Source organism: Halosimplex rubrum (assembly GCF_013415885.1).
Classification (GTDB): Archaea; Halobacteriota; Halobacteria; order Halobacteriales; family Haloarculaceae; genus Halosimplex; species Halosimplex rubrum.
The window spans coordinates 3400565-3456755 of sequence record NZ_CP058910.1; the positions used below are offsets into that span (position 1 = coordinate 3400565).

Consider the following 56191-nt stretch of genomic DNA (forward strand, 5'->3'; position numbering starts at 1 on the left):
CTTGAACTTGCAGCGGTCGGCGAGGCCGAACGCGCGGTACCGCTCGCCCGTCGAGAGGCCGTTCGACTCGTGGACAAGCTCCCCGTTCTCCGACATCGCGACGCTGTGGTTCGTCGCCATGCGGTTTATCTGCTTGACGAGGCTCCCGTTGGCGTTGGTGAACGGCTGGAGCCCCTTCCGGTCGCGCCAGTCGTTTATCATCCGGCGGAGCTCGAGTTCGATCTCCCGTTCCTCGAACTTGCGGGGCAGGATCGGCGTCCGCGTCGGGATCGCCGTGGGCGTCGGCGTGACCGTCGGGGTCCCCGTGGCGGTCGGCGTGGGCGCCGACGTGGGCGTCACCGTCGGGAACGCCGTCGCCGTCCCGTTGGTTCCGTTCGCAGCGGTCCCGTTCCCGGTTCCGTTCGCCGCGGTCCCGTCACCGGCGGTCGTCGCGGCCGGTGTCGGCGTCGCCGCGGACCCGCCGTCACTTCCGTCGTCTGCGTCGTCCTCGCCGTCGTCGGGGGTCGGCGTGTCGCCGCCGCCACCGCCGAGGACCATCGCACCCGCGATCCCCCCGATCACGAGCACGGCGACCACGGCGACGGCGCCACCGACGACCACCTTCCGATCGACCATACCGTTCGGTGCCCGAGTCGAGACTTAAATCTTCCCAATACACTACAGGAAGGTGATACGTCCGCGGTCACCGGGGCCGTTCGAGCAGGCGGTCGACCCGCGCCGCCGCCTCGTCGATAGCGGCCTCGTCGGTGGCGTGAGAGAGCCGGACGTCGTGAACCGCGCGACACTCGGACGACCCTCAAGCGCGCATCGCGGGCGTGCGCTCGTCGACCGGGTCCGTCTCGTCGACGAACTCCTTGACGATCTTCTCCTCGGCGCGGTGGAGCGTCTCGCTGCAGGTCGACTTGGCGATGTCGGACTCGTCGGCCAGCTCGGTGAGCGTACACTCGCGGGGCGTGTCGTAGTACCCCTCCTCGACCGCGGTCTGGACGAGCCGGAGCTGTTTGGGCGTGAGCAGCTGCTCGGTCTCCATCTCCTGGCGGACGGCCATGACCTCGAACTCGATGCCGAACTGCCGGAGCTGGTCGCCGAGCGCCGAGAGCCGGTCCCGGGGCGCCGTGACCTCCCACTCGACGCTCCCGTCGACGACGGAGAAGGGGAGTTCCAGCGGCGTCCCGGCGTTGCGCACCGGTAGCAGGAGGACCGGGTTCGAGGTCTCGAACTGCACCAGCGCCGTCTCCGCCGTCCGCTGGAGGAACTCCGTGTTCGTCACCGCCTCGTAGTCGTCCATCGCCAACACGACCTCCTCGACGGCGTCGGCGGTTATCTCCGCCAGCGCGACGCCGCCCTCGTCCTTCGGGAAGACCGTGAGGATCTCGAACTGTGCGTCCGGGTAGTCGCGCGACAACTCGCCGATCCACACCGAGTCCGGCACGGTGATCTCCAGATTGGCCCGCGGCATGTGTGACCCTTACGCGGCGCGAGGACTATCAGTGTTCGCGAACATATTCGGCTCGTTCCCCCGAGTCGGTCCGGTCGACCGAACGTCGTTCGGGGGCGCGCGGGACAACCGGCGGAGACTGCTCCCTCCGGCAGGGGTTTGCGGGGTCGTCCGGTACTCCGTCGTATGCGACTCGGAGGACCGGTCTTCGCCGACTACGAGACCCCGGAGGAGTGGATCGACGCGCTGGACGACCTCGGGTACGGGGCGGCCTACTGCCCCGTCGACCCGGGCGCCGACCCGGAAACCGTCCGCGCCTACCGCGAGGCGGCCGCCGACGCGGACGTGGTGATCGCCGAAGTCGGCGCCTGGGGGGTGAACCCGGTCGGTCCGGATCCCGACGAGCGCGCCGACGCCGTCGGTTCCTGCGCCCGTCACCTCGAACTCGCGGACGCGATAGGCGCGAACTGCGCCGTCAACGTCGCCGGCTCCCGCGGGGACTCGTGGGCCGGTCCCCACCCCGAGAACTTCGACGCCGACACCTTCGATCTGGTCGTCGAGTCTGTGCAGGCGATCGTCGACGCGGCCGACCCCGACGCGGCCAGCTACACCCTCGAAGCGATGCCGACGATGGTGCCCGACTCCGTCGAGAGCTACCGCCGCCTGCTCGACGCGGTCGACCGCGACGCGTTCGCCGTTCACTTCGACCCGGTCAACCTCGTCGCGTCGCCGCGCCGCTACGCCGACACCGCCGGCCTCGTCGAGGCGTTCGTCGACGAGTTCGACGACGCGATACAGTGCGTCCACCTCAAAGACGTGACGATGGGTGACGACCCGCTCGTCCACCTCTCGGAGGTGCCGCCGGGCGAGGGGGACCTCGACTACCCCTCCCTCCTCCGGGCGCTCGGCGACCTCGACGACGACCTGCCGATCATGCTGGAACACCTCGACGGTCCCGGGGAGTACGAACGGGCGGCCGACCACGTCCGGAGCGTCGCCGACGAGGTCGGTGCGACGGTCTGAACGACGGAGCCGCGACCGGACACCCGACCGCTCACCGCGTCATCGTCGCCCACTGCTCGCGGGGGATGCGATGGTCGAGCGACCCCCCGTCCCTCCAGCGCTCGATGTCGTCGAGGACCGCGGCCGTCAGCGGCGGCCGGATCTGCGAGCCGCCGACGTGGGGCGTCGCGACGACGTTCTCCAGGTCCCGGAGTTCGTGGTCGGTCGGGAGCGGCTCCTCGTGGTACACGTCCAGCGCCGCCGCGATCCTGCCCGCGCGGAGTTCCGAGAGGAAGGCGGCCTCCTCGACGATCTCGGCTCGGGCGGTGTTGAGGAGGAGTCCGCCGTCGGGGACCCGCGCGAGTCCGTCGGCGTCGACCATTCCGACGGTCTCGTCCGTGCGAGCGGCGTGGATCGAGACCACCGCCGAGTCCAGCGCCGCGTCGAGGTCCCCGAGCGACGCGAAGGGCCACGCCGAGAGCGCCGCTGGTTCGACGTACGGGTCGTAGACGGTCACGTCGGGCTCGAACGACGCGAGGTGGTCGAGCAGTTTCCGCCCGATCGTCCCGAGGCCGACCAGCCCCACCTCGGCGTCGTGGAGCGTCCGGATGTCGGGCCCGCCCGGGTCCCACGCGCCCTCGGCCATCGACCGGTCGAGCGACGGGACCGACCGCAGGTGACCGAGCAGCAGCGCGAGCGCGTGCTCGGCGGTGTGGTCGGCCATCACGTCGTTGGCGCTGACGACCGCGACCCCGGCGTCGTAGACGGCCTCCGCGACGACCGGCGCGACGCTCCCGCCGGTGTGCGCTACCAGTCCGAGGTCGGCGGCGGCCTCGACGACTTCGGCGGTGACCCGCGGGCTCTCCCAGCCCGTCACGAGGGCGTCGACGCCGTCGATCCGGTCGACGAGATCCGACTCCGATATGGACCGGTCGGCCCACTCGACGGTTCCGAGCGATTCGAGACGGGCGCGCAGGTCCGGCGGGAAGAACGACTCGCGGAGGTCACCGGGTGGGAGCGTAACGAGGGCGTCCATGCCACCGATCCCCCGGCCGGCGGACAAAAATCGACCGACTCGGTCGGCTCGCGGACCGTGCGACTACCCCGGGCGGCGGCGAGGGGTCACTGTTCGTCGTTCGCGGGCTGGAACGCCCGCTCCGTGGCGTCGTTGAGCAGCTCCCAGTACCGCAGCAGCGTCGCGGCGTGCCCCTCCTCGGGGCCCGCACGGCGGACGGTCGCCTTGTACGCCTCGTGGACGGCCGCGTTGATCGGGAGGGCGGTCCCGGTCTCCCGGGCTACATCGCGCGCGTAGCCGATGTCCTTGTGCCAGATCGCGAGCCCGCCGAGCCCCTCGATGCCCTGGGCGAACTCCCGGTCGAGGAGTCGCTCGGACACGTCCATGCCGAAGAAGTCGCGCAGATGCGCGGGGTCGACGCCGTTGTCCCGCGTGAACTCGACGATCTCCGCGTCGAGCGCGTTCCGGCCGGCGTAGCGCATCTGGAGGGCGAGTTTCAGGACCGTCGCCGTCCCGGCCGCGCCGACGTGGAGGTGGTCGTCGCTCAGGACCGCGATCAGGTCGCGGGCCGACTCGTAGGCCGCCTCCGTCCCGCCGACCATCATGTGCGCGCCGTCCCGGGGCGCCGCGCGAGTGATCGGCGCCTCGACGAACGCCGCGTCGCGGCTCTCGCACCACCGCTCGCAGTCCCGGGAGGTGTCCGGGCGGGTCGTCGTCGCGTCGACGACGGTCTGCCCCGTCGAGAGCGCCCCGAGGACTCCGTCGTCGCTCTCCATCACCGCCTCGACCTCCGGCGTGCCGGGAAGCGCGAGGACGACGAACTCCGACCGGCGCGTCAGGTCAGCGGGGCTGTCGGCCGCGGTCGCGCCGCGCTCGGTCGCGGCGGCGACCTGCGATTCGTCCACGTCGTAGGCGACGGTGTCGTACTCGGTGTCGGCCAGCCGATCGAGGAACCGTTTCCCGATGTAGCCGACGCCGACCACTCCGACTGTGGGCATGTGACGACGGACGCCCACCGAGCGCATAAACGTTCGAGTCGGCGACGATCCCGCTGGTTCCCGCTCACCCTCGACCGCTCGAACGGCCCCGCGTTCAGGACTCGTCCTGCGCGTCGAGGGTCGCGACCGCCGCCAGGTTCACGATGTCTTTGACCTCGTCGTCGCGCTGGAGGACGTGGACGGGTTCGGCCATCCCGGCGAGCATCGGGCCGACCGCCTCCGCGCCGCCGAGCCGCTGGAGGAGCTTGTAGACGATGTTGCCCGCTTCGAGGTTCGGGAGCACGAGCACGTTGGCCGGCTCGTCGATCTCGGCGAACTCGTAGTCGCCGACGAGCAGGTCCTCGACGACGGCGGTGTCGGCCTGCATCTCCCCGTCGACCGGGAACTCCACCGCGGGGTCCTCGCGGAGCCGCTTCGCCGCCCCTCTGGGCTTTCTGGTCCCCTCGTTGTCGACGCTCCCGAAGTCCGAGTACGACAGCAGCGCCGCCCGCGGCTCCACGTCGAACCGCCGGGCGACCCCCGCGGCGTGGCGCGTCACCTCCGCCAGCGTCGCCTCATCGGGGTCCTGGTTGACCGTCGCGTCCGCGACGAACACGACCCGGTTCTCGAACGAGAGCATGTACACCCCGGCGGCGTGGTCGACGCCGTCTTCGGTGCCGATGACCCGCAGCGGCGGCCGGAGCGCGGACGGGTAGTGGTGGGTCAGCCCCGTCAGCATGGCGTCGGCGTCGCCGCGCTCGACCATCACCGAGGCGAAGTGGTCGCCGTCGCGGACCGTCTCCGCGGCCTCACGGCGCGTCATCCCCTTGCGCTGGCGCAGCTCGTACAGTCGGTCGGCGTACTCGTCGTACTCGCCCGTCGCCGGATCGACGACCTCGGGGTCGAACTCCAGGTTCAGCCCCTCGACCTTCCGCTCGATGGTCGTCCGGTTGCCGATCAGGACCGGCTCGGCGATCCCCTCCTCGGTCATCTGGTGGGCGGCGCGGATGATCTTCTCGTTGGCCCCCTCCGCCAGCGCGAGCCGCTTGGGGTCGCTCTTGGCCTTGTTCAGGACGATCCGCATCATCTCGCGGGACTTGCCCAGCCGCGCCTCCAGCCGCTCGACGTAGGCGTCGGGGTCGAGGTCGTCGCGGGCCGCGCCCGACTCGACGGCCGCCTCGGCGACCGCGGGCGCCACCTCGAAGAGCACGCGCGTGTCCAGCGGTTTCGGGATGATGTACTCGGGGCCGAACTGCAGCGGCTGGTCGCCGTAGGCCCGCCGGACCGCGTCCGGTACGTCCCGTTTCGCCAGGTCTGCCAGCGCCTCCGCCGCCGCGACCTTCATCGCCTCGTTGATCTCCGTCGCCCGCACGTCTAAGGCCCCGCGGAACAGGAACGGGAACCCCAGCACGTTGTTCACCTGGTTGGGGTAATCGGAGCGACCGGTCGCCATGATGACCGTGTCGTCGCGGGCGGCTTTGGCCGCCTCGTAGCCGATCTCCGGGTCGGGGTTGGCCATCGCGAAGACGATCGGGTCCTCGGCCATCGACCGGACCATCTCCCCGTCGACGATCCCGCCCGCCGAGAGGCCGACGAGCATGTCCGCACCGACCATCGCGTCCGCGAGGTCGCCCTCCGGCACGTCGCTGGCGAACTCGCGGTTGTACTCGTTGAGGTCGCCCGCCTCCGCCCGCTCGGTCGTGAGGATCCCGTCGATGTCGACCATCGTGATGTTCTCCCGACGCACGCCCAGCGAGACGTAGAACTTCGCCGTCGCGATGGCCGCCGCGCCCGCGCCGGCGAAGGTGACTTCCAGCGACTCCAGGTCCTTCCCGCCGATCTCCGCGGCGTTGAGCAGGGCGGCCCCGGAGATGATGGCGGTGCCGTGCTGGTCGTCGTGGAACACGGGGATCTCCATCCGCTCGCGCAGGCGCTCCTCGATGACGAAGCACTTCGGCGCCGCGATGTCCTCCAGGTTGATCCCACCGAACGTCGACTCCATCCCCGCCACGGCGTCGACGAAGTCGCCGGCCTCGGTGTGGTCGACCTCGATGTCGAACACGTCGATGTCGGCGAAACGCTTGAACAGCACGCCCTTGCCCTCCATGACGGGTTTCGACGCCTGCGGCCCGATGTCGCCCAGTCCCAGCACCGCGGAGCCGTCGGAGACGACGCCGACGAGGTTCCCCTTCGACGTGTACTCGTAGGCCGCTTCGGGGTCCTCGTCGATGGCTCGGCAGGGGCCGGCGACGCCCGGCGAGTACGCCAGGCTCAGGTCACGTTGCGTGCTGGTCGACTTCGTCGTCCGGATCTCGATCTTCCCCGGCGGGTCCTCGCTGTGGTACTCCAGCGAGTCCTCTTCGAGAGTCATACGCCTTCTACCCGACTGAGTCAGTAAAGCTATGTGATGGACGCAATTGCGGCGAGCGACCCGACGGCCTCGCTGTCGCTCGTCGGTTCGAGTATCGAAGGATGCTCCGTCAGGGATTCGAACCCTGGTCCTTGCCGTGAGAGGGCAAGATGATTGGCCGGACTACACCAACGGAGCGCACACGCCCTCTGTGTGTACCAAATCGTAGCGAGGATACGGGTTTAACGGTTGCGCTTCGGACCCGTATCGGTACGCCGTCGCACACTCACTCGTCGTCGAACGGGGAGCCCGCCGCTTCCGGTTCGTTACCGCTGAGGCTGATGATGTTCTCCCGGCCGACTCGGAGCTTGCTGATCGCTTCCTCCTCCTCCATCTCCGAGAGGAGCATGCTGACCTTGGACTTCGACCAGCCGGTTTCGTCGACGATCCGGGCCTGTTTCATCCGACCCTCGTTCGATTCGAGGATGTCGACGATGAGTTCCCGATCCGTCTTGCCCGCGGGCTCGTCGGGTTCGGTCTTCGACTCGGCCGTCGGATCCGGTTCGGACGGGGCCTCGGTCGTCGCCGGGCCGTCCGGTTCGGTCGTCGAGCCGCCTTCGGAGGAACTCCCGGTCGAGCCGAGCGACGGGAGCCCGGAGTGCCAGGCGGCGACGCCGCCGAGGCCGAGGACGACCAGAACCACGGCGGCGACCATCATGCCGCCGACATCGCCCGCGCTGGCGGACTGTAGGACGCCGACCGGCGGCTCGGCGACGGTCGAGAACGACGGCGACCCGCGCGCGTCGGTCGCTCGCGCTGTCCCGGCCCCGGCCGCCAGTGCTCCCCCGACAGCGTCGCCGCCCAACCACTGCAGCATCTATCGTAACATGCCGAGGTCGGTATAAAAACGCTGTGAATACGCGTATTTCCCGCCCGTCGATCGCCGGACGAGAGCGGGGCCTCAGGCGAGCCCGACGGTCGGGACGGCGGCCTGCTGGAACACGCCCGCGAGGTCCAGCAGCGCGACGAGCAGCGTGGTGACGACGATGGCCACGGACGGCGGGTCGAGGTGGGTGTCGGCGTGGGCGTACAGGACGCGCTGGGCGAGTTCGCCGACCAGGCCGGCGAGGACGCCGAAGGCGCCGCCGACGAGGACCGCGACGGTCGGGCCGGCGTTCGGGAGCGCGAGCGCGGCGATGCCGGCGGGCAGCGCCATGTGGTGGGTGACGGGGAACCGCTCGACGCCGGCGGTCAGGAAGAGGAGTCCGGTGGCGGCGATGCCGAACGCGAGGAAGTAACTCCCCGTGGCGACGGCGACGAAGCCGCCGAAGACGCCGACGACGAGCCCCAGGACGGAGACGGAGAGCCACTCGGACTGGTAGGGGAGCCACGGTTCGACGACGTACCGGCCGGCCAGCGACCGGGCGCCGTCGCCGTCGGCGGCCATCCGCCGGTCGCCGTCGCGGTACGGCGACATGTCGAGCAGGTCGGTGTCGAGGCGGCCCAGGAGCGGGTAGCCGAAGACGGCCCGGTGGAGCAGCGCGGAGACGACGACGCTGGCGGCGACCGGGTCCCAGGGCAGCCCCAGTCGGAGCGACAGCCCAGCGAGCCAGTAGCCGAGGACGCCGAAGACGCCGCCGACCGCCAGCGCGCCCGGTCGCGGTCCGAGCGGCGCCGCGAGGTGCTTGGCCTCGTGGTAGGGGAAGTCGGTGTCGAGGTGGCCCTTGCGGCCGGCGTAGGCGGCGGCCGCGGCACCGCCCGCGAACGCGACGTGCGGTCCCAGAACCGGTCCGTAGCCGACCAGGCCGGTGACGCCCGCGTTCGCGAGGTCGGCCGAATCGGCGACGAGCGGCGAGCCGCCCGCGCCGCTCGTGACGCGTGCGATCTCGCCGACCGTGACGACGAGTCCGGCGAGACCGTAGGCCGCGTAGCCGCCGAGCGCCGCGCCCACGGCACCGCCGGCGAACGCCACGAGCAACACGTCGATCGCGAGCAAGCCGCCGTCAACTGCCATCGGTCTCACCCGCCGGCGCGCCCGGTCGAGGCACACGGCCGGGCCGACCGCACTGTCGTGTCATAGGGGACGAGAGTCGGAGCCGGTAGTTAGTACTGACGGATACCCGACGCGGGTCGAAGGAAAGAGCGTGCGTCGTTCGGTTCGCGGTCAGTCGCGTCTCGTCAGGCCGACGAACGACAGCAGTCCGCCGCCCAGCAGGGCGAGCAGCGTCGCCGGTGCCGCGGTCGAGGGTTCGACGAGCGAAGAGCCGGTCGAGCCGTTCGTCGCGCCGTCGGCGCCGGAGCCGCTCGCGGTGCCGACGGCGGTCGCGGTCCCGGTGTCCGTCGCGGCCCCGGTGTCCGTCGCGGTCCCGGTGTCCGCCGGAGTCGCCGTGGCCGTCGCGCCGTCGGGGGTGGTCGTGTCGCCGCTCGCGTCGTCCGCGCCAGACCCGTTGCCGGCGGTCTCGTTACCGGCGGTCTCGTTACCGGCGGTCTCGTTGCCGGGCTGGTTGATCTCGAGCGAGCGCGCCTGCCCCTTCTCGAGGGTGACCGTCGAGGGCGACTCGTCCTCGCCGAGGACCTGCCCCTCGGTCACGTCGACTGTTCCCCCGTAGCGGAACGTGTGGGACTCGTTGGTGGTCATGTCGGTCCTGAGTTGATACGAGGAGTTCGCGGTGACGCTCGGCTCGGTGTAGCCCTCCTCGGTACCCCACTCGCCGTAGCCGGTCGTCGAGTAGGGGACCGTCATCGTGAACGTCCCGTCGTCGCCGGTCTCGGCCTGCTGGCGGTAGACGAACGTCGAGTTCGTCGAGGGGACCTGCATCTCGACGGCCGCCGTGACCGTCGCGTTCGCGGGCCCTTCACCCTCGATAGTCCCGCCGGGGACGCGCTCGAACGACTTCACCCAGTTCGAACTGCTGGGCTGGAGCGCGCCGAGCACACCGGGCTGGCGCAGCGAGGTCTGGAAGGCGCCCTGAGCCGTCTTCCGGAGGCCGAGCTGGTACCGCTGCGATTCGAGGGAGCTGTTGTCGCTCCCGTGGACCATCCGGTAGTGCTCCAGTGCGGGCACGCGCTCGCTCGGGAACTGCCCGACGCCGCCGATCTTCGAGGTCGGGTCGTTCTCGACGTACTCGCGGGCCTCGGCCATCGTGTCGAAGTTGATCGTCCCGTTGCTCATCCGGATCTGCCCCTGCCCGCTCTGTGCGTCCTGTAGCTCCCAGTCGACGACGATGGGAGTCGGCTCCACGGCGCTCCCGTGGAAGTTGTACAGGCGGACGGCCGTGGAGTTGTAGTACTTCTGATGCTGCAGTCGGAAGGTCTGGTAGGAGCCCTGCTGGCCGGTCTGGTAGTAGATCCAGTCCCCTCTTTCGGTGTAGTACTCCCCTTGAGAGATGTTCCCGTCGGAGTAGAACTGGAAGGGCGCGAAGTACTTGCCGCCGAGCCGGAGCGACCCGCCGTTAGGCCGGAAGTAGGACTGAGCGGTCTCGGTCATCTTCCAGTCGACCATGACGTAGCGGGTCTCGGCGTCATCCTCGCTCACGTCGTTCATGACCTCGTTGGCGGCCGACTCGTTGGTCGACAGCAGGAAGTTCGCGGCCTGATCGGCGCCCTGCTGGAAGGGGTTCGCGACCGGTATCCGCTCGCCCATGACGGTGATGTAGTGGCCGTAGTCCCACCACGACATCACGCCGTAGTACCCGTCGGGATAGTCGAAGTCGTCGGTCCGTTCGAAGGTGCCGTAGTAGGGGACGGCGTCGGCGTTGTCCGCGCCGCCGTACGTGCCTTCATCCGGCGTGTTGCCCTCCATCCAGCCGAGCGTACCGTTCCAGGCGACAGAGCCCTGGCCGGCGCCCCCGCTCCCGCTCGTCGCCTGCATCGACACCGCCGCCGGATACACCAGCGGCGCGAACAGGACGAGGACGATCGCGACGATAGACAGTATCTGATAGGTTTCGATGTCGGTATCAGGTCGAGAGATGCCGGAGAACCTGGCGAGCTGTCCGATGACCAGCGCGGTCATCACGGCGACGGTGATCGAGAAGTAGTAGTCGAACCGGCGCTGCGTGAGCGTCGCCAGCAGCATGAACACCGTCCAGACGGCCAGCAGAGACCACTCGGCGTCAGGCCGGTCGTAGAAGTGCCGCACCGCGACGAACGCGACGCCCAGGAGCGCGATGAAGAGCGTGAAGCCGTACTCGGGGAACAGGTTCCCGAACGGCATCGGCTGGGCCTCGGCGACGGTGCCCGCGGTGTCGGTCACCGTGAGGCCGACGACGCGCGTCGTCTGGTTGACGAAGAATCCCCAGATGTCCGGAAGCGCCAGCGCCATCGCGACGGCGATACCCAGGAGGATACCGCCGACCGCGAGCGGGTACTGATAGTTCGGGAGGCCGCGAGATTCCCACTCCCGGGCGAACCAGGCGAGGAAGACGCAGCCGGCTGCGACGCCGAACGCCAGCATCGGCTGGACCAGATTGTAGCTCGTCGCGCTGAGCGCGATCTCTTCCATCGCGGCGAGACTCAGGACGCCGGCCGTCGAGAGCGTGACCGCGCCCGCGATGGCGACGTGTTCCGGGCTCTCGCCGTGGGCATACTCCGAAGCGAGTTCGATCGTGAAGTAGACGCCGAGGATGCCGAGGAGGAAGACGCCCGGCGCCCACGTCCAGAGGTAGACCGCGATGGCGGTCCCTGCGACGATCGACCAGCCGACCGGGCGGCGCAGCGCGTCGACGTCGCGCGCTTTGAACAGCTCCCAGACGGGCTTTTCGTCCTGCGCGACCGACACCGCGACCATCGTCGCCAGGACCGCGATCGTCTGGAACAGGGCCTCGGCGACGTGGTGGTCGTAGAAGCCGACGGTACCGCGCTGTGCGAACGTGCTCCCCGCCAGCGCCAGCGCCGCGACCGCCACAACGCCGCCAAACTTGCCGGTGACCCGTTTCCCGATGAGATACACCGGAATGGCCGCGAGCGTTCCGAAGACCGCAGGGGCGAACAGGGCGACCAGACGGACAGTGTGATCGCTCGGGTTCCCGAGACCGACCACCAGGGCGGCGGTGGCGACCAGCTGGTCCATCACGGTACCGAACTGGCTGGAGTGCGTACCGGTTGGGAACCGCGTCCAGGGGTCGAACGGACTCGTCGCGGGCCAATGCTGGACAGTGTACTGTACCATCCTGTAGTGATACCACGGGTCGTAACCGCCGAAATAGACGGTTCCCTCTACCAGAAAGTCCTTCCAGTTTCTGACCCGACTCCACAGCATGAACCCGAGGAGGGCGACCATCGCCGGGATGTGGTAGTACTCACCCACCACGTCGGCGAGATCACCGGGTTCGTCGATGTTTTCGATCTGACCACGCCACTGACTCATTGACGGAACCAGTCCCATGGCGCGCATAAGCCTTTTGACTGGGAGGTGGATGACGAAATTATCGGCCTGGAACGGCTGAAACTCGGGATCCGGAGTTCCCAGCGAGCACCACAGGCTCACCGAACGGTCGATACGGCTGATTCAGGTCCGCCCCGATGGGGGCTGTCCGACGATCCGATGACTGGACCCGGTACGCCAGGCCGGTTTGATAGAGCAGCGCCCAGATTAGGTGAAAATAAACGAGTCACCGCCACCAATAGATGAAACCAGGCGGTATCGTCGATCCGGCGCGAGGAGTCACTTCGGAGGGCGAGACGGCCACATTCGATGCATTAGTGAGTTGTCACGACCGTCTTCGGGAGCCGTATCGACAGGTTCGGTCAGACGGACGATCGAGACCACGCTAGCGGCCTCACTCGGAAACCGTCTCGGAGACCCACGTGTCCAGATCGACAGCGATCAGCGGTTTGACCCGTTCGGCGGTGCGAGTCGGCAGTGTCTCGAGATGGTCGTCGAGCGCTTCCTTGCGCGCCCGCAGTCGCGCGAGCGCCTCGTCTTCCGGTAGCAGACTCCAGACGTTCCACGGATACGCTTCGTCACCGTACTGGAAGCCGTCCAGCAGGAGCTGGTCCAGCTCGAAGTACAGGGTACCGATCGCCGCGTACCGCTCGACAGTCTCCCGGTCGGCGCCAGCGACGACACCGCACGTCCCGGTCATCGAACCGAACAAGTTCGCCTGTTTGGTGAGGATATCGAAGTACGTCTCGGCGCTCGGTTCTGCCGTCAGTTCGTCGGTGAAACACTCCACCATCCAGACGGCGTCGTCACACCAGTACGACCGCGCTTCGGGGCCCAGTCGGCCGACGTGATCGGCCAGGACCGGCATCAGGTACTCGTGTGTGATGAACACCTCCGCTTCCTTCCCGTGGGCGACGTCACCGTCGATGATGTCGTCGGTGATATCGTAGTACTCCTGGACAAGGAGCGTGAACCGCAAGAGGTCCTCGAGTGCGTCCGTGTCCGAGTCCCGCGCGAGGTACAGCTGTTCGACGAGGTATTCGATCCGTCTGGTCGGCCGGCGTTTCCGCTTCGGGAGGGCGTCGTTCTGCGAGAACGCGATCGTTCGGACCCAGTCCCGTCCAGTTTCCGAGGGCATCTCGGCCACGATATCGTCTGTCAACCTGCGTATTTTCTCGTCGAACTCCTTCATTTCGGGCTTCAAGCGCTGAATCTCCTCGTCCGTCAGGAGTGTCGGTTTCCGTACGAGCACAGTGGTTGACACCTTCCGGCCCTCGGTTAAAAAATTATCGACAAATTATATTATGAGTCGATAGGTGTCGGAGCGGCCGCCTGTTCGTCTCGACGGACTCCCGGGTAGCGCCGGTAGGCGCCGAACACCGTCGAGACACGACACTGAATCATCCGCTAGATCCATTTGATAGAGATAAACTTAACACAAATTTTATTACGTACCTACATTTATCGATCGAATGCCTGCTATGTCAGATAGATATAACTCGACGACGAATTCGAGTGTCAATCGCCGGAACGTGCTTCGATCGATCGGTGCGACGGGTGCGACCGCGGCGGGGTTGAGTGGGGTCGCGTCCGCGGATACCCGTCGGGAGTTCAGTGCTGCCGAGATCGAGGCAGTCCGATCGGAGTATCGGGATCTCGAGTCGATCGAGTCCGCACTCGCCGAGGAACAGGAGCTACTCGACGCCCTCTCCGAAGAAGGTATCATCCCTCGAGCCACGGTGAGCACGCTGGGGATCGAAACGCTCGGCAAGCCAAGTTCGCCGGGAGATATGAACGTCACGGTGACGCCTGCAGACACTGACGACGGAGTGACCCCGAGGATCGTGGTCGACGGTGTGATCGGGGAGAGTGTCGTCAGTCTCAAGTTCGAACCCGATACGGAGAACGCCCAGGCGATCGTGAAGCGACCGTCCGCCTCCGAGTTCGAACAGCTGTACTCGGCGGGTTCGAGCGGTTGTGGCAGCGACTGCGACAACTGTAAGTGTACGTGCAGCTCGGTAAACATGTCTGTCTGCTGTAGCTGGGACTACTCGAAGAACCCCGCCGAGTGTCAGGGATACAAGCAAGAACCGGATTGTTACTGCAACGACGGCTGGTAACAATCCGGGTCCGAGGTCCCGTCCTCGACAGACGAACTGCTGAAACGCGGCGATACAATTTTTTTCGGGAACTGGGATTTCGACCCGAGACTGCTGACGGGTCCCATCGGCTGCAAATCATGTCGCTAGTAATTAATAATAGGAAGTGATTTATCCCGAAATATTTTTACAGCTTCGTTGAAACTTTCGACACGCCGCCATGAACGATAGCAACGAAGACGTGACGGCAGAGCCGGGAATCAATCGACGACGTGTCCTCCGCTCTATCGGCGCGACGGGCGCCACAGCGGCAGGGATGAGCGGTATCGCCTCCGCCGGATCTCGCGAGGAGTTCAGCGAATCGGAGGTCGAAGCCGTTCGAGCGGAGTATCGGGACCGATCGTCCGTTGTCGCCGCCCTCGCCGACGAGACGGCACTCCTCGAAACCCTGGCCGACGCCGACACCATCGACGAACCGTCCGCCGAAGCGGTCGGTATCGAGTCGGTGGGGTCCCCGGAATCGGCCACCGACATGAACGTCACCGTCCAGCCTACCGAAGACTCCGGCGACGTGACACCGGAGATCGTCGTCGACGGCGACATCGACGGGACGACGGTCCAGATCCAGTTCGAACCGGAAGGGTCCGGAGCTCTCGCCGTCGTGAAGTCAGACGACTCGTCCGGCTACGATCAGGTGTACTCCGCCGCGGACGCCGGCTGTGGGAGCGACTGTGACGACTGTAACTGCACCTGCGTCTACAACAACTTCTCGACGCTGTGCGACGGGACGTACCGGCAGATCGCCGAGTGTCACTGTAACGACGGCTGGTGAGCCGTCGATCGGGTGCCCGTGACGCCTCGGTGACGGATCCAGTCTGGTGACCGGTCGGTCCGGGCCGGTCCACCAGCGGTCGTAGAGATCGAGAATTAGCAGATTTAAAATATGTAGGTCTGTAGTGTGCTTAAGAAAGTATTAAATATATACCGTTTCAAACCACTGTCGGAGTTTGCCAATGTCACGAAGCACCGAACGAGACGGTTTCAATCGGCGTAGCGTGCTCAAATCCGTCGCGGCAGGGACTGCAGCTACCGTCGGGGCCAGCGGGGTCGCGAGCGCGTCGTCCTCCGGTAGCTCGATCAGTCTCGCGACGAAGCGCGATATCACGGCCGGGTACAGGGACATCGACACCGTCCGCCAGCAGTTCCGGGCCCACAGAGACCTCCTGGAAGCCGCAGTCGAGGCTGGACACGTGGACGAGGCGTCGTTCGATATCTTTGACATCGAGGTCGACGGGATGACCTCGGAGCGAGGCGACGGCCTCGGCTTCAACGCGCGCGAAGTCGACGGAGAAGTGATCCCCGAGATCCGCGTGCTCCACCGGACCGACGAGGGCGAAGTGATGTTCGGTATCCGACCGACGGAGGACGCCGGCTACGTGAACTACTTCCCCGCCGGGGAGGAAAACACGGTCGAACGCGTCTACGAGAGGAACTGGAGTTACAACTCGGCCGACTGCTGCGCTACCTGTATGACGTGTGGCGGCAACTGCAACGACAACGAGTCGTGCGAGACCCTGACGTCCTCCTGTTGTTGCTGGGCGACGTGTAAGAATATGACGTGCGCCGGCTACCGCTGCGTCTGTGAGAGCGACTGCGGCTGGCTGTAGGCGACTGTTCGCCGTGAGCGGGCCCGCATGAGCGGCTGCCGTCCGCTGCGGCGAACGCCACTCCGCCCCGCGTTCGTCGGACCTGTCACACGCTCGTCGGGCCGCATTATCGAGCGACGACTTGCGTGTCGTCTCTGCGACCGAATAGTCAACATTTCAATGATATAGAAAAATTAATATTTGGTCAGTATCCATTTCGTGGTGATGCTCGAACAACTCAAACAGAAAGAGTATACGGGGTCAAACAGGTGTCTCCCCTGCACCGTGGTCAACACTGTTATCGCGCTCGTCGTCGGTGCAGTGATCGGGAGGTCCTCGAAACGAGCGGGCGCGGTGGCCATCGTCGTCTCGGGTGTGCTCATCTATCTGCGCGGCTATCTGGTCCCGGGGACCCCGACACTGACGAAGGAGTACATGCCCGAGTGGGCGCTCGAATTGTTCGGCAAGGAACCGCCGACGACGGGCGGAATCGAAGTCGACAGGGACGAGGAGGAGGCGGAGTTCGAGCTGGACGCGGAGCAGTTCCTCCACGGTGTCGACGCCATCGAACCGTGCCCGGACGCGGACGACGACTGCCTCGTCGACGAGTTCGGCAGACGCTGGCACAGCGAGATGGAGTCGTTGCAGGGCCGAGAAGGCCTGAAACCGGTCGTGAGCGACCGGTTCGACCTGGACGAGTCGGAGTTCGAGATAGAACCCCACGACGACGCCCGGTTGCTGATCGTCGAGGGCGACCACGTCGCGAAGTGGCCGTCAGAAGCGGCACTGATCGTGGATCTGGCAAGTGCGGGAATTCTCGCCGAGCGGTCGGATCGCTGGGACGACCTCGGAACCGTCCAGCGCGGGCAGGTCCTGCGAGGCCTGCGGATCTTCCTCGACACGTGTCCGACCTCGGACGAGCCGGTGACGATGGGCGAGGAGACGGTCGAATCCTGTTGCAGCACGCGCGACGTGGTCGCGGTCACCTGTGCGGAGAGCGGCGCGCGCCTGTTCGAACAGCCGATCGCCGACTGAGGCGGTCCGACGGCGCGAGCGCGGTCCGGCCGGTCACCGCGGGATCGAACGGAAACCATATCTTCCCGGTCACCCTCACCGGAGGCATGCGCGTCTCCGTCGTGCTCTGCGAGCACACGATGGACCGCTACGACGCGGTCACCGAGGCCGCTCGTAGCGTCCTCGACCAGACGTACGACGACGTGGAACTCGTCTTCGTCAGCGACGGCAACCCCGAGGTCTACGAGCGATTCGAGGCCGACTTCGGCGACCGCGAGGACGTCGTCACCCGGTGCAACGACGGGAACCGCGGCCTGCTCGTCAGTCGCAACAACGGCGCCGAGGCCGCCAGCGGCGACGTGGTCGCCTTCCTCGACGACGACGCGGTCGCCCACCCCGAGTGGATCGAGCGGCTCGTCGCCACCTACGAGGACGACGACGCCGTCGCTGCCGGGGGCCGGATGGCCCCCATCTGGGTCGACGGTCCGGTCGACTTCCTGCCGGCGGAGTTCTACTTCCTGATCGGCGCCACCTACCGCGGGTTCGGCGACGGCCGCGACACCCCCGGGGAGGTCCGCAACACCAACGGGTCGAACATCTCCTTCCGGCGGGACGTGTTCCTCGACCTGGGCGGGTTCGACGACGAGATCGGCGGCCGCAAGGGCGACAAGAACCTCCAGGGCGGCGAGACGGAGGTCTGCGCCCGGCTGCAGGCGGAGTACGGCGAGGGCGTCAGCTACGTCCCCGACGCGAAAGTTGGTCACAAGGTGTTCGCCTACCGCACCGAGCCGGCGTGGCTGCTCGACCGGGCGTTCTGGCAGGGCTACTCCAAGCGCGGCATGCAGCAGTTCGTCCCCGGTTCGGCCGAAGAGGAGGGCGACTTCCTCGGAAAGATCCTCGGCGAGTACGTTCCGGGGCGGCTCGCCGGGCTGCTCCGCGACCCCGACGCCACCGCCGCGAAACAGCTCGTCTGGCTCCTCGTCCTGACCGGCGTCGTCGGCCTCGGCTACCTCTACGGGGTCGTCAAGTGGCGGTGAGCTGCGGGTGAGGACGACCGACGAGCGGGACGACCGGCGGTGGGGATGAGTAGCGTTAAGCGACTGCCGGAGCCACCCCATCGGTAATGGCGGACCTGCCCGATGTGTGCGTCGTCACGCACCCGCTGGCGGCGGCCGGCGAGAACGCCACGCGGAGCCTGCTGGACATCCTCTCGGCGGTGACCGGCGTCGCGCTCGTCACCGCTGACCTGCCCGCCGACTCGGAGATCCGCGACCGCCACGAACTCGTCGAACTCACGCGGAAGGGCGCCGGCGACTCCGTCGCCGTCGCCGCCGTCCGATTCGTCCTGAACCAGCTCCGGATGTGTCGCGTCCTCGCCGGCCGCGACGAGGAGGTCGTCCTCTTCTACGGCGCCACGTCGTACCTCCTGCCGATCCTGTTCGCCCGGGCCGTCGGGAAGACCGTCCTCGTCGAACCGCGCGGCGACGTGCCGCTGACGCTCCGCATCGCCTGGGAGGAGTCGCTCCCCTCGCCCGTCGCGCGGGCGCTGGCGGGACTCGTCCGCGCGCTCGAACGCGCGGGCTTCGCGGCCGCCCACGGGGTCGTGACCTACACCCCCTCGATGGCCGAGCAACTCGACCTCGACCCCGACGGCCCGGACGTGTACCCGACCGGCGCGCGCTACGTCCGGACCGACGCGTTCGACGTGCGGACGCCGCTCGAAGACCGCGAGCGTCGCGTCGGCTTCCTCGGCCGACTCGACGAGGAGAAGAACGTCCGCGAACTCGCCGCCGCGGCGAAGGGCCTGCCCGACGACGTGACGTTCACCTTCATCGGCGACGGCGACCTTCGCGAGTGGCTGGAGACGGAACTCGCGGACGAGATCGAGGCCGGCCAGGTGGAGATGCGCGGGTGGGTCGACCACGACGACGTGCCCGCCGAACTCGACCGGCTGCGACTGGTCGTCCTCCCCTCCGAGCCGACGGAGGGGCTGCCGACGACGATCCTCGAGGCGCTGGCCTGCGGGACGCCTGTCTACGCGACGCCGGTCTCGGGCGTCCCTGACGTGGTCCGCGACGGCGAGACAGGCTTCCTGATGGACAGCACCGACCCCGACGACATCCGCCGGGAACTGCTCGCGGTCCTCGACCGCGAGGACCTGCCCGCGATCAGCCGCAACGGGCGCGAACTGATCGAATCGGAGTACAGTTTCGAGGCTTCGCAGGACCGGTATCGGGAGATACTGCAGCGAGTCGTCCGGCGTCGCCGCCGGTAGCGACGGGGCGGCCGGTCAGGTAGCGACCGGGGGAGTCCGGTTCGGTCGCGACCGGGCGAACCCGCCCGGTGAGGGCCGGACCGCCGGCTCAGTACTTCTGGTTGCGGCCGATCAGGAAGTACAGCACGAGTCCCAGCAGCGGGGCCAGGAAGACGACGATGGCCCAGAGGAACGCGGGGTGGCTGCTGTTCTTCTGGGCGTCGCTGTACGTCCAGAAGATCAGTGCGATCCCGACGGCGAACACCAGCAGGGCGAACAGGAGGACGAACGCCGCCTCGCCCGTCTGTAGCGGTATCGTGGTCGGTATGGTGGAGGGCATCAGTGCCGAGAAACCGGCTACCGGGACAAATGCTTTGTGTTCGTTCAGTCGTTTTCGAGCAGGATCTTCCCGACGAAGTCGCCGTCCTCGCCGAGGCGGTGGGCGTCGGCGACCGCGTCGAAGGCGAACCGTTCGTCGATGTGAGGTTCGACGGCGCCGTCGTCGACGAGCGCCGCGATGTCGGCCAGTTCCTCGCCGACGCGCTCCTGTCGCTCCCCGAGCAGCACCGGCAGGATGACGAGCACGACGCCCAGCTCCAGCGAGTTGGCGTGCAGCGCCGACACGTCCTGGGTCGAACTCGATTCGGTGGTCACGACGGTCCCGAACGGGCGGACCGCCTCGAAGGCCGTCTGGAGGTGGTCGTCGCCGACCGGGTCGAAGACCACGTCGAAGCCGGCGCCGTCGGCGTACTCCTCGACGTACGAGGCCGCGTCCGTCGTAGTGTAGTCGACGGTGGCGTCGGCGCCCAGATCGGCGGCGAACGCCCGTTTCGCCTCGGTCGAGCCGGTCGCGGTCACGTCGGCGCCGAGCCAGCGGGCGATCTGGACGCCGACGTGGCCGACGCCGCCGCTGGCCCCGTAGACGAGCACGTCGTCGCTCACGTCGACCGTCGCCTTGTCGGCGAGCATCTCCCAGGCCGTCAGCGCGACGACGGGGAGCGCGGCGGCGTCAGCCAGCGGGAGCGTCTCGGGCGCGTGGGCGAAGGTCCCAGCGTGGCCGACGACGTAGTCGGCGAGTGCGCCGTCCCGGCCGGCGCCGCCGGGCATCCCGTAGACCTCGTCGCCCGCGTCGAAGCGGTCGACGCTCTCGCCGACCGCGTCGACGACGCCCGCCACGTCGCAGTGGAGGACGGCGGGGAACTCCGGCGTGAAATCCGGGATCTCGCCGCGGCGGATCTTGTAGTCGACCGGGTTGAGACTGCTGGCGCGGACCTCGACGCGAACTTCGTTCGGCCCCGGTTCGGGCACCTCGACCGTCCGCTCGGTGAACACGTCCGGGTCGCCGAACTCGTCGATAACGTAGGCTGTCATCTCCGAAGGCATATCGCCCGATGCTTCGGCCTCGACAGGGGAATGGGCAACGGATCCGGCCGGGGTCATCGCTCGGTCGAGTCCCGCCTCACCGGCACCGTCTCGCGTCACTCCGCCCGGCGACTCCCCGATGCCGTCACGTCGACGCCGGGGCTGTAGCGGAAGACCGGGTCGCTCTCGGGCGTCGCGAAGCCGTTGGTCTCGAACACCTCGTTGTCGCCGAGGTCGACTTCGGCCTCGTAGAGCGGCCACGGCCGATGCCGAATCTGTGCGTAGCGCAACTCCCCGCCGGGCGTCTCCGTGTAGTAGCGGTAGCGCTCGGTGAGAAACTCGTCGAGCGAGCCCGGTTCGAACCGGAACTGCTCGCCCGTGGGACCGTACCGGGCGTCGAAGTTACAGGGGCGCCCGCCGGGGTGCCAGCGCTCGCTCTCGAAGGCGATCCGCGAGCCGTCGGTCGCGAGCGACATGCTCGCGAAGTAGTACGGCAGGTGATGGAAGACGCGCGCACCGGTCACCCCGAGGACCCCGTCGGCGTCGAGGCTGAAGAAGTAGACGCCGCGGTCGGCGGCGGGACCGTCGCCGGTCGGGCCAGCGCCGTCGGTCGCCCCGGCGTCGCCCGCGGCTCGCTCGCGCTCGCCGTCGTGGCTCACGTACGTCCGCAGGTTCAGCTCGGGGAGGCGGAAGCCGGTCCACTCGGGGAAGCCGTGCGGGCGGACCGCGACGTTGGTGAACGGGACGACCGAGAGCCACGCCCGCCCGTCGTGGGTGTCGACGGTCAGCGACTCGGGGAGGTGCGCCCGGACGATCTCGGGGTCGACCGGCCAGTTGGCGAACAGGACGTGGCGCCAGCCCATCTCGACCGGGAGGTCGAGCAGCGAACGGAGGGACATCTGGTGTCAGCACCTACGGGCTGGTTGCGTATTACTTCGGGGACTCCCCGGGCTCCTCTCGGGCCCGCTTCGCTCACTCCATGTAGCCGAGTTCGGTCAGTCGGTCGGCCACCTCGTCAGAGGGGCCGCCCGCTCCGGCGTCCTCGTGGTCGATGGGGTCCTGCGTGCCCACGTCGGGGTCGTCGACGAAGACGTCGAGCACCTCGCCGTCCATGTCGGTCGGGGTGTCGACGCCGTGGTTGGCGAGGATCGTCGGCGCGATGTCGCGGATGTCGATCTCGGGGATCTCGCCCCGGCTCCGGAAGTCGGGGCCGTTGGCCACGAAGATTCCCGTCGGCGTGTTCTCGGCGGCCCAGCGGTCGGGCTCGGTCTGGACGGCGTCGCCGCCCATCCCGTCGTTGACGTGGACGCCCGGACGCTGGTCGACGACCACGTCCGGCCCGATGTCGACGTAGGGGCCGTCGTACACCTCTTCCGCGCGGTAGACGCCGGTGAACAGCGGCTCGCCGCCCTCGTCCGTGACCTCCCGGAGGTCGGCGATGAGGTCCTCGCGGACCGACTCCACGTCGAAGCGGGGGTTGACGTAGATCGGTCCCTGGCCGCTGGCGAGGGCTTTGGTCTCTTCGGGGACGATCAGCTCCATCTTGCGTTCGCGCTTGGCGCCGGCGCTCTGGGGAACCAGTTCCTGGACGCGCTGGGGGACGGTCTCGGCGAGGAACTCCACGAGGCCGAAGCGTTTCGCCACGTCGAGGGCGGTCTCGCGGGTCAGGCCCACCCGCTGGAAGTAGTCCTCGACGCCGCCGGCCCGGGTGAGATAGCCGTTCTCGGCCAGCCACTCGTTGACGTAGAACTCCGTCGTCGTCGCGGCCGCGCCGTGGTCGGACATGATCACGAGGTTGGTGTCGTCCAGATCGGCCAGCTCGCCGAGCCACTCGTCGACCAGTTGCCACGCCCGCTTGGTCGGTTCCTCGTCCCAGAAGAAGTGATGCAGCACGTTCAGGTAGAAGAGGGTGACGTGGGTGAACTCCAGTTCCTCCTCCAGAAACAGGTCCTTGGCGACCTGCAACCGGCGCTCGAACAGGCGCAGGATCTCCTCGACCTCGGCGCCGCGCTCGTCGTTCGAGGACAGCAGCGGGTCGGGGTGGACCTGATAGTCGTATCGCTCGGCGAGTTCCGCCTCGAACTCGGGAGGGTGGGTGTAGCCCGAATCGAGCGAGCGGTACTCGCCCTCGACGGCGTCGGGGCCCCCAGAGACCACGTAGCCGTCGATCTCCCGCGGGGGGTACATCGAGGGCATGTTGACGACGGCCGCGCGCTGGCCGTCGGCGTTGAGGTAATCCCAGAGCTCGGCGGTCTTGTAGTCGCTGCTGCTCATGATGTCGATTCGCTCGTCGGCCAGGTCGATGCGTTCCCACCAGTAGACGCTGTGCTTGCCGGGATTCTTCCCGGAGGCGTAGCACTTCCAGTTGGGGTAGGTGACCGGCGGGAGGCAACTGCGGCTGGTCGCGTAGGTGCCCGACTGGCGGAGGGCGGCGAGGTTGGGGAGGGTCCCCTCTTCGATCCAGGGCTCGGTCAACAGCCAGCTGGCGCCGTCGAGCCCGACGACGAAGGTCCGCGTCATTGTCGGAATCCCGTGAGGCCGGCGGAAATACGTTTCGTTCGTACCGACGGTAAGCCCTCCATAGACCGGTTTCGGCGCCCGGGTTCGGCCCGACGCGGGCGGCGCCGGCTACCCCTCGCCGCCCTCACCCCGGGCGAACAGCTCCGCGAAGTCGAGGTTCGCGGCGGGGGGCCAGCCCAGCACAGCGGGCAGGTAGACGCCGAAGGTCCGGTCGAGGAGGACGACGACCGGCGCGAGTGTCGGGGCGACGCCCAGCGCGACGAGCACCGCGGTCGCCGAGGCCTCCGCGACCCCGACGCCGCCGGGCGTCAGCGGCAGCACGGTCACGCTGTAGGCCGTGACGAGTACGACCGGCAGGGCGACGGCGGGTTCGAACGTCCCGCCCAGCGCCGTGAGCAACACCCAGACGCGTAGCGCGGGGAAGACCATCAGCGTCCCCGCCCACCCGAGCGCGTACGGCCCCACGACCGAGGGCGTCACGGAGAGTCGCCGGAAGACGCTCGCCGAGTCGGCAGTGAACGACGGCAGAGCGCCCGCGACGCCCGCGAGGCGGTCGCCCACGCGCGGGACCCGACCCAGGAGGCCACTCAGCCGACTCGCCAGGCGGCCGGCGGCGTCCATCCGCCGACCGGCCAGGAGGACGAGCGCGCCCGCGGCGAGATAGACCCCCGTCGACAGCGCGATGACGACCAGCCACCCGCCGCCGAGTCGAGGGGCGAACAGGCCGAGGCCAGCGAGCGCCACTAGTCCGTAGAGGGCGGCGTAGAGGCCGGTGTTGAGGCCCGAGACGCTGACCGCCTCGGCCCAGTCGGCCCCCGTGTAGTGGCGGACGACCAGCGGCGCGACCGAGTGGCCCGACGCCTTGGAGGGGACGACGTGGTTGACGAACTTGATCACCAGGTCGACGCTGGCGGTCGTCCGCAGATCCGTCGGTCCGAGCCCGCCCAGCAGGGCGTGCCACATCGCGAACCGGGACCCGAACTCCGCCGCGGTGATCGCGAGAACGGCGACGATCACGACCGCGTCGAGCGTCGCCAGCTCGCTCGCCGTGGTCGACCAGTCGACCCCGCGGGCGACGTACCAGAAGGCGCCGAGAGCGACGACCCACTGGAGCGCCGAGAGCGCCCGTCGGCGCCAGGATCGACCGTCCGCGTCGCCGTCGCTCACGACCGGTCACTCCGCCCGGCCGACGCCGGTCCGGCCCCGTCGACGGTCTCGGCGAGCTCCCCGACGGTGACGAACTCGAACGGCTCGGCGAGGATCCGGCGGACCGCGCGCCGCATGTACGCGCCCGTCCGGACGTACACGCGCTTCGGAACCCCTTCGACGGCGGGGAGGTCGACGAGTTCCCACGGGTGGACGTACAGCACAGGCGCGATGCCCCGCCGGGCGAGCAGTCGCATCCCGAGGATCGTGTAGGTGACCCCGAAAAACCGGATCCAGGTGCCCGTCAGCGGCAGACGCAGACGCTCCATCACCGCGGTCGGGACCTCGACGAAGTCGTCCGGTGCGGTCGGGTCGACCGCGCTCGCCGGCGTCGGTCGCTCCGCGTCGAACTCGCCGCCGTACCAGCCGGGAATCGACCGGCAGGGCACGACGCTCGAATCGTACTCGTAGCCCAGGTCCGCGAGCGTCCGGAAGTGGTCCGGCCCGAGGTCGAACGACGGCGCGCGGAAGCCGGTGACCGGCTCACCGGCGACCGCAGTAAGGCGCTCCTTCGACCGCGCGAGTTCGTCGCGGCGCTCGGAGCTGTCGAGTTCGGAGAGGTGCTGATGGGTGTGGGTGTGCGACGCGACTTCGTGCCCCTCGACGGCGATGCGTTCGACGACGCGCGGGTGGTCGTCCGCCATCTCGCCGACGGTGAAGAACGTCCCCGACGCGTCGGCGTCCGCGAAGGCGTCGAGGAGAGACGTGACGCCGCCGAGCCCGACCGCCGGGCGGTCGGTGACGCCGCGGGCGCCGCGGTACGCCGGCAGATGGGTGAAAAACTCGAAGTCGACGGAGAGAGCGGCCTGTGGCTGTGACATCGGCGACTCGACCTGCCTCCCGCTACACCCCCGGCACACTTGGGTGGTGCGGGTGGCGGCCGACCGTCAATCGGTCCCCGGTTCGGGTAGCGATCCCCGGTCCGGATAGCGATCCCCAGTTTGAGCGCCGATTCCCGGGTCGCTCCCCCCGTCTCCCGACGGATCGTTCGCTCGGTCCGACCGCGCGACCGGAGGGGCACTGGCCGGATATATCAGCGGAGAGGCTCCCACGGATCGCGGGATATAAGCGGCAGACACTCGGGATACCAACACGTATGCCAGTCGTTCCCGCCGGGGTCGCCCCCGATATCCTCCCGGGGCTGGATAACGAGGCGCTGACGCTGCTGTTCGTCGGTCTGGCAGCGGTGGCGCTCCTGTGGGGCTTCGACCGCTACCGGACGACCTTCTCGAAGACGGAGTTCGGGCTCGCGATCGCCCTGGCGGTGGGGCTGCTCACCGTCGGGCTGGCGCCGGGGCTGTACGGCGCGCTGGCGACGGCCTTCAACCTGGAGAGTCGGTTCCTGCTCATCCAGATCTTCGCCAACGCCACCTTCCTCTTCCTGATCCTCTATCTCGTGAGCCGGATCGGCGCGATCCGGGCGGTCGTCAACGAGCTCACGCGCGAGCTGGCCGTCGAGCAGGCGCCGCTCGACGACGACCCCGACCGGCGGTCCGTCTACGTCGTGATCCCCGCGTACAACGAGGCCGACACCGTCGGCGACGTGCTGGACTCGCTTCCCGAGACCGTCCGCGACCACGTCGTGCGGGCGGTCGTCGTCTCGGACGGGTCCGACGACCGGACGCGGCGGGCCGCCGAGGCCCGCGACGCTATCGTCGTCGAACACCCGCTCAACCAGGGCCAGGGCGGCGCGCTGAAGACCGGCTTCGAGATCGCCCGAAAGCACGGCGCGGACGTGGTCGTGACGATGGACGCCGACGGGCAACACCCGGTCGACCGGCTCGACGCGCTCGTCTCGCCGGTCGTTGACGGCGAGGCCGACTACGTGATGGGGTCGCGCTACCGCGGCCGCGACCGCTCCGGCAACTCGATGACGCGTCGCGGCGGTATCCGCGCGTTCACGTGGCTCATCAATCGCCTCACCAGGGCCGACATCACCGACTGCACGAACGGCTACCGCGCGATCCGCGGCGACCGCCTCGGGGAGCTGACGCTCACCGAGGAACGGTTCTCCGCGCCCGAACTCATCATCGAGGCCCGCAAGAACGGGCTCCGGATCCGGGAGGTTCCGGTCACCATCCGCGAGCGCGAAGCCGGCGAGACGAAGAAGCCCGGGCTGGGCTACGCCGTCGGGCTCGCCCGGACCATCGTCGTCACCTGGATCCGGTGAGAGTCGTCGCTCACGGGCGACCGGGGCTCGCGAACGACCAAAAACGTCATCCCGACTCTGGGCGAGTACGCGAACGAATGGACGACATCGTCTTCGTCACCGCCGACTCGGTGCGTGCCGACTACGTCGACGAGATGGACTACGTCTCCTCGTTCGACGTGGCGACCGGGATGACGGCCGCCCAGTACACCCGGCCGAGTCTGGCGAGCATCCACGCGTCCAGTTACGAGTCGGTCCTGACGGGGCGGGTGAACGAGCCGACGCTCGCCCAGGCGCTCTCGGACGCTGGGTACACGTGCCTCGGGTGCTCGCCGAACCCCAACACCGACGCCACGTTCGGCTTCGCGGAGGGGTTCGACCGCTACGACAGCTTCATCGAACCCGGCAACCGCGGCAGCGGCCTCCGGCAGTACCTCGCCAACTTCGACCTGCTGCGGCGGATCTACTACAAGTTCTACCCGCCCCACGCCAAAAGCGAGAACCGACCGCGCGACCGCGAGGTCGTCGACCAGGCCATCGAGTGGTTCAACGCCGCCGAAGGCCCCCGCTTTCTGTGGGTCCACCTCATGGAAACCCACCGTCCCTACGGCGCCGGCGACGACGCCGTCTCCGAGGAGCTCGACCAGAAGGCCTTCTTCAAGCCCGAGCAGCTCAGCGACGCCGAGGAGGCCGAGATCGAGCGCAAGTACCGCCATTCGCTGGAGCGGGCCGACGAGAACGTCAGGCACCTCCTCGCGGAGATCGACAGCGACGACCCGAAGTTCGTCTTCACCGCCGACCACGGCGAGGGGTTCGGCGTCGAGGGCTACTACTTCCACCAGCCCCAGCTCCGCCGCGTCGACGACTGCCTCGTCGAGGTTCCGGTCGTCTTCGACGGGATCGACGCCGATGGACCGCTCAGTCTGCTGGATCTGGCGCCGACGATCGCCGCCAGCGCCGGCGCCGACGTGGCCGACGCCTGGCACGGGAACGACTTGCTGGAGACGACGACCGACTACACCATCACGATCGCGCCGTGGCACGAACAGGCGACCGTGCTCTGGCAGGACTTCGAGCACCGGCTGGTCAGCCGCGACGCCCGCGTCACCTTCGAGAGCCGCGAGACCGAAACCGGGGTCGAAGACGACGTACCCGAGGAGCTACAGGGGCAGCTCCGAGATCTGGGCTACGTGGAGTAGCCGGTACAGGGGCGCGTCGCTCTCGACGCCGGCGTCGGCGGATTCGTCAGTCCAGATCGGCGAGCGCGCGGAGTTTCCCGCGGACCGGCGCCGAGACGGTCACGAGGACGAGGCCGTAGACGGCGGCTCCGACGGCGACGAGCGCGACCGTCACGTACAGCGGGTTGGGCGTCGCCGGCCGGACCGTCCAGACGACGGCGGCCATGACGGCGCCGGCGAACACCTGGTGGGCGATCGCGCGGTACGGGATCCGAATGACGCCGACTTCCCGTGTCAGGAGCGTCCACCCGAGCACGACGTAGACGACCGTCGACAGCAGCGTCGCCGTCGCGGCGCCGTACCAGCCGTACAGGTAGACGAGGACGACGTTGAGGACGAAGTTGGTGGCGAAGAACACGGCGTTGATCCGGAACGCCAGTTCGGGGTAGTCGAGGCCGTTGAGCGCGCCGATGAACTGGCCGCCGAACGCGTGGAACAGCCGGGCGCCGATGAGGATGACGAGGACGGTGCCGCCGGTCGCGAACTCGGCGCTGTAAACCTGGAGCAGCTCCGAGCCGAGGACGGCGGCGCCGAACCCGCCCGGGATGAGGAAGACGCCGCTAAACAGCATCGCGTCGGTGACGAGTTCGCGGGCCTTCTCGAAGTCACCGCGGTCGCCGAGGTCGCTCAGCTCCGGGAACAGCGTCGTCGCGATGGACTTGCTCGCGAGCGTGAGAAACGACGCGAGCGTCCACGAGGCGGTGTAGATGCCGACGAGGTCGTCGCCGACGAATATCCCGAGCACGAGGATGTCCATCCAGTTGAGGGCGAGGCCTTTCAGGTTGCCCAGCCAGGAGTACTGTGCGAAGGTCCGAAGCTCCGTCAGGTCCGAGCGGTCGGGGACCGCCAGTCGGTCGCGTAACAGGACCAGCCCGAACAGCGTGAAGACGAACAGCGAGAGGATGTGTCCGTAGACCAGCCCGAGAACCATCGCGCCGCCGAGGACGAACGCCACCTGACCGCCCAGCCGGAGCACCTGCTCGGCGGTGCCGAGCCAGCCCGAGACGGCGACGCGTTTGTCGCCCACGAACCCGCTCTTGACGATGTCGAACGCCATGTTGACCACGACGAGCGCGACGAGCAGCAGCGCAGCGTCGATCCCGAGAAAGTCGTTGACGGGGCCCCGAACGACGGCGACGGCCAGCCCCACGACGATCCCGTACCCGACGACGACGAGCAGCCCCGCCGAGAAGTGCCCGACAGTCGTCTCGGACTCGGACATCCGCTTGGAGACGGCGCTGGTCATGCTGTCTCCCGGCAGCTTCACCCAGAACAGCAACGCGAGGAACTGCGAGTAGACGCCGAGGCCGGCCGCGCCGAAGTACCGGGCCGCGAACAGGGTCGTCCCGAAACCCGCGAGCGACCGAACCACCTGTGCGAGAAAGTGCAGGACGGCGGTTCGACCGTGTTGCATGATCCGGGTAAATATCGCCGTCGCGGGTAAAAGATGCGGTTCGGTTCGGGCTCCGTCGAACGGCGTCCGGACCCCGTCCGTCCGGCTCCGGCGCCCGGCGCTACGTCGGGAACCGCGCCCGGTACTCGGCGCTATCGGAGATACCCGAGGTCGGCCAGGCGGTCCTCCACGTCGCCGGTCATGTCCCGATCGGCGGCCGAGCCGACTTTCACGCCCGTCTCCCGAAGGCCGTCGAACACGGCCGCGACCTCGCCGCCGTCCGTGTCGGCCCGTCGCTCGACCGTCTGGGCGTCGGGGATCAGGAACTCCCCGGCGTCGTCGCCGCGCCGAGCGTGCTTGACGACTCCCTCGTCGGTCGTCCGGTAGACCGCCCGCCAGGGGCCGAAATAGCGCTCGCACTCGGCCGGCGGCAGATCGAGTTCGTCGCCCGGCGGGCGGATCCGGTAGGTCGAGCTGACGACGGGTCCCTCGGGGACGAACGCCGCCGCGGCGTCCTCGCCGTCGAGGGCGGCCTCGACGGCCGCGGGGAACTGCGTCAGCGACGCCGCCTCGCGGACCCGCTCGCCGCCCCCCTCGCCGGGCGTCGAGACGACCAGTGGCACGTGGGTCAACCGCTCGTCGATGCCCCAGCTGTGGTGTCGCAGCCGCACCCCCGGAACGAGGTCGCTGCGCTCGCCGAACCCCTCGCCGTGGTCGCTGGTCACCACCACGAGCGTGTCGTCGAGAGCGTCCCGCTCGCGGAGGGTCTCGACCAGTCGCTCGACGGCGGCGTCGGCCTGGCGGATCGTCCCGTCGTAGAGCCCTTCGAGCCCCTGCAGATGCGTCCAGAACTCGTCGGTGAACGCCTCCGGGGACTCGTCGCCGTCGCCGCGACCGTGCCGGCCGGCCGCGTGGCCGTCGCTCCACCGGTCGTACGCGTCGTGCGGGACGAACGGCGTGTGCGTGTCCATCAGGTTCAGACAGGCCGCCCACGGCCCGCTCCGGTCGTCGAGCCACGACTCGAACTCGTCGACGTAGACGTTCGCGTCCTCCGCGTCCGGGTCCTGACTCCCGCCCCGGGAGGAGAGCTTCTCGTAGACGCCGTTCAGGAACGAACGGACCGGCCGTTCGTGACCGAGGGCGAGCCGGGTGAACTCCGCCGGCGTGAGGTTCCCCTCCACGTCGTTGGGCGCGAGCGCGCCCTCGAAGAGGTGGGACTTCGTGCGTTTGGGCCCGACGCAGGTGTCGAACGCCTCGCCGAGGTTGGACGTCTCGGTGACGATGACGTTCGGTGTGAAAAAGCCCGTCTCGTAGCCGTGATCGGCGCCGAGACGGTGCCAGAGCGTCGCTTCCGGCCGCAGGAAGTCCTTGTGTTCGGTGACCTCGTGTTCCTCGACATGGTAGCCGCTGAAGATGCTCGCGTGACTCGCGATGCTGTGGATGCTCGGCGCGCGCGCCTGGTCGAAGACGGTCGCTTCGTCGGCGAACTGCGAGAGGAACGGCGTGGTCTCGGCCCCGTGCCCGTGGAGGCTGCAGTTCCGGGCCCGCAGGCTGTCGAGGATGACGAGGAGCACGTTCGGCGAAGACATGCTGTTCACCGTCCGATTGCCCCGTTCGGTGTATATAACACGCGGTTCGATACCCGTCGGCCCGCAGCTCCCTCGGCCGAGTCGCGCGGTCGGTCGGGCGTGCGCCGAGTCACGTCCGAGCGGCGAGTTCCTCGTACACCCCGAGATGGATGTCGAGCGCGCTGTCGATGGTGACCGGCATCTCCTCGATCGCGCGGAGCCCGCGCTCGCGCTGGGCCGCGTACGCCTCCGGGTCTCCGGCGAGTTCCCGGAGCGCCGCGAGCAGCGACTCGGCGTCGCGGTCGGCCCACCTGTACGCCTCGCGGTCGCCGAACAGCTTCTCGATGGTGCCCGTCGCGGTCGTGACGAACGGCGTGCCGCAGGCGATCGACTCCAGCCCGACGTTCGAGGTGTTGTCGCTGATACGGGGCGCCGTCGACACGTCCGCGAGATTGTAGAACTCGGGCATCCGTCGGTTCTCGACGAATCCGGGGAACGTGACGTTCTCGCGGCCCTCGAATCGGTCTTCGAGCGGCCCGTCGCCGACGACGACGAATTCGAGCCCGTCGTCGCCCTCGGCCATGCGAGCGGCCTCGTCGACGAGGTGAGCGCCGTGGTGTTCGGTGAGCCGCCCGACGTAGAGGACGACCGTCTCGTCGTCGAAACCGAACTCCCCCCGCAACTCGGCGATCCGGTCGTCGTCGTAGGGGCGGAACACGCCGGTGTCGATCGTCGCCGTGCAGATCGCGGTGTCGTAGCCCGCTTCCTCCCACTGGGTATCCCACTGGTGGACCTTGATCTTCTTGTCGACCCCGATCAGCCGGCCGAGCCGCTTGTGGAACGCCGAGGGCTGGAGGCCGGGACCGACGCCGCCGACCAGCGGCCCCCGGTAGACGAGGCGGACGAACAGCGCCTGATAGACGTTGATCGGGACGTGGACCACGTCCGCGTCGGCGAACGCCGACCGGGCGGTCCGCAGCAGGTGGACCGGCTTGTCGATGGCGACCGGCCGCACGTCCGCGTCGGCGGTCACGACCTCGGGCTCGTTCGTCAGGACCACCGCCTCCTGGTCCGGCTCCCCCGCCACCGCGTTGATCACGTCCGCGGCCCGCGTCCGCGGCCCCGTGCCCGAGAGGCGATAGCAGAGATACCCGATCTTCATGCCCGGATGCTCCACCTGCCGCGTGCAAAAGGATTCCCATGAGCGGTTCCGCGGAGCCGCTCCTCGCCCCTCGCCGTCCGCGGCGAGGGCTCCCTTCGGTCGACCTCGCTCGTAGCGAACGAGTTTTTTATACCCCGACAGAACACGGGGGTATGACCCTCGTCGTCCTCGGACTGGACGCGCTCGATCCGGACCTGGTGGACCCGGACGAACACCCGAACCTCGTCCTCGACCACCATCGCGCGATCGAGACGCTGGTCAGCCACACCGGCGAACCCAGCACGCACGAGCTCTGGCCGACGATCATCACCGGGCTCACCCCCGCCGATCACGGCCTCGAACTGGACGACGACGGCGTCGCCTGGGGCAACCCGCTCCTGGAGGCCGGCAGCAGCGTCGCCGACTACCTCCTGCCCGACGCCCTCCAGTCGCGGATCGGCGCCTGGCTGCTGACCAACACCGGCGCCGACGCCTTCCGGACGCCCGCTACTTACTACGCGGACAACGACATCGCGACGGTCTTCGACGGTCGGGAGGCGACCGCCATCGGCGTCCCCAACTACGTCGTCGACCCCGACAGCGAGGACCGCGAACACAACCTCCGCCGCAGCCTCGGCGACCTGTTCGAGCGCGACCCCGAATCGACCGGCGGCCACACCTCCTCCGACCCGGCCACCTTCTACGAGCAGTGCATGGAGATGGCGATGGTCCGGATCGCCCGCGCCCGTCGCGGGGTCCGCGGCGGCCGCCACGAACTCGTCTTCGCCTACACGAGCGGCCTGGACCTGATCGGCCACGTCACCTACGACATGCCGGCCCTCCAGATGGCGGCCTACGACGAACTCGACGAGTTCGTCGGCGAACTCCGCGCCGACCTCGACGAAGGGGACGAACTCCTGCTCGTCAGCGACCACGGCCTGCAGGACGGCGTCCACACCCACGAGGCGATGGTCGCCGGGACCGACCGGGCGATGGTCGAGGACATCGGGAGCGTCCTCGACGTGGCCGACGCGATCGACGCGGAACTCGACGCGACCGACCACGCGAGCCGGGAGGAGGACCCCGAACGCCAGCGCGGCGACGGGACCGAGGTCCGCGACCAGCTGGAAGACCTCGGCTACCTATGACGGCGGCCGGCGAGGCGTCCCCTCACGACCCGCCCGGCGCGGCGCCCGACGGCGAAGACGCACTGGACCGCGACCCGTCGGCCGACCCTCTGTCCGTGCTGTTCGTCAGCCCGATGGACCTGTCTGGCCGGTCGGGCGGCAACGTCGCGACGAAGGAGATCGCCGTCGCGTTCGCTCGCCACCACGGCGTCGAGCTATCGCTGGTCTGCCCGCGTCCGGCCGACGCGCTCCCGCCGGGACTGACCGACGGCGCCGAGCGGGCGTGGTTCCTGCCGGAGAAGCCCGCGGGGACGATGGAGTGGCACGCCCGGTCGCAGTTGCCGACCCTCCGGGCGCACGCCGCCGCCGAGCGGGCCGTCGACCCGGACCTGATCGTCGCCCGAGTCGGCCCGTCGTCGGTGTTCACGCCGCTGGCCGCGCTGGTCACGCGGACGCCGTACGTCGCGCTGATCCGCGGGATGGTCGGCCGGAACCTGAAGTTCGGCACCGTCGTCGACGCGCTCGTGCGAGCGAACGCCCTGGCGGCCGACGAGACGTACGTCGCATACGGCGAGATCGCCGACCGCTACGGGCTGGGCGAGGACGCGACCGTCTTCCCGAACGCCGTCGACCCGGAACGCTTTCAGCCGATGGACAGGGCCGAGGCGCGCGAGCGGATCGACGCGCCGATCGACCCCGGGGACTTCGTCGTCGGGTTCGTCGGGAGCCTCAAGCAGCGCCATCGGGTCGGCGACCTGCTCGACGCCGTCGCCGCCCTCCCGGACGGCGAAGCGGTCCACGTCCTCGTCGTCGGCGACGGCCCCCAGCGCGACGCCCTCGAATCGAGGGTCGCCGACGCCGGCCTGACCGACGCGGTGACGTTCTGCGGGTACGTCGACCACGACGAGCTCGCGCCGTACGTCGGGAGCTGCGACGCGACCTACGGCGTGGTCGACGCGGACAACCCGTCGAACCCGATCAAGTGCTACGAGTATCTCGCCTGCGAGCGCCCGGTCATCACGAGTGCGACCGACGAACTGGGCTTCGTCGCCGAACGCGACCTGGGCGTCGCGCTCGACCGGGTGTCCCCCGAGACCGTCGCCGACGCCATCGCCCGTCTGCGGTCGCTCGACGACGACGCCCTCGCGGAGATGGGGCGGCGCGGCCGCGAGTACGTCGTCGAGAACCACACGTGGGACCGCCTGGCCGACGCGGTCGTCGCGACCTACCGCGAGTGAGCGGGCGCGGTCGACGGCGCAGCCTCAGAGGTAGCCGAGGTCTTTGAGCCGCTCGGTGGGGGCGTCGTCGCTCCACGCTTTCCCGTTGTCGTCGCCGAACTGGCCCTTGTAGGTCCCGATATCCGTCTCGAAGAGGCCGGCGACCGCCTCGTCGTCCCAGGGCTCGTCGACCTCGGTCTGGGTGCAGAGCCGGTCGCGGTCGAGACGGTAGACTGCGCGGTCGCCGAACGAGTCCCAGACGTACTTGCGGTCGCCGCTGTAGACGGCGCGGATCATCCGGTCCCAGAAGTCGTAGTCGGCCACGTCCTCCGGGGGCGCCGCGCCGACCGCCTCGGCGGGGACCCGCTCCCGGAACGTGGCGTTCAGCTCGTCGTCGGCCAGCCCCGCGATCAGCGTGCCCAGGTCCAGTTGCGAGAAGTACTCGTCGTCGGGTTCGTCGACCGATCCCGGCGCGTTGAGGATCGTCAGCGGGACGTGCAACAGCGCCTCCGAGAGGTTCCCGACGTGGCCGAGGAGGTCGTCTTCCTCCGGACCGCAGAGGTTCTCGCCGTGGTCGGCGGTGACGACGACGGTCGTCTCGTGGTCGGTGATGTCGGCCAGCCGGTCGACGAACGCGACCAGTTGCTCGTCGGTGTAGCGGATGGACTCGGCGTAGACGTTCCGGTAGTGCTCGACGTGGGTCTCGTCGACGCCCTCCGCGCGCACCTGATTGTTGAAGTCGATGGTGCGGTAGGCGTCCGACGACCAGTCGTTGGGCACGTCGTCGGCCCCGTAGAAGACGTTGTTCGCGTGGGGGTTGTGCGTCTCCATGAGGTTCATGAAGCCGAAGAACGGTTCGGAGTTCTCCCGGACGAGCTGCTCGGCGTAGCCGAGCGTCGTTCGCGTCCCAAAGTCCCACAGCCGGGGCAACGGGGTGTTCGCGAGGTACTCGTTGGTCTTCAGCGCGAGACCGTTGGCGGCGCTCTTGAGCGTCTCGTCGTGAGCGAGGGCGCGCTTGAAGAACTCCGCGTACCGGGGCAGGCCCGTCGCGTCGATGTCGTGGAGGAAGGAGTCGATCTCCTCGCCCTCGGCGAACACGGAGTGACGCGAGACGTTGGCGAACTCGTCGAAGTACTCGTCGAACCCGTAGGGGCGGGCGACGAAGAGGTTGTTACTGACCGCGAAGCGGAAGTGGTCGCGGAACGCAGACAGGAAGGTGTCTTCGAGCGGCGTGTCCTCGTACGAGGGGTCGTGGCTGTGGATGCCGGACACCGAGGGCAGTTCGCCGGTGAAGATCGCCCCGTGGCTCGGGGGGCTCCAGTTGCTGGCCGCGCGGCACTGCGAGATCGAAACGTCGGCCTCGGCGAGCAGCCGCGGCGCGTGCTCGTCGAAGTAGTCCTTCCGGACCGAGTCGAGGACGACGAAGACGACGTTCCGCGTCATGGCTCCTGTAATTACGGCGGTGGATTAAACCGTGTCGGGTCGCGACCCGCGGCCACCCGGGGTCGCGGCGTGCGGCCACTCGGAGTCGCGCCAGCGGGCCGGGCGCTCACCGGAGATAGCCCAGGTCGCTCAGGCGGTCCTCGACGCCGGCCTCGACCGCTCCGGCTCCCTTCTTGACGCCCGCGTCTTCCAGTTCCCCGAAGACCGACGCCACCCGGGCTGCGGCGTCGCCGTCGGCCGGGCAGACGTGCTGCGCGTCGGGGACCTCGAAGGCGGCCGCGCTGTCGCCCCGCCGGGCGGACTTGCGGACCACGCCGTCGTCGTAGTCGTAGACGGCCCGCCAGGGCCCCCGATAGTCGGCCGCGTCCGCCTCGGAGTCGTCGAAGGTTCCGGCGTCCCGGTCGAGGAGGCGAAACGTCGAGGCGACGACCGGTCCGTCCCGCGCGAACGACGCGGGGTCGGCGGTTCCGGCCAGTACGTCCTCGACAACGGAGGGGAACTCGGCGAGCGACACGGGTCGTTCGACGCGCTCGCCGTCCGACCGGCCCGGGTAGCTCACCACGAGCGGGACGTGCGTCAGGACCTCGTCGATCCCCCAGCTGTGGTCGACCAACCGCGCCGCCGGGACGAGGGCGCTGTGCTCGCCGAACCCCTCGCCGTGGTCGCTGGTCACGACCACGAGCGTGTCGTCGAGGGCGCCCGCCCGATCCAGGCCGTCGACGACACGTTCGACGCGCGCGTCGGCCTGGCGGACGGCGCCGTCGTAGAGGTGTCTCGCGGTCTCGAGCTGCCACCACGGACGGCCGTGGGTGTACTCGTACGACGGCGGTTTCTCCAGCGCCGCCTGGAACTCCCGCAGCCGGTCGTCGCCCCACAGGTCGAACCGGTCGTCGGGCTCGTAGGGGAAGTGGGCGTCCATGAGGTTGAGACAGGCGGCCCACGGACCGTCGGTGTCCTCGCGCCACGACTCGAAGCGGTCGAGCACGCCCGTCGAGTCGAGCGAGTCGCCGGTACCGCCCCGTCGCTTGCGGTAGACGTGGTGGACGCTGTTCGCGAGGGCCTTCAGCGGCTCGTCGTCGTCGAGACAGCGCGAGAGGTTGCCCGCCAGTCCCTCGTGGTCGCGCACGTCGCCGGGGCCGTGGGCCGATTCGAACAGCTTCTCGGTCGGGTCGGTGAACTCGTCGGCGACCACCGTTCCGAACGGCGCTGCCAGGTTCGAAGCGTGGGAGACAACGACGTTGGTCGTAAAGAGCCCGGTCTCGAACCCGCGGTCGTCGAGGTCCTCCCAGACCGTCGTCCCCGCGGCGAGTTCGTCTTCGTGGCGCGAGAGGCCGTGTTCCTCGACTTCGTGGCCGGTCCAGATGCTGGCGTGGCTCGCGATGCTGTGGATCCCCGGCGCCCGGGCCTGCTCGTACACCGTCGCTCGCTCCGCGAAAGTCTCGAGGAACGGCGTCGTCTCGCGCTGGTAGCCGTAGAGACCGGCATCGCGGGCTCGGACACTGTCGAGGACGATCAGGAGGACGTTCGAGGGGGCAGTCCCGTCGAGAGGGGGCGATGTCACGACTTCGGTGTCGGTTGATCCGGTCGTCTAATAAATGGTCCCGATCCGACCGGCCGGTGGGGACCGGTGTCGGGCGCGACGGCGGATTCGTCGGGTCGAACTACGTCCGGTCGTCTACGTCGCCGACGCTCTCGTGGTCCCAGATGAGGTCGAAGTAGCGCTTCAGCCCGGCGACGAAGGCGCCGTTGTCGGTGATGGCGGCCTGGCGCATGTGGTTGGGCACGTCCTCCTCTTCGACGAGGAGGATGGCCGAGCCGGTCTCGTAGTCGAGGCTGGGGTCGGCGACGTGGCCGCGGAAGGGGAGCTTCCCGGTGGAGAAGCGGATCTCGACTGAAGGGTACTCGGCGCGGATCCCCTCGACGATCTCCCGCTGGATCGCCGGCTCGTCGCGCGGGTCCGTCGAGAGGAACTCGGGGACGAGCATCAGGACGGAGACGTCGACGCCCCGGTCGAGCGCGTCGGCGAGGGCCGGCTCGACGGAGTCGAAGTACTCGAAGCTCTTGGTGACGACGTCGACCTCGTCGGTGGCGTCGTGGTAGAGCCGCCGCGTCTCGCGCTCGCTGGGTTCGCCCACGTCGACGACGTGGAACAGCTCCTCGGTGGGCGTCACGTCCTCGCTCGCCCCCTCGTAGCGGGGCCGGAACGCCGCGAGGAACTCCTCGCGCAGGTCGTCGATCGCGGCGGCGAAGGTCTCGTAGTCCTGACGGTGGTTCTCGACGGCGCGGTCGAGGATCGCCTCGGGCGGCTTGGGCTGGTACTCCTTGGGGCGACCGGGGATGACCTCGACAAACCCCCGGTCCGACAGCGACTCGAGGACGCCGTAGATCCGCGCTTTCGGGATGTCCGTCGCCTCCGCGAGGTTCGGCGCCGTCGTCTTCCCGAGCGAGAGCAACTCCCGCAGCGCCGTCTCCTCGTACTCGGTCAACCCCAGCCGGTCGAAGACCGCGCTCCCCTCGCCGTTCATGTCACCCCTGCGTTCGCCGCGCGACCTTAAAATGTCCCCGAAAGGTACTTACCTGTCGGTGCCATGAGTTACTCACAAGCTGAGTAACTATGGTCCAACTCGACAACGCGGACGGCGACGCGGCCGACGCTGGTACCGACGACGACCGGGTCGACGACGGGTCGGCCGACGGGGACGCTCGCGAGGACGCCCACCTCGACGACGTGGCCGACGGCTGTGGCTGCACCGAGATCTGGGAACACCTGAGCGAGGAGCGGGCCGACGACTGACCGTCGGCCGCCGCCCGCGGCGTTGAGCCGCCGGCCACAGGTCCCGGCCGCCGCGTTCCCGTCGGTCGTGACGATCCCAACGGGGAACCTTTTTCTCTCGGAGCGTCAAAGGGGGGACGATGGAGTACGACGACGTCTGCGTGCTGGTCCCCACGCTGAACGAGTCCGAGACGATCGGGCCGGTCGTCGAGTCGTTCGCGGCCGAGGGGTTCGACGACATCCTCGTGATCGACGGCGGGTCGACCGACGGCACGCAGTCGATCGCCGAGGAGAAGGGCGCACGCGTCGTCCAGCAACGCGGTTCGGAGGGGAAGGGTCAGGCCCTGCAGGAGGGGTTCGAACTGACCGACGCCCCGGTCGTGCTCATGCTCGACGGCGACCAGACCTACCGGGCCGAGGACGCCGCGGCGATGCTCGAACCGATCTTCGAGGGGCGGGCCGACCACGTGATCGGCGATCGGTTCGCCGACATGGAGGACGGCGCGATGACGCGGCTCAACCGGTTCGGCAACGGCGTCATCAACCGGGCGTTCTCGGTCATCCACGGCCGCGACTACCAGGACATCCTCAGCGGCTACCGGGCGCTGACCCGCGACAGCATCGACCGTCTCTCGCTGACGGAGGATCACTTCGGCATCGAGACGGAGATGGCCGTCGAATGCGTCAAGCACAACGTCCGCACCGAGGTCGTCCCGATCCGCTACCGCGCCCGACCGGACGACTCGGAGACGAACCTCCGGCCGTTCCGCGACGGCGCCGACATCATCCTGACGCTGTACAAGATGGCCAAGACGAACAACCCGCTGTTCTACTTCGGGAGCGTCGGCACCGTCAGTCTGGTCGTCGGCCTCGTCCTCGGTTCGTACGTCGCCGTCGAGTGGATCACGGCCAACACCTCCCACGAGGTCCTCGCCTTCCTCGGTGGTCTGGCGATCATCTTCGGCGTGCAGCTGCTGATGTTCGGCGTCCTCTCGGACATGATCGTCACGGTCAACCGCGAACAGACCCGCCAGCTCGAGGACCTCACGCAGCGGCTCAGCGAGGACCGAGCGCGGGACGCCACTCGCGTCGACGAGTCCGAGAGCACGAACGCCGCGGACAGGGCCGCGGGCGACCGCCCCGAGGGGTCCCCGCCCGAACAGGAAGCGTCGACGCCCGAGCGGCGGGGCTGAGCGGCGCCCGAACAGGAAGCGTCGACGCCCGAGCGGCGGGGCTGAGCGGCGCCCGAACAGGAAGCGTCGGCGCCCGAGCGGCGGGGCTGAGCGGCGCCCGAACAGGAAGCGTCGGCGCCCGAGCGGCGGGGCGACTCAGAAGGGGACGAGCCCGCGGAGCTGTTTGACGATGCTCGTCGAGGCGGCCTGGCGCTTGCGCTCGAAGACGGGGTGCAACGCGTTGAGCAGGTCGTCCTCGGAGTCGAACGACTCCCGATCCGTCTCGGCCAGCGCCTCGGCGACGGGCATCTCGTTGCCGGCGGCGTCGTACGGGACGGTCGCGTCGCCGAACCGGTCGCGTAACTCCGCCGCTGTCGCGGGGAAGCCCACGTCCGCGTCGGCCAGTCGCGCGTCGAGTGCCGCGATGCCGAACTCGACGACGTCCGGTTCCTCGTCCACGTCGTTCGACGGTGGCCGAACTCCCATCACCCGGTACAACGGCATCGACCTCCGAAAATCCTGCGGCTCGACCCCTCCCGCGAGCGGGGCGCTCGCCACCAAGGATAACTAACCGGCCCCCTTTGTGGCGGACATGCTGCAGTCGTCGTCGGCGCCGGTCGCCGAGTTCGTCGAAGCCGTCCGCGCGCTCGCTCCCTGGCAGCAGATCTTCCTCGTCCTCGCGGTCGTCGTCTCCGTCGGCGTCCTCCGCCGGCTCGTCCCCGGCGAACGCTGGGGCGACCGCCTGCGCGCCCGGTTCGTCCTCGGCGTCCCCTGGGGGACGCTGCTGACCGTCCTCGGCGTCCTGCTCGTCTACTGGGTCCTCCAGGGCGGCTGGGACCACCCCAACAGCCCGCTCGTCGTCCCCTTCCGGTCGTGGTCGTACTTCTACCCGCTCGGCGTCCTCGCCGCCGGCTTCGCCCACAACGGCGTCGGCCACATCACCGGCAACCTGCTGGGTACGGTCCTGTTCGCCCCGATCGTCGAGTACTACCTCGGCCACTACCCGACCGACCGCGGGTCGGAGTCGTTCGGCTCGCTGCGCACGAATCCGTTCGTTCGCCTCCTGGCCGTCCCCGCCGCGTCCGTCGTCGTGGGCGTGTTCACCGGCTTGTTCTCGATGGGGCCGGTCGTGGGCTTCTCCGGGGTGGTGTACGCCTATGTCGGCTTCGCGATGGTGACGCGGCCGATGCTGGCGGTGCTGGCGCTGGTCTCCGAGCGCGTCGTCGACCTGCTCTACCGGAGCCTGCGCACCCCCTACATCACCCGCGAGCCCGGCCCGGGCTTCTCCTCGCCGTGGTGGGCCGACATCGCTATCCAGGGCCACGCGATCGGCATCCTGGCGGGCGTGCTGGCCGGGATCGCCGTCCTCGCCGTTCGCGAGGACTACCCCAACCCGCTGTACCTGTGGTTCGCGGCGCTGGTGCTGGGCATCCGACAGTCGCTGTGGGCGATCTACGCGCCGCTGGGCGCCAACAGCTACGCGCTCTTCCGCGCGGTCGGCGTCGGGATCGTCTTCCTCGCCGCGGCGCTCGTCGCGACCGCCGTCTCGGCGTCGAACCGGTCGCTCGTCCCGCGGCTGGACGGGCGGTCGCTCGGCTTGTCCAGGCCCGACGCGTCGGTCGCCGTCCTCGCGGTCGGACTGGTCGTGCTCTCGTCGTTCGCGGTCCCGTTCGGCTTCTCGACCGTCTCGGGGGAGCTACCCGCGGACGCGGCGACCGTCGAGGTCCGCGACTACACCGTCACGTACGTCGAGAACGAACCCAACCAGTACGTCTCGCTGGTCAACGAGTACCTCTACGGCGATTCCCGGACGATCCGCTCCAGCGGCGTGGTCGTCCTCAGCGAGGAGCGGCGGGTCTGGCTCGAAGCGGTCTCGAAGAGTCGGCTGGCCTTCCAGGGGTGGGGGCGCGTCCGCGTCGGCGGGCTCGGCTGGCGCGAGACGGTGTACGCCGACCGCGAGGGGTGGTCGCTGGTCGGCAACGGCTCGGTGTACAAGGTGTCGCTCCGCGAGGCGGGCGAGCGGGCGCGGCTCGCCTACGCGACCGACGCGCGGCGCGCCCGGCCGACGATCGACGGCCGCAACGTCTCGGTCGCGCCCGTCGAGGGCGGGTTCGAGGCCGTCGTCTCGTCGAACGGGTCGGTGCTCGGCCGGGCGCCGGTCCCCGGGCGGTCGAACGCGACGGCGGTCGGCGGGCTGACGCTGAACCGGACCGGTCAGGGGCTGGTCGCCATCAGCAACCGGACGAGAGTCCAGGTCGCGAGCAAGTCCGTCCCGCGAGCCCAGCGAGGGTGAGACACGGCGACCGCGACGCCCCGCCGGTCACTCCGCGTCGGCGTCTGCGTCGCGGGCGTCGTCGTCCCAGACGATCCGGAAGACCTCCACGTCGACCGTCCGCGAGTCGTCCTCGTGGAAGTCGAACTGATGCGGGAGGTCGAGCTCCGCCGCGTAGGCGTGGGTGACGCGGCCGCCGTTGTCGGCGGCGAAGGACTCGACGAACGCCTCGCTGCCGGCGTTGTGGATCGAGTAGGACACGTCGCCGACGGCGGCGGCCGTCGCGAGGAAGCCGCGGTCGGCGTGTTCGTTACCCGACTGGGCGCCGAACGGCGGGTTCATGACGACGGTCGTCGGTCCGTCGGGGACGAGCGGGAGCGCGGTCGCGTCGGCACGGACCCACTCGACGTCCGCGGCGGCCGCGACGCGGCGCTCGTTGGCCCGCGCGGTCGCCAGCGGGTCGAGATCTAAGTCGACGCCGACGACCCGTTTCGGCCCGCGCAACACGGCACCGAGCGCCAGCATCCCCGTCCCGGTGCCAAGGTCCACGACCGTCCGACCCTCGACGTCGCCCTGCAGGTCCGCGGTGTGGATCAGGTGCGCCGCGATATCGGGCGGGGTCCGGTACTGCTCCAGGTCGACCCGCGGGTCCTCGAAACCCGCGACCACGCCGAGTTGCTGTGCGAGACGGGTCTTCGTACTCACGCTCTCACCTCGCGGTTCCCCTGACCGTCCGCGCGCCGCGTCGCGTCACTCATTCCTACACAATTTCTACCGCGTATGCAAAAACGTTTGTGAATGTCCAGCAGTAATCCCGCGGCGGCCCGTGGTCGCGGCGGGATCAGGCCCGGGGTAGTTCGAGGACGAAGGCGGCGCCGCCGCTGTCGCTCTCCTCGGTGCGGACCGAGCCACCGTAGGACTCGACCATCGAAGAGACGAAGAAGAGGCCGAATCCGGTGCCCGTCGAGGCGTCGCCCTTGCCACCGCGTTCGAAGATGTCGGCCTGGTCGCTGGGCGGGACGCCCGGCCCGTCGTCGGCGACGCGGAGCGACACGGTCGGCCCGCCGTCGTCCACGCTGACGTGGACGCTGGTCGTCGCATTCGAGTGTTCCACCGCGTTGGTGAGGAGGTTCGCGACCACGTCCTCGAACAGGTCGTTGGCGAGGACAGTCGTCCCCTCCGGGACGTCGACATCGACGTCGACTCTGTCGGTCACGGCGTCGACCCGTTCGGCTTCGGCCGTCACGAGCGGGTCGAGTTCGACCGGTTCGAGCGTCGCGTCACCGTCGTCGGCGACGGAGTCCAGGATGGAGCGGACCTTCTCGCTCAGGTCGGTGATCTTGACGCTCCAGTCGTGGATGTTCTCGGCGTGGGCGACGTGTTCCGGGTCGTCGAGCCCGTTCTGAAGCATGTCCGCCCGCGCCATGATGATGTTGAACCCGTTCATCATGTCGTGGCGGAGGACGCTGTTGAAGAAATCCAGCTGTTCGTTGCGGCGGGTGAGCGCCCGTTCCTGTTCGTGTCGCTCTATCGCGTAGCGGAGCGCCCGAACCAGCCTGTCACCGTCGAGGTCCCCCTTCGGCAGGTAGTCCTGTGCGCCGGACTGGATGGCCTCGACGGCGACGCCCGTGTCTTCGAGCCCGGTGAGCACGATGATCGGCACGTCGGACTCGACCTCCGAGGCCCGGCAGAGCGTCTCTATCCCTTCTGAGTCGGGGAGCCCCAGGTCGAGCAGGAGCACGTCGTAGTGGTCCGCGGCGAGCGCCTCCTCCGCGGCCGGGAGCGACTCGACGTGGGTCAGCTTTACCTCGTCGAGGAACGCCTGGACGGAGGGGTTGTCGAGATAGTGCTCGACGAGCTTCGCGTCCCCCGGATTGTCCTCGACGAGGAGCGCGTGGACGGTCGGCTTCATCACTCGGGCGGCATCTTGACGACGGTCAGCCAGAACTCCTCGATGCGCTCGATGACATCGAGGAACCCGTCGAAGTCGATCGGTTTCGTCAGGTAGGCGTTGGCGTGCAGGTCGTAGGACTGGACGATGTCCTCCTCGGCCTCCGAACTCGTCATGACGACGATGGGGATCCGCTTGAGGCGGTCCTCGGTCTTGATCTCCTCCAGCACGTCGCGGCCGTCCTTGCGCGGCATGTTGAGGTCGAGGAGGACGAGGTCCGGTCGCGGTTCGTCCGCGTATTCGCCCTCCTGACGGAGGAACGACAGCGCCTCGACGCCGTCGTTCACGACGTGGAGGTTGTTGATGATGCTCCCCCGTTCGAGCGCTTTCCGCGTCAGCGTCACGTCGCCCGGGTTGTCCTCCGCGAGGAGGATCGCGACCGGTTCGGCCTCGTCGTTTCTCATCGCCGTCCCTCCGTCCGTCGGGTCGGTCGACTGCTGGTCACCGTTCGGTGCTCGCTCGTCCGGCTCCGGGTGTGGCAAATCATGCGTCGGTCTCCTGGTCGGCCTCGTCGACGGCCGGCATCGTGAAGTGGAACGTCGCCCCGTCGTCCGGTTCGGACTCGACCCATATCTCGCCGCCGTGGCGATTGACGATGCGTCTGCACATCGCGAGGCCGATCCCGGTACTCCCGGGACGGGTACTGTTCTGTTTGAATATCTCGAAGATGCGGTCCTGCTGGTCGGTGTCGACCCCGGGTCCGTCGTCGGCGACGGTGAAGTGGACGCGTCCGTCCTCGTGGTCGGCGCCGACCGTGACGGTCGGTTCCTCGCCGCCGTAGTGGAGCGCGTTCTCGACGAGGTTCTGGAACAGCTGGCCGAGCTGGTTGCGGTCGACGACGACCGGCGGCAGGTCGCCACGGTCGACCGCCGCGTCGCTGTCGTCGATCAGCATCTCCAGACTCCTGACCGTCTCGTCGAAGACCGCTTCCGAATCGGTCTCGGTCGGTTCGTCGCCCTTCGTGGTGACCCGCGAGTACTGGAGCAGCGCGTCGATCATCGCCTGCATCCGGGTCGCGCCGTCGACGGCGTACTCCATGTACAGTTCGCCGTCCTCGTCGAAGCTGTCCCCGTACTCCTCTTCGAGGAGGGACACGTAGCTCGACACCATCCGCAGTGGCTCCTGTAGGTCGTGGGAGGCGACGTAGGCGAACTGCTGGAGGCTCTCGTTGGACCGTTTCAGTTCGGTCCGCTGGCGTTCGAGCTCTCGTTCCCGGCTCACGCGGTCCAGCGCGTCGACCGTCGTCTGTTCGATCATCTCGACCATCGACCGTTCGAACTCGTCGACCGCCGTCCCCGGGTCGCCCACGACCAACACCCCGTGGTCGCCAACCGGGACCAGCACGAGGGCCGTCGGATCGATTCCCGCGAGCGGCGGGCTCGACGACCCGTCCGACTCCGGGAGAACGCTCGGTGTTCCCGCCCGAAATCGGTCCATCCAGTCGTGATCCGGTCCGAGTACCGGGAGCGCGTCCGGACCGGAGACGCCCGCGCGGTCCAGCGCACCGTCGGAGAACTCGCTCGGGACGAGCCTGTCGGCCTCGTCGTCGTAGGTCCAGTAGCCGGTGACGGAACGGCCGACGACGGTATCGACGGTGGCGACGACGATCTCGGTGACCTCCGTCTCGGTGCGGGCCTGGGGAAGCCGTCGGGTCGCCTCCGCGAGGTCCGTCAGTCGCTCCTCGCGCCGCTTGAGTTCGGTGATGTCGCGGGTGAACCCGGCGACGTACTTCACGGAGCCGTCGTCGTCGAAGACGGGTTCGGCGTGGACGCTGACCCAGCGGGCGATCCGCTCCTCGGAAGTGTCGACCCGAAACTCCAGATCGGCCGCCTCACCGTCCGAGAGGACGGCCATCTTCTCCGCCACCGTCTCGCGGTCGTCGGGGTGGACGCCGCGGAGGAAGTCACCGGGGTCCTCGATCAGGTCGGCGATGGGGCGGTCCCAGAGGGGTTCGTACGCCGAGTTTATCACCACCGTCTCCGACCAGTCCCCCGTGAACATCCACAGCGCGTCGTTGGTGTACTCGGTCAACCGGAACAGCAACTCCGTGGTATCCTCGAGGCGCTCGCGTGCGCGATAGTCGTCGACGACCGTCGCGATCCGGTCGTCCAGAGCCGCGAACGTCTCCTGTTCCGGCTCGCCGTCGTAGGTGACGTACCCGTCCGCGCCGGCGTTGATCGCCGCAGCCGCGACCCGCTCGCTCCCGTCGCCGGTCAGCATGACGAACGGTAACCGGTCGTGGGTCTCGCGGACCCGTTCGAGGACGGCGAGCCCGTCGGTATCGGGCAAGGAGTACGCACAGACGAGGCAGTCCACGTCCCCGACCTCCAGACGGTCGAACGCGTCCGACGCAGCCGTCGTTCCGTGCGCGGTCACCGACTCGCTCGCCGCCTCCAGTCCGTCGGTCACGGCCGCCACGGTCGCTTCGTCGGGGTGCACACAGAGGACGCTGACCGTCTGACTGGTCTCCTCCAGGGGCCTGACGTACGTCGTCGAGGTCGGTCTGCCGTCAGTCACGGCTCGCTCCGACCCTCCGTGGCGGTCGTCCGGGGCGGAGTCGTCGCGCCCCGTGAGTCCGCCGGCCGACCTCGATCACTCACGCCCGCGTGAGGATACATACGCGGAGTTCCACGGCCAACGATAAACGAGTATGCCACCGGTTATCGACGGTGATACTCCGTACGACGACGGCAGAACCGCTCCGAGGCAGGTTACCAGGTGCCGTGGAAGGTGTCGAAGGCCAGATCCTCCAGGGGCTCCTCGCCGATGGCGATGCGGTACTCCTGGGGGGTGAGCATCGGCTGTTTGAACTGCGGGCCGTCGTCGGTCGTGATGCGCGGACAGCCCGTGTTGACGTAGGCGTCCATGCCGAAGTTGGTCAGCCGGTCGGGCGTCACCTCGTCCATCGTGATGAGGTAGGCGTTCTCGTTGTTCTCGACGATCTCCTGGGCCTGGTCCCAGCGGCCCTGGCCGATCTTGGTGCAGAAGATGACGCCCCACTCCTCGGCGTCCATCGCGCGGTGGACGGCGCCGTAGCGCTGTTTCATGAACTTCTCCGTGTCCGCGACGGAGACGGCGTTGTTGACGGGGTCGGCGATGACCACTTTCTTGTCGGGGTGTTCCATCGCGAGGCCGAGCGGGTGGAACTTGCCGCCGCCGACGTACAGCATCTGGTCGGCGTCGACGTCGGCGCTGGCGTAGTTACAGCCCAGCACCTGCCCCTCGTGGGTGAGTCGGTCGTCGCCCTTGCGCGTGTGGACGGTGTAGCCCCGCTCCTCGAGCCACGAGCGCATCTCGTCGAACTTGTTCATGTGCTGGGCCGTCGTGACGAGACCCACGTCGGGGTCCTCGTCGGCCGGCGAGAGCTGTTCGTCGACGGCCCGCTCCATGATCGGGAAGACGTCGACGTTCGAGAACAGGGGGACGTAGATGATCTTGTCCGACTCCTTCATCGGGCTGTGGCCGAAGTGGACGAACACGTCCGTCCGGCGCATCAGGTAGGTGTCCAGATCGCAGGCGCCGTAGCAGGGCTGGCCGGAGATCATGACGCTCACGTCGCCGGGCAGTTCCGAGCGGAGGTCGTCGGCGACGCGGGGGCCGCGCCGTTTGAGTCCCTCGGGGAACTGCAGGCCGACGGTCTCGGCGTCTCGCTCTTCGACGGCGTCGACGATGCGGTCGAGTTCGTAGTCCCACTCGCGGTCGTGGCGCAGCGACATCCCCGTCTTGGTGAGGTCGCCCTCGGTGCGGGCCGCGTCGTCGGCCTCGCCGCGCGAATCCTGGCTCATTGGGCAATCGTATCGGCCGTGGCGGTAAAACCTCCGCGGTCCGACGCGGCCCCCTCGACAGTCAGTCCCACTGGGGTCCCGTCGCCCGGTGACAGAGTCGCGACTGGCCGACGCTACGGTCGCGAGAAGCGAACCGCCGGCCGGTCAGGGGTCCTCGACGACGATCCCCTCGTCGCCGCCGCGGGCGCGGGTCAGCGCCGAGACGATGCGGTCCTGAAATCGGAGGAAGCCGAACACGAGCGTCGCGAGCAGCCCGCCGACGACGAGTTCTGAGACCATACCCCCGCTTCGGCCCGACGCCGGAAAAGCCCTCGGACACCAGCCAGTCCCGCCGTACTCGGTGCCGTACCGCTCGAACCGGCCGGTCTCGGGGGCCGACTGCAGCGCTACACTTATTCACTCGTTCGGAGTAGTGTCAGTCGATGACGGTCCCCGTCACGACGCTCCTCCGGACGGCGGCGGTCGTCGCCGGCTCGTTCGCGGTCGCGGCCGGCTGCGCGGTCGCGGTCACCCGGTTGGTCGTTCGAACCCGCTTTTTCGCGATGCCCGAGACCCGTCCCGACAGCTGGCACGGTCGGCCGCTCCGCCAGGCCGACCGCGAACGACGGGACGGACTGAACCCGTTCCTGCTCGCGCTCCTGACCTTCTGGGTCGCGTTCGGGATCGCGAACCTCGCGCTGGACGCGCTGTTGCTCGGGTAGCGTCGGCGAGGTCCGCCGTCCCGTCCGGTGTCGCCGGCACCGACCGCCGCAGTCACCGAAGCTTTGCCGCTCGCGCGCTCAGTGTCGGGTATGTCCCTCCGCTCGTGGGCCTCGGCGACGGTCGACTTCCTCCTCGCCACCGTCGGTCTCTACCTCGCCGTCGTCCCGGCGTTCACCGTCCTCTACGCCCTCGTCGCCGCCGCCACGCTGTTCGCGCAGCCGCCCCAGACGGCTGCGGTCGTCGTCGCCGCCGGCGGGAGCTACCCGTTCGTCGCCGGCGACTGGTCGTACCGCCGGCTGGCCGTCTTCGTCGTCGCGCTGTACGTCGCCAGCGGTGCCGTGGGGCTGGCCGGACTCGCCGTTCTCCGGTCGATGGACGTGACGCTCCCCTCGGCGGTCGTCGCCCGCGCCGGCGCGCTCGCGGTGGCCTACCCGGTCGCCGGGGCGGCGGCGTTCCGCGACCGCGTCCGTCGTCGGCTCGGGTTCCGGCCGCTCGACGCCGACGACCGCACGCGCCGATGACCGTTCGGCCGGTGTCCGCTCGGCCGGCGACCGCTCGTCCGACGCGCCCGCCGGCGCTCGGAGTCGGCAGCTTGAAACCCGCGAGGTCCCAAACGCGAGTAGAATGAGCATCGAGACCGACGCGGCGAACGCGGAGGCCGGCGAGGACGTCGACGCGCTCGCCCGCGAGCTCGGCGAGCAGATCGCGGAGATGCCCCTCTACGAGCGCTACCGGGAGGTCAAGGCCGAGGTCGAGGCCGACGAGGACCTCCAGGAGCAGATCCGCGAGTTCGAGAAGATCCGCGAGGAGTTCATGCTCGCGCGCCAGACCAACGAGGCCACCCAGGAGGACCTCCGGACGCTGCAGGACGCCCAGGAGGAGCTCCACGACCAGCCGAAGATGTCGGAGTACCTCGAAGTGCAGAGCGAACTCGAACTGCGCCTGCAGGAGCTCAACGAGATCATCTCCGAGCCGCTGACGGTGGACTTCGGCGGCAAGGCCGGCGGCTGCTGCGAGGACTGAGTCCGCCCCGAACCACCCCACCGGTCGGCTCCGACGCTCCTCCGTCGGCAAAGCACAATACCTTAGCCGCTGGTACGAGCAGAGTGAGCCATGACAGTTGGAAGCAGCGACTGGGGCGACTGGCTCCCCCGCGCAGTGGAATCGGCGTCGCCGGACACCCTCGCGATCTGGTATCTCGGCTGTAACGGCTTCATCCTGAAGGCCAGCGATGGAACGACGGTGTACATCGACCCGTATCTCGGTCTCGGCGACCCGCCGCGGACCCTCCGGATGATCCCCGTGCCCTTCGACCCCGAGGACGTTACGGAGGCCGACGCGATGTTCGGCACGCACGAGCACGTCGACCACGTCCACGGGCCGAGCCAGGCGCCGATCCTCGCGAACACGGGCGCCGACTACTACACGGCCGACGCCGGTCACGACGTGATCGACGAGGAGGACTGGACCGGCAACTGGGGCGTGAGCGACGACCAGCTGCACGAAATCGAGGAGGGCGACACGGTCGAACTCGGCGAGCTGACGGTCCACGTCGAGCCCGCCAACGACCCCGACGCTATCCACCCCGTCTCGCTGGTCTTCGAACACGAGGCCGGCACCTTCTTCCACGGCGGCGACGCCCGCCCCGGCGAGTTCGAGGCGGTCGGCGAGGAGTACGACATCGACGTCGGGGTCCTGGCCTTCGGCGCCGTCGGGAACATCCCGGACAAGGAGACAGGCGAGGACGTGCGCACCCGGTGGTACAGCGACGAGAACATGGTGATCGAGGCCGCCAACGAACTCCAGCTCGACACGCTCGTGCCGACCCACTGGGACATGTGGAAGGGTATGACGACCGAGCCGACCGTGCTGCACAACCACGCCGCGAGCTTCGAGTATCCCGAGACCCTGCGGATCGTCGAAATCGGCGACCGGTTCGACCTCTGAGGCGGCCGCCGGAGCGGGTCGCGGGCCGCCCGCGGCGCCGCTGCGACCGCCGGACGAACGACCACTTTTCGCCCGAAATTCCGGGCGTTCCTTCCGCTGAGCCGAAATGACGTATTCCGGACAATAAGTATCATTAAGTTGGTCCCTAAACGAGAGGGAACACATGAGCGACTCACAGCAGTACGAGAAGGTGTCCGTTTCGTCGGACGGGGTGACGGTGGACAAGCGGTTCGAGGAGGACGAGTTCCCGGTGCCGGCGATCGCCTTCGAGATCCAGTCGGCGCGCTCGGAGACGGTGACGGTGACGCTGGTCGATCGGGTGCCCGAGGACGTGGCCGTCGAGGACCTGGGCTTTCACCCGGAGTACGGCTCCGAGTACTGGACGATCGACGAGGACCAGATCACCTTCGAGCGGGAGCTGGAGGCGGGTGCGGAGTACACGACCGTCTACGGCATCCGGGCGACCGGGACCGACAACGTCGAGCAGTTCCTCACGACGCCGACCGTCGAGTCGGTCGACCCGCCGCTGGAGGACGGCGACGGCCCGGTCGTCGACGAGGGCAGCAGCGACGTGGTCCGCGACGTGATCTCCGGCGACGGGGACGTGCCGGGGCTCGAAGACGAGGACGACGCCGACGGCTCCGACGAGGACGTGGAGACGCTGAACCTCAAGGACCCGAACGAGCCGGGAGAGGCGGTGTCGAGCGGTGACGGCGCCGGCGACGAGTCGAGTGACTCCTCGGGCGGCACGGTCGCCGTCGAGGACGCCGACGTGGACTCGCTGGTCGGCGCGCTGGCCGCCGAGATCCGCAACCAGAACGTCGACGCCGAGGACGTGAAGCTGCTGCGGAAGGCGTTCGACCTGGCCGACGACAACGGCGGCAGCGTCGACGCGCGCATCCAGCACCTCCAGACCGAGGTGTCGGACCTGCTCGCGTACACGGGCGCGCTCGAGGAGTTCCTCGACGAGAACGGCACGGGCGACGAGATGATCGAGGAGTTCCGCGACCAGGTCAAATCCTTCGAGTCCGAACTGGAGGAGGTCCGCGAGATGGCCTCGGGCCACGAGGAGTCGATCTCGGGGGTCGAGGAGACCGTCGCCTCGGTCGAGTCGTCCATGGAAGCGCTCCAGTCGGACATGGACGAGGTGCTCGACGACGTCGAAGCCGTCCAGAGCGACGTCGACACCGTCCAGAGCGAAGTCGAGTCCGTCGAGGGCACCGTCGACGAGGTCGAGGGCGACCTCGACGACCTCGAATCGCAAGTCGGCGACATCGACGTCGAGGACGTGCGCTCGGACATCGAGGACATCAACGACGAGATCGAGGAGCTCAAGGAGTGGCGCGAGCAGCTCTCCTCGGTCATCGGCGGGAGCTGAACGGGAGCGACCGAACCGACCGCCGCTCGGGTCGGCGCCGCGGCGCGACCGCCCGCGGCGTCCGGACCGGCGAACCCCGCGGAGATCGGACTCGTTTTACGCGCCGCTTGCGTGCCCTTTGGCAATGACGACCGTCAGCGTCGCGGTGCCGCGGAAGGGACGCCCGCTCGAAGCGGTCCTCGACAGACTCGCCGACGAGACGGGCGTCGCCGGCCTCGCCGACGACGTGATCTCGACCCTGCGCTACGAGAAGGCAGTCACCAAGGGCGAGCAGTCGGCGACCGGCGACGTGTACGAACGGCTCGCGGCCTACAGCGACGACGAGGACCCGCGTGCCCCGGAGTACACGCTCGTCCGCGACGACCGCTCGGGGATGCCCCGCCGGATCGTCTTCGACAGCGTGACCGTGCCGGTCGACGAGGACCTGCAGTTGCGGCTGGTCGGCCGCGAGGAGCCGTTCCGCGCGCTCCGGAAACACGAGATGCCGCTCGGCTTCGACAGCGCCGACCTGTTCCTCGAAGAGGTCGTCGAACTCCGCGAGGAACCGCTCGCGGAACTCGACGATGTCAACGAGCGCGTCGACCCGCGGGACACCGACGTGCGCCTCGTCGCCGGACTCGGCGACACCGTCTGGCACTCGCTGCTGGTCACGCCCGAGGTCGCCGCCGAGTACGACACCGACCACACACGCGAACTGGTCGACGCCTACGAGGGCGACTTTTGCATCTCGCCGCGCTACGAGCGGCTCGTTGAGGGCGTCCTCGGCACCTCGGCTATCGAGGGGGTCGACTTCACGTACCCCACCGACGCCCACGCGGAGGAGGAAGCGGCGATCGCCGAGACGGGTATCGGCGTCTACCTGACCGTCTCCGGGGGGACCGCTCGCGAACACGGGCTGGAGGTCGGCGAACACCTCTTCCCCAGCGAGACGGTGCTGCTGAAGAGCGAGCCGGAAGTGACCGAGGCGGCCGAGCGAGTGGCGGACCTGCTGGTCAGCGCCGAGACGGGGACGCGACTGGCAGCACAGTGAGAAGCGGACGCCTGCGACGCGGCGGGCGTCGTCCGTCGCCGTTCGACGGCCCGAACGGGGTCAGTTCTCGTCGTCGCTCTCGGTCTCGATGGTGTCGATGACGTCGAGCGGTACGTCCCGCAGGGCGCCGCCCACGTCGCTCTTGGCGATGCGCTGGGCGTGTTCCTCGCTCTCGGCGTTGAACACTTGCATCTCCAGCACCAGGCCCACCAGGGCGGTGTCAGCGGCGATGTACGCCGAGTCGAACGGCTCGGCGCAGGCCGGACAGTTCGTCGAGCCCACGCCCACCTCGACGTAGTCCATGTCCTTCTGGTTGAGCCGTTTGCCCGCCTCGCTGATGGCGACGCCGATGGCGTCGTCGATGTTCTCCACGTCGTGAACCAACCAGGCTGCCTCCATCACTACGATGTAGTTCATACACTCCTCTCCGCCTTACTCTGTAATCCTGTTTTTGGTCCCGTCACGATAGCTTTCGGTCCGGTGGCCGTGCCTCACCGCTCGCGAAACCGACCGCTCGGCCCGCCCAGCGCCCTGCGCACGTAATCGGAAACGTGGCCATAACTTATAGGGATTCCCGCGGTCACCAAGCGACCCCTTACTCGAAAACCGGCCCGAACACCGGTACGGTTGTACCCAGAACAATCTGAGCTTAATCGCAAGACTGCGGCGGGGTAATCCATCACGATCCATTATCGGGTACTCGATCTCGGGGGGAACCTTTATATACGCTAACGGATGGAGACATGAGCACACCACGATGCGTTCCACCCTGAACCGTGCAACCGTATTCGCACTGTACCAGCTGACTCTGTTCGCGGGAATCCTGCTGCTGCCCCTGGCGCTCGTCATGCGCAAGGCGGGGATCACCCTGCCGGTCCACCGCGCCGTCGATCGGGTCAACGAGACCTACGAGGACATGGACATCGAGAGCGCGAACTGATCGCGCGGCCACTCGTTCTGTCGCCGTCCGCTCCCGTCGAGCGGCGGTTCGACCCGGCGCAGTCCGGTGGCGACGACCCGGTGCCGTCTCCGGACGGGGGACCGAAAAGGTGGTTTTATCAGCACAGGACTGATACCCGACTACCATGCGCGACCCATTCGCAGATTCGGAGTTCTCGCAAAATCTGCAGCGCCAGAGCGCTGGGATCCCCGACCCCACCGAGCCCGAGATCGGCTCGTTCCCCGACGAGTCCCCGCAGGGCGACCAGAGCAAGGTCGCCGAGACCGGGACGACGACCATCGGCATCACCGCCGAGGACGGCGTCGTCGTCGCGACGGACATGCGTGCCTCGCTCGGCGGCCGGTTCGTCTCGAACAAGCGCGTCCAGAAGGTCGAGCAGATCCACCCGACGGCCGCACTGACCCTCGTCGGGAGCGTCGGCGGCGCCCAGTCGTTCATCCGCTCGCTGCGCGCGGAGGTCGACCTCTACGAGGCCCGCAAGGGCGAGGACATGAGCATGACCGCGCTCTCGACGCTCGCCGGCAACTTCGCCCGCGGCGGTCCCTTCTTCGCCATCAACCCGATCCTCGGCGGCATCGACGACGAGGGCAGTCACGTCTACTCTATCGACCCCGCAGGCGGCGTCATGGAGGACGACTACACCGTCACCGGCTCCGGGCTCACCGTCGCCTACGGGACCCTGGAGGACCGCTACGAGGACGGCATGAACATGGACGAGGCCCGCTCGGCCGCCGTCGCCGGCGTCCGCGCGGCCGCCGAGCGCGACACCGGCTCGGGCAACGGCGTCTACATCGCCGAGGTCACCGAGGACGGCGTCGACATCGAGGACTACCCGGACTTCGACGGCGTCGAGTAACGCTTCATTCGTTCTCTTCGCTTTTCGACGGCGAGCCGCGGCGCTCGCACTCGCGGCCCGCCGACGGTCTCCGCGGTCGTCACGCCGTCGTGTCCGCTCTCGGCTCCGCGAGCGCGTGCCACTACGGTTAATGGGCGCCCTCACGTGGGGTCGGTATGGAACTCTTCGGGACCGCGGGCATCCGCGGTGACGTGCAATCTCGGGTGACGCCGGCACTGGCGCGGGCCGTCGGGCGAGCGGCGGGGACGGACGGCGACTCGTTCGTCGTCGGCCGCGACGGGCGAACGACCGGCGAAGGGCTGGCGGCGGCCGTCGAGGCCGGCCTCCTCAGCGCCGGCGCCGACGTGACCAGGGTCGGGCAGGTGCCGACGCCGGCGCTGGCCTACGCCGCCCAGCGGAGCCGCGGCGTGATGGTCACGGCCAGTCACAACCCGCCGACGGACAACGGGCTCAAGCTCTTCGCCGACGGGGAGGAGTACGGCGACGACGCCGAGGCGCGGATCGAACGCCGCGTCGCCGACGAGCCCGAGCCCGTCGCGTGGGACGAGTGGGGGTCGAGCGAACGCGCCGACGTACTCGGCGCGTACCGCGACGCGGTCGCCGAGTTCGCCCGCGGGCACGGCGAACCGCTCGACGGCCTCTCCGTCGCGGTCGACTGCGGCAACGGGATGGCGAGCCTCGTGACGCCGCAGGTCCTCCGGGACCTGGGCGCCGACGTGACGGCGATCCACGCGAACGTCGACGGTCACTTCCCCGGCCGCGAGAGCAAACCCACGCCCGAGAGCCTGCGCGACCTGCGCTCGTATCTCGCGGAGGGCGACGCGAACCTGGGGATCGGCCACGACGGCGACGCCGACCGGATCGTCGTCGTCGACGCGAGCGGCGAGGTCGTCCACGAGGACACGATCGTCGCCGTCCTGGCCGAGCACTACACCGTCGAGAGCGACGCGGCCGACCCCGTCGTCGTCACGACGCCCAACGCCTCCGCCCGCATCGACGAGCGGGTCCGCGCCGGCGGCGGCCGCGTCGAACGGGTCCGCCTCGGCGCCCTCCACGAGGGGATCGCCGCCGCCCGCGCGGCCGGCGACGAGGACACCGAGGTCGTCTTCGCCGCCGAACCGTGGAAACACGTCCACACAGCCCTGGGCGGCTGGATCGACGGCGTCGCGAGCGCCGCGGTGCTCGCCCGCCTCGTCGCCGGCCCCGGCCTCGCCGTGTTGCGCGACCCGGTGACCGAACGGCCCTACCGGAAGGTCAGCGTCGAGTGCCCGGACGACGCCAAGGAGCGCGCGATGGCACTGGTCGAGGAGCGACTCCCCGCCGAGTTCCCGGACGCGAGCGTCGATACGGAGTACGGCGTGCGCCTCGAACTGCCTGACGGCTCGTGGACGCTCGTCCGCCCGAGCGGGACCGAACCGTACGTCCGCGTCTACGCCGAGAGCGAGGACGTGAGCGAACTGGTCGACGCGGTGACGACCGTCGTCCGCGGGGCCGTCGCCGACGCCGATGCCTGACCGCCGCCGCGGCCGTCAGTTCTGTCTCGGAGCGCCGTCCAGTGTCGCGGTCACTGCGTCGAGGTCCGCTACGTCGCTGCGGTCGAACGGGAGGTCGGCGTGGTACCACTTCGGTCGCGTGAGCGTCAGCGCGTCGTCGGTCAGTTCGTCGCCGTCGACGGTCGTCCAGTCGTGGACCTGCCGTTCGACCCGCAGACCCTGGTCTGCGATGGCGACCTCCTTCCCGTCGGAATCGGCCAGCAGCGGGACCCAGACGGAGACCATCGCGGGGAACAGCCAGTACATCGACCCGCCGTCGCCACCGA

General features: G+C 68.8%; 53 protein-coding genes and 1 tRNA gene (2 of these 54 cut by a window edge). 23 read left to right on the plus strand and 31 right to left on the minus strand.

Annotated elements, in window-relative coordinates; genetic code table 11:
* Positions 1 to 615, minus strand: partial view of a CAP domain-containing protein gene (locus tag HZS55_RS17030; RefSeq protein WP_179908768.1) — the 5' portion only. 291 nt of this gene lie to the left of the window's left edge; 615 of the gene's 906 nt are visible here — the first part of the coding sequence; the start codon lies at positions 613 to 615; its stop codon lies beyond the left edge, outside the window.
* A gap of 181 nt (positions 616 to 796) precedes the next feature.
* Positions 797 to 1459, minus strand: coding sequence for a helix-turn-helix domain-containing protein (locus tag HZS55_RS17035; protein ID WP_179908769.1), 663 nt, complete (start codon positions 1457 to 1459; stop codon positions 797 to 799).
* Between the two features lie 165 nt (positions 1460 to 1624).
* Here HZS55_RS17035 and HZS55_RS17040 point away from each other — a divergent pair, with 165 nt between their 5' ends.
* Positions 1625 to 2461, plus strand: coding sequence for a sugar phosphate isomerase/epimerase family protein (locus tag HZS55_RS17040; protein WP_179908770.1), 837 nt, complete (start codon positions 1625 to 1627; stop codon positions 2459 to 2461).
* 31 nt (positions 2462 to 2492) lie between these two features.
* Here HZS55_RS17040 and HZS55_RS17045 read toward each other — a convergent pair whose 3' ends face one another.
* The 8 genes from HZS55_RS17045 to HZS55_RS17080 form a co-directional block, all read right to left on the minus strand.
* On the minus strand, positions 2493 to 3476 hold the full coding sequence (locus tag HZS55_RS17045; RefSeq protein WP_179908771.1) for a hydroxyacid dehydrogenase: 984 nt from the start codon (positions 3474 to 3476) through the stop codon (positions 2493 to 2495).
* An 86-nt stretch (positions 3477 to 3562) separates the two neighbouring features.
* Positions 3563 to 4480 (minus strand): NAD(P)-dependent oxidoreductase, encoded by a 918-nt coding sequence (locus HZS55_RS17050; protein ID WP_343063119.1) that lies wholly within the window; start codon positions 4478 to 4480, stop codon positions 3563 to 3565.
* Between the two features lie 67 nt (positions 4481 to 4547).
* Positions 4548 to 6803, minus strand: coding sequence for an NADP-dependent malic enzyme (locus tag HZS55_RS17055; RefSeq protein WP_179908773.1), 2256 nt, complete (start codon positions 6801 to 6803; stop codon positions 4548 to 4550).
* A gap of 102 nt (positions 6804 to 6905) precedes the next feature.
* Positions 6906 to 6980, minus strand: a tRNA-Glu gene (locus HZS55_RS17060).
* A gap of 88 nt (positions 6981 to 7068) precedes the next feature.
* Positions 7069 to 7659: a helix-turn-helix transcriptional regulator gene (locus tag HZS55_RS17065; RefSeq protein ID WP_179908774.1), complete on the minus strand. Its 591-nt coding sequence runs from the start codon at positions 7657 to 7659 to the stop codon at positions 7069 to 7071.
* Positions 7660 to 7743: 84 nt separating this feature from the next.
* Positions 7744 to 8796 (minus strand): hypothetical protein, encoded by a 1053-nt coding sequence (locus tag HZS55_RS17070; RefSeq protein ID WP_179908775.1) that lies wholly within the window; start codon positions 8794 to 8796, stop codon positions 7744 to 7746.
* Positions 8797 to 8946: 150 nt separating this feature from the next.
* Positions 8947 to 12150, minus strand: a complete 3204-nt coding sequence (locus HZS55_RS17075; RefSeq protein ID WP_179908776.1) for an oligosaccharyl transferase, archaeosortase A system-associated — start codon at positions 12148 to 12150, stop codon at positions 8947 to 8949.
* 412 nt (positions 12151 to 12562) lie between these two features.
* Positions 12563 to 13330, minus strand: a complete 768-nt coding sequence (locus tag HZS55_RS17080) for a hypothetical protein (RefSeq protein ID WP_179908777.1) — start codon at positions 13328 to 13330, stop codon at positions 12563 to 12565.
* A 310-nt stretch (positions 13331 to 13640) separates the two neighbouring features.
* Between HZS55_RS17080 and HZS55_RS17085 the strand changes: the two genes are divergently transcribed.
* The 6 genes from HZS55_RS17085 to HZS55_RS17110 all read left to right on the plus strand — a co-directional run bounded on the left by HZS55_RS17085 (position 13641) and on the right by HZS55_RS17110 (position 19202).
* The gene (locus HZS55_RS17085) at positions 13641 to 14288 is read left to right on the plus strand and encodes a hypothetical protein (protein ID WP_179908778.1); all 648 of its coding nucleotides are present in this window, start codon (positions 13641 to 13643) and stop codon (positions 14286 to 14288) included.
* Positions 14289 to 14487: 199 nt separating this feature from the next.
* A complete protein-coding gene (locus tag HZS55_RS17090) occupies positions 14488 to 15099 on the plus strand; it encodes a hypothetical protein (protein ID WP_179908779.1) in 612 nt (203 codons plus the stop codon).
* A gap of 181 nt (positions 15100 to 15280) precedes the next feature.
* Complete coding sequence (locus HZS55_RS17095; RefSeq protein ID WP_179908780.1) at positions 15281 to 15934, plus strand: hypothetical protein; 654 nt, start codon at positions 15281 to 15283, stop codon at positions 15932 to 15934.
* Between the two features lie 204 nt (positions 15935 to 16138).
* Positions 16139 to 16948 carry a hypothetical protein gene (locus tag HZS55_RS17100; protein WP_179908781.1) on the plus strand — a complete coding sequence of 270 codons (810 nt, stop codon included), beginning with the start codon at positions 16139 to 16141 and terminating at the stop codon, positions 16946 to 16948.
* Between the two features lie 86 nt (positions 16949 to 17034).
* A complete protein-coding gene (gene aglG / locus HZS55_RS17105; RefSeq protein WP_179908782.1) occupies positions 17035 to 17964 on the plus strand; it encodes a glucosyl-dolichyl phosphate glucuronosyltransferase in 930 nt (309 codons plus the stop codon).
* Between the two features lie 86 nt (positions 17965 to 18050).
* A complete protein-coding gene (locus HZS55_RS17110) occupies positions 18051 to 19202 on the plus strand; it encodes a glycosyltransferase family 4 protein (RefSeq protein WP_179908783.1) in 1152 nt (383 codons plus the stop codon).
* Positions 19203 to 19290: 88 nt separating this feature from the next.
* Here HZS55_RS17110 and HZS55_RS17115 read toward each other — a convergent pair whose 3' ends face one another.
* From HZS55_RS17115 to HZS55_RS17140, 6 genes are all read right to left on the minus strand, one after another.
* Positions 19291 to 19521, minus strand: a complete 231-nt coding sequence (locus HZS55_RS17115) for a PLDc N-terminal domain-containing protein (protein ID WP_218927241.1) — start codon at positions 19519 to 19521, stop codon at positions 19291 to 19293.
* A gap of 44 nt (positions 19522 to 19565) precedes the next feature.
* Entirely contained in the window at positions 19566 to 20564 is a 999-nt protein-coding gene (locus tag HZS55_RS17120; RefSeq protein WP_179908784.1) for a zinc-binding dehydrogenase, read from the minus strand.
* A gap of 95 nt (positions 20565 to 20659) precedes the next feature.
* A complete protein-coding gene (locus HZS55_RS17125; protein WP_179908785.1) occupies positions 20660 to 21442 on the minus strand; it encodes a YqjF family protein in 783 nt (260 codons plus the stop codon).
* A 73-nt stretch (positions 21443 to 21515) separates the two neighbouring features.
* Positions 21516 to 23063 carry an alkaline phosphatase family protein gene (locus HZS55_RS17130; RefSeq protein ID WP_179908786.1) on the minus strand — a complete coding sequence of 516 codons (1548 nt, stop codon included), beginning with the start codon at positions 23061 to 23063 and terminating at the stop codon, positions 21516 to 21518.
* A 108-nt stretch (positions 23064 to 23171) separates the two neighbouring features.
* Entirely contained in the window at positions 23172 to 24230 is a 1059-nt protein-coding gene (locus tag HZS55_RS17135) for a lysylphosphatidylglycerol synthase transmembrane domain-containing protein (protein WP_179908787.1), read from the minus strand.
* Positions 24227 to 25090, minus strand: coding sequence for a polysaccharide deacetylase family protein (locus tag HZS55_RS17140; protein WP_179908788.1), 864 nt, complete (start codon positions 25088 to 25090; stop codon positions 24227 to 24229). Before HZS55_RS17140 ends, HZS55_RS17135 begins: the two co-directional genes overlap by 4 nt.
* 275 nt (positions 25091 to 25365) lie before the next feature.
* Here HZS55_RS17140 and HZS55_RS17145 point away from each other — a divergent pair, with 275 nt between their 5' ends.
* On the plus strand, positions 25366 to 26439 hold the full coding sequence (locus tag HZS55_RS17145) for a DUF2304 family protein (RefSeq protein ID WP_179908789.1): 1074 nt from the start codon (positions 25366 to 25368) through the stop codon (positions 26437 to 26439).
* 77 nt (positions 26440 to 26516) lie between these two features.
* Positions 26517 to 27617 (plus strand): sulfatase-like hydrolase/transferase, encoded by a 1101-nt coding sequence (locus tag HZS55_RS17150; protein WP_179908790.1) that lies wholly within the window; start codon positions 26517 to 26519, stop codon positions 27615 to 27617.
* A gap of 46 nt (positions 27618 to 27663) precedes the next feature.
* On the opposite strand, the gene HZS55_RS17155 is transcribed toward HZS55_RS17150, so the two are convergent.
* From HZS55_RS17155 to HZS55_RS17165, 3 genes are all read right to left on the minus strand, one after another.
* Positions 27664 to 29070, minus strand: coding sequence for an oligosaccharide flippase family protein (locus HZS55_RS17155; RefSeq protein ID WP_179908791.1), 1407 nt, complete (start codon positions 29068 to 29070; stop codon positions 27664 to 27666).
* Between the two features lie 131 nt (positions 29071 to 29201).
* Positions 29202 to 30638, minus strand: coding sequence for a sulfatase-like hydrolase/transferase (locus HZS55_RS17160; protein ID WP_179908792.1), 1437 nt, complete (start codon positions 30636 to 30638; stop codon positions 29202 to 29204).
* A 109-nt stretch (positions 30639 to 30747) separates the two neighbouring features.
* Positions 30748 to 31779 carry a glycosyltransferase gene (locus HZS55_RS17165; RefSeq protein ID WP_179908793.1) on the minus strand — a complete coding sequence of 344 codons (1032 nt, stop codon included), beginning with the start codon at positions 31777 to 31779 and terminating at the stop codon, positions 30748 to 30750.
* A gap of 152 nt (positions 31780 to 31931) precedes the next feature.
* Here HZS55_RS17165 and HZS55_RS17170 point away from each other — a divergent pair, with 152 nt between their 5' ends.
* Positions 31932 to 32906 carry an alkaline phosphatase family protein gene (locus HZS55_RS17170; protein WP_179908794.1) on the plus strand — a complete coding sequence of 325 codons (975 nt, stop codon included), beginning with the start codon at positions 31932 to 31934 and terminating at the stop codon, positions 32904 to 32906.
* Complete coding sequence (locus tag HZS55_RS17175) at positions 32903 to 34123, plus strand: glycosyltransferase family 4 protein (RefSeq protein ID WP_179908795.1); 1221 nt, start codon at positions 32903 to 32905, stop codon at positions 34121 to 34123. The genes HZS55_RS17170 and HZS55_RS17175 overlap by 4 nt, the downstream gene beginning before the upstream one ends.
* A 24-nt stretch (positions 34124 to 34147) precedes the next feature.
* Here the strand turns inward: HZS55_RS17175 and HZS55_RS17180 are convergent, their stop codons facing one another.
* The 3 genes from HZS55_RS17180 to HZS55_RS17190 all read right to left on the minus strand — a co-directional run bounded on the left by HZS55_RS17180 (position 34148) and on the right by HZS55_RS17190 (position 38070).
* On the minus strand, positions 34148 to 35545 hold the full coding sequence (locus HZS55_RS17180; RefSeq protein ID WP_179908796.1) for a sulfatase-like hydrolase/transferase: 1398 nt from the start codon (positions 35543 to 35545) through the stop codon (positions 34148 to 34150).
* A gap of 106 nt (positions 35546 to 35651) precedes the next feature.
* Entirely contained in the window at positions 35652 to 37106 is a 1455-nt protein-coding gene (locus HZS55_RS17185; RefSeq protein WP_179908797.1) for a sulfatase-like hydrolase/transferase, read from the minus strand.
* Positions 37107 to 37206: 100 nt separating this feature from the next.
* Positions 37207 to 38070, minus strand: coding sequence for a TrmB family transcriptional regulator (locus tag HZS55_RS17190; RefSeq protein ID WP_179908798.1), 864 nt, complete (start codon positions 38068 to 38070; stop codon positions 37207 to 37209).
* A gap of 89 nt (positions 38071 to 38159) precedes the next feature.
* Between HZS55_RS17190 and HZS55_RS17195 the strand changes: the two genes are divergently transcribed.
* On the plus strand, positions 38160 to 38339 hold the full coding sequence (locus tag HZS55_RS17195) for a hypothetical protein (protein ID WP_179908799.1): 180 nt from the start codon (positions 38160 to 38162) through the stop codon (positions 38337 to 38339).
* Between the two features lie 119 nt (positions 38340 to 38458).
* Positions 38459 to 39511 carry an S-layer glycoprotein N-glycosyltransferase AglJ gene (aglJ, locus tag HZS55_RS17200; RefSeq protein WP_179908800.1) on the plus strand — a complete coding sequence of 351 codons (1053 nt, stop codon included), beginning with the start codon at positions 38459 to 38461 and terminating at the stop codon, positions 39509 to 39511.
* A 135-nt stretch (positions 39512 to 39646) separates the two neighbouring features.
* Here the strand turns inward: aglJ and HZS55_RS17205 are convergent, their stop codons facing one another.
* Positions 39647 to 39976 (minus strand): DUF5789 family protein, encoded by a 330-nt coding sequence (locus HZS55_RS17205; RefSeq protein WP_179908801.1) that lies wholly within the window; start codon positions 39974 to 39976, stop codon positions 39647 to 39649.
* A gap of 106 nt (positions 39977 to 40082) precedes the next feature.
* Between HZS55_RS17205 and HZS55_RS17210 the strand changes: the two genes are divergently transcribed.
* Entirely contained in the window at positions 40083 to 41783 is a 1701-nt protein-coding gene (locus HZS55_RS17210) for a rhomboid family intramembrane serine protease (protein WP_179908802.1), read from the plus strand.
* Between the two features lie 27 nt (positions 41784 to 41810).
* On the opposite strand, the gene HZS55_RS17215 is transcribed toward HZS55_RS17210, so the two are convergent.
* The 6 genes from HZS55_RS17215 to HZS55_RS22865 form a co-directional block, all read right to left on the minus strand.
* Positions 41811 to 42467: an METTL5 family protein gene (locus HZS55_RS17215; protein ID WP_179908803.1), complete on the minus strand. Its 657-nt coding sequence runs from the start codon at positions 42465 to 42467 to the stop codon at positions 41811 to 41813.
* Between the two features lie 136 nt (positions 42468 to 42603).
* Positions 42604 to 43674 (minus strand): hybrid sensor histidine kinase/response regulator, encoded by a 1071-nt coding sequence (locus HZS55_RS17220; protein WP_179908804.1) that lies wholly within the window; start codon positions 43672 to 43674, stop codon positions 42604 to 42606.
* A complete protein-coding gene (locus tag HZS55_RS17225; RefSeq protein WP_179908805.1) occupies positions 43674 to 44117 on the minus strand; it encodes a response regulator in 444 nt (147 codons plus the stop codon). Before HZS55_RS17225 ends, HZS55_RS17220 begins: the two co-directional genes overlap by 1 nt.
* 79 nt (positions 44118 to 44196) lie before the next feature.
* Complete coding sequence (locus HZS55_RS17230) at positions 44197 to 46230, minus strand: ATP-binding protein (RefSeq protein ID WP_179908806.1); 2034 nt, start codon at positions 46228 to 46230, stop codon at positions 44197 to 44199.
* A 194-nt stretch (positions 46231 to 46424) separates the two neighbouring features.
* Positions 46425 to 47498 carry a diphthamide biosynthesis enzyme Dph2 gene (gene dph2 / locus HZS55_RS17235; RefSeq protein ID WP_179908807.1) on the minus strand — a complete coding sequence of 358 codons (1074 nt, stop codon included), beginning with the start codon at positions 47496 to 47498 and terminating at the stop codon, positions 46425 to 46427.
* Positions 47499 to 47642: 144 nt separating this feature from the next.
* The gene (locus HZS55_RS22865; protein WP_281372739.1) at positions 47643 to 47777 is read right to left on the minus strand and encodes a hypothetical protein; all 135 of its coding nucleotides are present in this window, start codon (positions 47775 to 47777) and stop codon (positions 47643 to 47645) included.
* Positions 47778 to 47920: 143 nt separating this feature from the next.
* Here HZS55_RS22865 and HZS55_RS17240 point away from each other — a divergent pair, with 143 nt between their 5' ends.
* From HZS55_RS17240 to HZS55_RS17265, 6 genes are all read left to right on the plus strand, one after another.
* Complete coding sequence (locus tag HZS55_RS17240) at positions 47921 to 48199, plus strand: hypothetical protein (RefSeq protein WP_179908808.1); 279 nt, start codon at positions 47921 to 47923, stop codon at positions 48197 to 48199.
* A gap of 90 nt (positions 48200 to 48289) precedes the next feature.
* Positions 48290 to 48721, plus strand: a complete 432-nt coding sequence (locus HZS55_RS17245) for a hypothetical protein (protein ID WP_179908809.1) — start codon at positions 48290 to 48292, stop codon at positions 48719 to 48721.
* A 103-nt stretch (positions 48722 to 48824) separates the two neighbouring features.
* On the plus strand, positions 48825 to 49223 hold the full coding sequence (locus HZS55_RS17250; RefSeq protein ID WP_179908810.1) for a YlbF family regulator: 399 nt from the start codon (positions 48825 to 48827) through the stop codon (positions 49221 to 49223).
* Positions 49224 to 49313: 90 nt separating this feature from the next.
* Positions 49314 to 50147 (plus strand): MBL fold metallo-hydrolase, encoded by an 834-nt coding sequence (locus HZS55_RS17255; protein ID WP_179908811.1) that lies wholly within the window; start codon positions 49314 to 49316, stop codon positions 50145 to 50147.
* 163 nt (positions 50148 to 50310) lie between these two features.
* Positions 50311 to 51525: a coiled-coil domain-containing protein gene (locus HZS55_RS17260; protein WP_179908812.1), complete on the plus strand. Its 1215-nt coding sequence runs from the start codon at positions 50311 to 50313 to the stop codon at positions 51523 to 51525.
* A 124-nt stretch (positions 51526 to 51649) separates the two neighbouring features.
* Positions 51650 to 52555 carry a hypothetical protein gene (locus tag HZS55_RS17265; protein WP_179908813.1) on the plus strand — a complete coding sequence of 302 codons (906 nt, stop codon included), beginning with the start codon at positions 51650 to 51652 and terminating at the stop codon, positions 52553 to 52555.
* A gap of 60 nt (positions 52556 to 52615) precedes the next feature.
* Here the strand turns inward: HZS55_RS17265 and HZS55_RS17270 are convergent, their stop codons facing one another.
* A complete protein-coding gene (locus HZS55_RS17270) occupies positions 52616 to 52972 on the minus strand; it encodes a DUF555 domain-containing protein (protein ID WP_179908814.1) in 357 nt (118 codons plus the stop codon).
* 340 nt (positions 52973 to 53312) lie between these two features.
* Here HZS55_RS17270 and HZS55_RS17275 point away from each other — a divergent pair, with 340 nt between their 5' ends.
* The 3 genes from HZS55_RS17275 (at position 53313) to HZS55_RS17285 (ending at position 55886) form a co-directional block, all read left to right on the plus strand.
* Positions 53313 to 53495, plus strand: a complete 183-nt coding sequence (locus tag HZS55_RS17275; protein ID WP_179908815.1) for a hypothetical protein — start codon at positions 53313 to 53315, stop codon at positions 53493 to 53495.
* Positions 53496 to 53640: 145 nt separating this feature from the next.
* Entirely contained in the window at positions 53641 to 54372 is a 732-nt protein-coding gene (psmB, locus tag HZS55_RS17280) for an archaeal proteasome endopeptidase complex subunit beta (protein ID WP_179908816.1), read from the plus strand.
* A gap of 155 nt (positions 54373 to 54527) precedes the next feature.
* A complete protein-coding gene (locus HZS55_RS17285; protein ID WP_179908817.1) occupies positions 54528 to 55886 on the plus strand; it encodes a phosphohexomutase domain-containing protein in 1359 nt (452 codons plus the stop codon).
* Positions 55887 to 55901: 15 nt separating this feature from the next.
* Here HZS55_RS17285 and HZS55_RS17290 read toward each other — a convergent pair whose 3' ends face one another.
* Positions 55902 to 56191: the 3' portion of a hypothetical protein gene (locus tag HZS55_RS17290; RefSeq protein ID WP_179908818.1), read on the minus strand. The gene runs 85 nt beyond the window's last position; 290 of the gene's 375 nt are visible here — the last part of the coding sequence; its start codon lies off the right edge, out of view; it ends in the stop codon at positions 55902 to 55904.

Coding starts and splice junctions, on each gene's coding strand:
- HZS55_RS17165 (WP_179908793.1), bottom strand. CDS start 31,779: ATGAAGATCGGGTATCTCTGCTATCGCCTCTCGGGCACGGGGCCGCGG.
- HZS55_RS17250 (WP_179908810.1), top strand. CDS start 48,825: ATGAGCATCGAGACCGACGCGGCGAACGCGGAGGCCGGCGAGGACGTC.
- HZS55_RS17265 (WP_179908813.1), top strand. CDS start 51,650: ATGACGACCGTCAGCGTCGCGGTGCCGCGGAAGGGACGCCCGCTCGAA.
- HZS55_RS17140 (WP_179908788.1), bottom strand. CDS start 25,090: ATGTCACAGCCACAGGCCGCTCTCTCCGTCGACTTCGAGTTTTTCACC.
- HZS55_RS17125 (WP_179908785.1), bottom strand. CDS start 21,442: ATGTCCCTCCGTTCGCTGCTCGACCTCCCGGTCGAGATGGGCTGGCGC.
- HZS55_RS17195 (WP_179908799.1), top strand. CDS start 38,160: ATGGTCCAACTCGACAACGCGGACGGCGACGCGGCCGACGCTGGTACC.
- HZS55_RS17255 (WP_179908811.1), top strand. CDS start 49,314: ATGACAGTTGGAAGCAGCGACTGGGGCGACTGGCTCCCCCGCGCAGTG.
- HZS55_RS17045 (WP_179908771.1), bottom strand. CDS start 3,476: ATGGACGCCCTCGTTACGCTCCCACCCGGTGACCTCCGCGAGTCGTTC.
- HZS55_RS17160 (WP_179908792.1), bottom strand. CDS start 30,638: ATGTCTTCGCCGAACGTGCTCCTCGTCATCCTCGACAGCCTGCGGGCC.
- HZS55_RS17240 (WP_179908808.1), top strand. CDS start 47,921: ATGACGGTCCCCGTCACGACGCTCCTCCGGACGGCGGCGGTCGTCGCC.
- HZS55_RS17285 (WP_179908817.1), top strand. CDS start 54,528: ATGGAACTCTTCGGGACCGCGGGCATCCGCGGTGACGTGCAATCTCGG.
- HZS55_RS17050 (WP_343063119.1), bottom strand. CDS start 4,480: ATGCGCTCGGTGGGCGTCCGTCGTCACATGCCCACAGTCGGAGTGGTC.
- HZS55_RS17100 (WP_179908781.1), top strand. CDS start 16,139: ATGCTCGAACAACTCAAACAGAAAGAGTATACGGGGTCAAACAGGTGT.
- HZS55_RS17085 (WP_179908778.1), top strand. CDS start 13,641: ATGCCTGCTATGTCAGATAGATATAACTCGACGACGAATTCGAGTGTC.
- aglG (WP_179908782.1), top strand. CDS start 17,035: ATGCGCGTCTCCGTCGTGCTCTGCGAGCACACGATGGACCGCTACGAC.
- HZS55_RS17275 (WP_179908815.1), top strand. CDS start 53,313: ATGCGTTCCACCCTGAACCGTGCAACCGTATTCGCACTGTACCAGCTG.
- HZS55_RS17130 (WP_179908786.1), bottom strand. CDS start 23,063: ATGACGCGGACCTTCGTCGTCGGGCTCGACGGCGCCAGCTGGCTGTTG.
- HZS55_RS17055 (WP_179908773.1), bottom strand. CDS start 6,803: ATGACTCTCGAAGAGGACTCGCTGGAGTACCACAGCGAGGACCCGCCG.
- HZS55_RS17120 (WP_179908784.1), bottom strand. CDS start 20,564: ATGCCTTCGGAGATGACAGCCTACGTTATCGACGAGTTCGGCGACCCG.
- HZS55_RS17225 (WP_179908805.1), bottom strand. CDS start 44,117: ATGAGAAACGACGAGGCCGAACCGGTCGCGATCCTCCTCGCGGAGGAC.
- HZS55_RS17095 (WP_179908780.1), top strand. CDS start 15,281: ATGTCACGAAGCACCGAACGAGACGGTTTCAATCGGCGTAGCGTGCTC.
- dph2 (WP_179908807.1), bottom strand. CDS start 47,498: ATGAGCCAGGATTCGCGCGGCGAGGCCGACGACGCGGCCCGCACCGAG.
- HZS55_RS17220 (WP_179908804.1), bottom strand. CDS start 43,674: ATGAAGCCGACCGTCCACGCGCTCCTCGTCGAGGACAATCCGGGGGAC.
- HZS55_RS22865 (WP_281372739.1), bottom strand. CDS start 47,777: ATGGTCTCAGAACTCGTCGTCGGCGGGCTGCTCGCGACGCTCGTGTTC.
- HZS55_RS17145 (WP_179908789.1), top strand. CDS start 25,366: ATGCCAGTCGTTCCCGCCGGGGTCGCCCCCGATATCCTCCCGGGGCTG.
- HZS55_RS17150 (WP_179908790.1), top strand. CDS start 26,517: ATGGACGACATCGTCTTCGTCACCGCCGACTCGGTGCGTGCCGACTAC.
- HZS55_RS17115 (WP_218927241.1), bottom strand. CDS start 19,521: ATGCCCTCCACCATACCGACCACGATACCGCTACAGACGGGCGAGGCG.
- HZS55_RS17065 (WP_179908774.1), bottom strand. CDS start 7,659: ATGCTGCAGTGGTTGGGCGGCGACGCTGTCGGGGGAGCACTGGCGGCC.
- HZS55_RS17245 (WP_179908809.1), top strand. CDS start 48,290: ATGTCCCTCCGCTCGTGGGCCTCGGCGACGGTCGACTTCCTCCTCGCC.
- aglJ (WP_179908800.1), top strand. CDS start 38,459: ATGGAGTACGACGACGTCTGCGTGCTGGTCCCCACGCTGAACGAGTCC.
- HZS55_RS17035 (WP_179908769.1), bottom strand. CDS start 1,459: ATGCCGCGGGCCAATCTGGAGATCACCGTGCCGGACTCGGTGTGGATC.
- HZS55_RS17175 (WP_179908795.1), top strand. CDS start 32,903: ATGACGGCGGCCGGCGAGGCGTCCCCTCACGACCCGCCCGGCGCGGCG.
- HZS55_RS17210 (WP_179908802.1), top strand. CDS start 40,083: ATGCTGCAGTCGTCGTCGGCGCCGGTCGCCGAGTTCGTCGAAGCCGTC.
- HZS55_RS17070 (WP_179908775.1), bottom strand. CDS start 8,796: ATGGCAGTTGACGGCGGCTTGCTCGCGATCGACGTGTTGCTCGTGGCG.
- HZS55_RS17090 (WP_179908779.1), top strand. CDS start 14,488: ATGAACGATAGCAACGAAGACGTGACGGCAGAGCCGGGAATCAATCGA.
- HZS55_RS17180 (WP_179908796.1), bottom strand. CDS start 35,545: ATGACGCGGAACGTCGTCTTCGTCGTCCTCGACTCGGTCCGGAAGGAC.
- HZS55_RS17075 (WP_179908776.1), bottom strand. CDS start 12,150: ATGAGTCAGTGGCGTGGTCAGATCGAAAACATCGACGAACCCGGTGAT.
- HZS55_RS17170 (WP_179908794.1), top strand. CDS start 31,932: ATGACCCTCGTCGTCCTCGGACTGGACGCGCTCGATCCGGACCTGGTG.
- HZS55_RS17260 (WP_179908812.1), top strand. CDS start 50,311: ATGAGCGACTCACAGCAGTACGAGAAGGTGTCCGTTTCGTCGGACGGG.
- HZS55_RS17190 (WP_179908798.1), bottom strand. CDS start 38,070: ATGAACGGCGAGGGGAGCGCGGTCTTCGACCGGCTGGGGTTGACCGAG.
- psmB (WP_179908816.1), top strand. CDS start 53,641: ATGCGCGACCCATTCGCAGATTCGGAGTTCTCGCAAAATCTGCAGCGC.
- HZS55_RS17155 (WP_179908791.1), bottom strand. CDS start 29,070: ATGCAACACGGTCGAACCGCCGTCCTGCACTTTCTCGCACAGGTGGTT.
- HZS55_RS17040 (WP_179908770.1), top strand. CDS start 1,625: ATGCGACTCGGAGGACCGGTCTTCGCCGACTACGAGACCCCGGAGGAG.
- HZS55_RS17270 (WP_179908814.1), bottom strand. CDS start 52,972: ATGAACTACATCGTAGTGATGGAGGCAGCCTGGTTGGTTCACGACGTG.
- HZS55_RS17110 (WP_179908783.1), top strand. CDS start 18,051: ATGGCGGACCTGCCCGATGTGTGCGTCGTCACGCACCCGCTGGCGGCG.
- HZS55_RS17205 (WP_179908801.1), bottom strand. CDS start 39,976: ATGGGAGTTCGGCCACCGTCGAACGACGTGGACGAGGAACCGGACGTC.